Source organism: Planotetraspora phitsanulokensis, from assembly GCF_016863295.1.
Lineage (GTDB): Bacteria > Actinomycetota > Actinomycetes > Streptosporangiales > Streptosporangiaceae > Planotetraspora > Planotetraspora phitsanulokensis.
This window is the reverse complement of sequence record NZ_BOOP01000036.1, coordinates 1-56,712: the sequence shown is the minus strand read 5'-3', so window position 1 is coordinate 56,712 and position 56,712 is coordinate 1. Positions and strand designations below refer to the sequence as shown.

Annotated in this window: 55 protein-coding genes (1 of these 55 only partly in view); 17 read left to right on the top strand and 38 right to left on the bottom strand. The window is 71.0% G+C overall.

The genetic code is table 11. The annotated features are described in order from the left end of the window. The 3 genes in view from zwf to pgl are tightly spaced (at most 59 nt apart) and all read left to right on the top strand, a layout consistent with a single transcriptional unit that may run on beyond the window. On the top strand, positions 1 to 147 hold the final stretch of the coding sequence (zwf, locus tag Pph01_RS33610; RefSeq protein ID WP_204077227.1) for a glucose-6-phosphate dehydrogenase. Its footprint begins 1,521 nt before the window's first position; 147 of the gene's 1,668 nt are visible here — the last part of the coding sequence; the start codon falls outside the window, past its left edge; the stop codon is at positions 145 to 147. A gap of 52 nt (positions 148 to 199) precedes the next feature. Beyond that, positions 200 to 1,114, top strand: a complete 915-nt coding sequence (locus tag Pph01_RS33605) for a glucose-6-phosphate dehydrogenase assembly protein OpcA (RefSeq protein WP_239117213.1) — start codon at positions 200 to 202, stop codon at positions 1,112 to 1,114. 59 nt (positions 1,115 to 1,173) lie between these two features. Continuing rightward, positions 1,174 to 1,950: a 6-phosphogluconolactonase gene (gene pgl, locus Pph01_RS33600; protein ID WP_204077226.1), complete on the top strand. Its 777-nt coding sequence runs from the start codon at positions 1,174 to 1,176 to the stop codon at positions 1,948 to 1,950. A 32-nt stretch (positions 1,951 to 1,982) separates the two neighbouring features. Here pgl and Pph01_RS33595 read toward each other — a convergent pair whose 3' ends face one another. Genes Pph01_RS33595 through nthB form a run of 3 tightly spaced genes read right to left on the bottom strand, consistent with a single transcriptional unit; the run spans position 1,983 to position 3,657 of the window. Continuing rightward, a complete protein-coding gene (locus Pph01_RS33595) occupies positions 1,983 to 2,402 on the bottom strand; it encodes a nitrile hydratase accessory protein (protein ID WP_204077225.1) in 420 nt (139 codons plus the stop codon). Next, positions 2,399 to 2,995, bottom strand: a complete 597-nt coding sequence (nthA, locus tag Pph01_RS33590) for a nitrile hydratase subunit alpha (protein WP_204077224.1) — start codon at positions 2,993 to 2,995, stop codon at positions 2,399 to 2,401. The genes Pph01_RS33595 and nthA overlap by 4 nt, the downstream gene beginning before the upstream one ends. Next, on the bottom strand, positions 2,992 to 3,657 hold the full coding sequence (gene nthB / locus Pph01_RS33585) for a nitrile hydratase subunit beta (protein WP_204077223.1): 666 nt from the start codon (positions 3,655 to 3,657) through the stop codon (positions 2,992 to 2,994). Before nthB ends, nthA begins: the two co-directional genes overlap by 4 nt. Before the next feature lie 194 nt (positions 3,658 to 3,851). Between nthB and Pph01_RS33580 the strand changes: the two genes are divergently transcribed. From Pph01_RS33580 to Pph01_RS33570, 3 genes are read left to right on the top strand one after another with little or no spacing between them, the layout of a single operon-like run. Then, complete coding sequence (locus tag Pph01_RS33580; protein ID WP_204077222.1) at positions 3,852 to 4,529, top strand: SLATT domain-containing protein; 678 nt, start codon at positions 3,852 to 3,854, stop codon at positions 4,527 to 4,529. Between the two features lie 46 nt (positions 4,530 to 4,575). Further along, the gene (locus Pph01_RS33575) at positions 4,576 to 5,820 is read left to right on the top strand and encodes a sensor histidine kinase (RefSeq protein WP_239117212.1); all 1,245 of its coding nucleotides are present in this window, start codon (positions 4,576 to 4,578) and stop codon (positions 5,818 to 5,820) included. After that, positions 5,817 to 6,473, top strand: coding sequence for a response regulator (locus Pph01_RS33570; RefSeq protein WP_204077221.1), 657 nt, complete (start codon positions 5,817 to 5,819; stop codon positions 6,471 to 6,473). Before Pph01_RS33575 ends, Pph01_RS33570 begins: the two co-directional genes overlap by 4 nt. Here Pph01_RS33570 and Pph01_RS33565 read toward each other — a convergent pair. The 3 genes from Pph01_RS33565 to Pph01_RS43470 all read right to left on the bottom strand — a co-directional run bounded on the left by Pph01_RS33565 (position 6,440) and on the right by Pph01_RS43470 (position 9,105). Next, positions 6,440 to 7,603, bottom strand: coding sequence for a hypothetical protein (locus Pph01_RS33565; protein WP_204077220.1), 1,164 nt, complete (start codon positions 7,601 to 7,603; stop codon positions 6,440 to 6,442). The genes Pph01_RS33570 and Pph01_RS33565 overlap by 34 nt on opposite strands. Before the next feature lie 118 nt (positions 7,604 to 7,721). Next, entirely contained in the window at positions 7,722 to 8,252 is a 531-nt protein-coding gene (locus Pph01_RS43015; RefSeq protein ID WP_275412905.1) for a molybdopterin dinucleotide binding domain-containing protein, read from the bottom strand. Continuing rightward, positions 8,176 to 9,105, bottom strand: a complete 930-nt coding sequence (locus Pph01_RS43470) for a hypothetical protein (protein ID WP_204077218.1) — start codon at positions 9,103 to 9,105, stop codon at positions 8,176 to 8,178. The genes Pph01_RS43015 and Pph01_RS43470 overlap by 77 nt, the downstream gene beginning before the upstream one ends. A 151-nt stretch (positions 9,106 to 9,256) precedes the next feature. On the opposite strand from Pph01_RS43470, the gene Pph01_RS33550 reads away from it, so the two are divergent. Further along, positions 9,257 to 9,868 carry a Clp protease N-terminal domain-containing protein gene (locus Pph01_RS33550; RefSeq protein WP_204077217.1) on the top strand — a complete coding sequence of 204 codons (612 nt, stop codon included), beginning with the start codon at positions 9,257 to 9,259 and terminating at the stop codon, positions 9,866 to 9,868. 58 nt (positions 9,869 to 9,926) lie between these two features. On the opposite strand, the gene Pph01_RS33545 is transcribed toward Pph01_RS33550, so the two are convergent. Further along, positions 9,927 to 10,979, bottom strand: coding sequence for a GNAT family N-acetyltransferase (locus tag Pph01_RS33545; protein WP_204077216.1), 1,053 nt, complete (start codon positions 10,977 to 10,979; stop codon positions 9,927 to 9,929). Positions 10,980 to 11,174: 195 nt separating this feature from the next. Between Pph01_RS33545 and Pph01_RS33540 the strand changes: the two genes are divergently transcribed. Then, complete coding sequence (locus tag Pph01_RS33540) at positions 11,175 to 12,572, top strand: NAD(P)/FAD-dependent oxidoreductase (RefSeq protein WP_204077215.1); 1,398 nt, start codon at positions 11,175 to 11,177, stop codon at positions 12,570 to 12,572. Between the two features lie 159 nt (positions 12,573 to 12,731). Further along, the gene (locus Pph01_RS33535) at positions 12,732 to 14,336 is read left to right on the top strand and encodes an amidohydrolase (protein WP_204077214.1); all 1,605 of its coding nucleotides are present in this window, start codon (positions 12,732 to 12,734) and stop codon (positions 14,334 to 14,336) included. Positions 14,337 to 14,454: 118 nt separating this feature from the next. Here the strand turns inward: Pph01_RS33535 and Pph01_RS33530 are convergent, their stop codons facing one another. The 5 genes from Pph01_RS33530 to gap form a co-directional block, all read right to left on the bottom strand. Continuing rightward, positions 14,455 to 14,802, bottom strand: coding sequence for an RNA polymerase-binding protein RbpA (locus tag Pph01_RS33530; protein ID WP_203886199.1), 348 nt, complete (start codon positions 14,800 to 14,802; stop codon positions 14,455 to 14,457). A gap of 75 nt (positions 14,803 to 14,877) precedes the next feature. Beyond that, entirely contained in the window at positions 14,878 to 15,108 is a 231-nt protein-coding gene (secG, locus tag Pph01_RS33525) for a preprotein translocase subunit SecG (protein ID WP_204077213.1), read from the bottom strand. A gap of 114 nt (positions 15,109 to 15,222) precedes the next feature. After that, positions 15,223 to 16,005: a triose-phosphate isomerase gene (gene tpiA, locus Pph01_RS33520; protein WP_204077295.1), complete on the bottom strand. Its 783-nt coding sequence runs from the start codon at positions 16,003 to 16,005 to the stop codon at positions 15,223 to 15,225. After that, on the bottom strand, positions 16,002 to 17,189 hold the full coding sequence (locus Pph01_RS33515) for a phosphoglycerate kinase (protein ID WP_204077212.1): 1,188 nt from the start codon (positions 17,187 to 17,189) through the stop codon (positions 16,002 to 16,004). Before Pph01_RS33515 ends, tpiA begins: the two co-directional genes overlap by 4 nt. Then, positions 17,189 to 18,193: a type I glyceraldehyde-3-phosphate dehydrogenase gene (gene gap / locus Pph01_RS33510; RefSeq protein ID WP_204077211.1), complete on the bottom strand. Its 1,005-nt coding sequence runs from the start codon at positions 18,191 to 18,193 to the stop codon at positions 17,189 to 17,191. The genes Pph01_RS33515 and gap overlap by 1 nt, the downstream gene beginning before the upstream one ends. Before the next feature lie 209 nt (positions 18,194 to 18,402). Between gap and Pph01_RS33505 the strand changes: the two genes are divergently transcribed. Beyond that, positions 18,403 to 19,332, top strand: coding sequence for a hypothetical protein (locus Pph01_RS33505; protein WP_204077210.1), 930 nt, complete (start codon positions 18,403 to 18,405; stop codon positions 19,330 to 19,332). A gap of 3 nt (positions 19,333 to 19,335) precedes the next feature. On the opposite strand, the gene whiA is transcribed toward Pph01_RS33505, so the two are convergent. From whiA to uvrA, 6 genes are all read right to left on the bottom strand, one after another. Further along, positions 19,336 to 20,316 (bottom strand): DNA-binding protein WhiA, encoded by a 981-nt coding sequence (gene whiA / locus Pph01_RS33500; protein ID WP_204077209.1) that lies wholly within the window; start codon positions 20,314 to 20,316, stop codon positions 19,336 to 19,338. A 64-nt stretch (positions 20,317 to 20,380) separates the two neighbouring features. Beyond that, a complete protein-coding gene (locus Pph01_RS33495; RefSeq protein WP_204077208.1) occupies positions 20,381 to 21,373 on the bottom strand; it encodes a gluconeogenesis factor YvcK family protein in 993 nt (330 codons plus the stop codon). Between the two features lie 151 nt (positions 21,374 to 21,524). After that, positions 21,525 to 22,394: an RNase adapter RapZ gene (rapZ, locus tag Pph01_RS33490; RefSeq protein ID WP_204077207.1), complete on the bottom strand. Its 870-nt coding sequence runs from the start codon at positions 22,392 to 22,394 to the stop codon at positions 21,525 to 21,527. A 205-nt stretch (positions 22,395 to 22,599) separates the two neighbouring features. Further along, positions 22,600 to 24,543, bottom strand: coding sequence for an excinuclease ABC subunit UvrC (uvrC, locus tag Pph01_RS33485; protein WP_239117210.1), 1,944 nt, complete (start codon positions 24,541 to 24,543; stop codon positions 22,600 to 22,602). Between the two features lie 262 nt (positions 24,544 to 24,805). Further along, a complete protein-coding gene (locus Pph01_RS33480; protein WP_239117209.1) occupies positions 24,806 to 25,258 on the bottom strand; it encodes a Rieske (2Fe-2S) protein in 453 nt (150 codons plus the stop codon). Between the two features lie 165 nt (positions 25,259 to 25,423). Continuing rightward, the gene (gene uvrA, locus Pph01_RS33475; RefSeq protein ID WP_204077205.1) at positions 25,424 to 28,264 is read right to left on the bottom strand and encodes an excinuclease ABC subunit UvrA; all 2,841 of its coding nucleotides are present in this window, start codon (positions 28,262 to 28,264) and stop codon (positions 25,424 to 25,426) included. Positions 28,265 to 28,547: 283 nt separating this feature from the next. On the opposite strand from uvrA, the gene Pph01_RS33470 reads away from it, so the two are divergent. Continuing rightward, positions 28,548 to 29,345 (top strand): maleylpyruvate isomerase family mycothiol-dependent enzyme, encoded by a 798-nt coding sequence (locus tag Pph01_RS33470; RefSeq protein WP_204077204.1) that lies wholly within the window; start codon positions 28,548 to 28,550, stop codon positions 29,343 to 29,345. A gap of 29 nt (positions 29,346 to 29,374) precedes the next feature. Continuing rightward, a complete protein-coding gene (locus Pph01_RS33465; RefSeq protein WP_204077203.1) occupies positions 29,375 to 30,019 on the top strand; it encodes an MBL fold metallo-hydrolase in 645 nt (214 codons plus the stop codon). Positions 30,020 to 30,085: 66 nt separating this feature from the next. Here the strand turns inward: Pph01_RS33465 and Pph01_RS33460 are convergent, their stop codons facing one another. The 3 genes from Pph01_RS33460 to Pph01_RS33450 form a co-directional block, all read right to left on the bottom strand. Continuing rightward, on the bottom strand, positions 30,086 to 31,372 hold the full coding sequence (locus tag Pph01_RS33460; RefSeq protein ID WP_204077202.1) for an RNA polymerase sigma factor: 1,287 nt from the start codon (positions 31,370 to 31,372) through the stop codon (positions 30,086 to 30,088). 92 nt (positions 31,373 to 31,464) lie between these two features. Next, on the bottom strand, positions 31,465 to 31,839 hold the full coding sequence (locus Pph01_RS33455) for a YciI family protein (RefSeq protein WP_204077201.1): 375 nt from the start codon (positions 31,837 to 31,839) through the stop codon (positions 31,465 to 31,467). Between the two features lie 42 nt (positions 31,840 to 31,881). Next, entirely contained in the window at positions 31,882 to 32,571 is a 690-nt protein-coding gene (locus Pph01_RS33450) for a DUF998 domain-containing protein (RefSeq protein WP_204077200.1), read from the bottom strand. A 167-nt stretch (positions 32,572 to 32,738) separates the two neighbouring features. Between Pph01_RS33450 and Pph01_RS33445 the strand changes: the two genes are divergently transcribed. Then, positions 32,739 to 33,491, top strand: coding sequence for a helix-turn-helix domain-containing protein (locus Pph01_RS33445; protein ID WP_204077199.1), 753 nt, complete (start codon positions 32,739 to 32,741; stop codon positions 33,489 to 33,491). Next, entirely contained in the window at positions 33,488 to 34,120 is a 633-nt protein-coding gene (locus Pph01_RS33440; protein ID WP_204077198.1) for a hypothetical protein, read from the top strand. Before Pph01_RS33445 ends, Pph01_RS33440 begins: the two co-directional genes overlap by 4 nt. Before the next feature lie 8 nt (positions 34,121 to 34,128). Here Pph01_RS33440 and Pph01_RS33435 read toward each other — a convergent pair whose 3' ends face one another. The 13 genes from Pph01_RS33435 to Pph01_RS33375 all read right to left on the bottom strand — a co-directional run bounded on the left by Pph01_RS33435 (position 34,129) and on the right by Pph01_RS33375 (position 47,726). Next, positions 34,129 to 34,464 (bottom strand): hypothetical protein, encoded by a 336-nt coding sequence (locus Pph01_RS33435; protein WP_239117208.1) that lies wholly within the window; start codon positions 34,462 to 34,464, stop codon positions 34,129 to 34,131. A gap of 90 nt (positions 34,465 to 34,554) precedes the next feature. Next, positions 34,555 to 35,394 (bottom strand): CDP-diacylglycerol--serine O-phosphatidyltransferase, encoded by an 840-nt coding sequence (gene pssA, locus Pph01_RS33430; protein ID WP_204077197.1) that lies wholly within the window; start codon positions 35,392 to 35,394, stop codon positions 34,555 to 34,557. Further along, on the bottom strand, positions 35,381 to 36,052 hold the full coding sequence (locus tag Pph01_RS33425) for a phosphatidylserine decarboxylase (RefSeq protein WP_373315700.1): 672 nt from the start codon (positions 36,050 to 36,052) through the stop codon (positions 35,381 to 35,383). Before Pph01_RS33425 ends, pssA begins: the two co-directional genes overlap by 14 nt. Before the next feature lie 139 nt (positions 36,053 to 36,191). Then, positions 36,192 to 37,223: a TerC family protein gene (locus Pph01_RS33420; RefSeq protein ID WP_204077196.1), complete on the bottom strand. Its 1,032-nt coding sequence runs from the start codon at positions 37,221 to 37,223 to the stop codon at positions 36,192 to 36,194. A gap of 238 nt (positions 37,224 to 37,461) precedes the next feature. Next, entirely contained in the window at positions 37,462 to 38,580 is a 1,119-nt protein-coding gene (locus Pph01_RS33415; protein WP_204077195.1) for a glycosyltransferase family 4 protein, read from the bottom strand. A gap of 40 nt (positions 38,581 to 38,620) precedes the next feature. Then, positions 38,621 to 40,264 carry a murein biosynthesis integral membrane protein MurJ gene (gene murJ / locus Pph01_RS33410; protein ID WP_204077194.1) on the bottom strand — a complete coding sequence of 548 codons (1,644 nt, stop codon included), beginning with the start codon at positions 40,262 to 40,264 and terminating at the stop codon, positions 38,621 to 38,623. 63 nt (positions 40,265 to 40,327) lie between these two features. Next, positions 40,328 to 41,272, bottom strand: coding sequence for a hypothetical protein (locus Pph01_RS33405; protein ID WP_204077193.1), 945 nt, complete (start codon positions 41,270 to 41,272; stop codon positions 40,328 to 40,330). Between the two features lie 69 nt (positions 41,273 to 41,341). Next, a complete protein-coding gene (locus Pph01_RS33400) occupies positions 41,342 to 42,307 on the bottom strand; it encodes a copper transporter (RefSeq protein WP_204077192.1) in 966 nt (321 codons plus the stop codon). After that, positions 42,304 to 43,509, bottom strand: a complete 1,206-nt coding sequence (gene steA, locus Pph01_RS33395) for a putative cytokinetic ring protein SteA (RefSeq protein ID WP_204077291.1) — start codon at positions 43,507 to 43,509, stop codon at positions 42,304 to 42,306. The genes Pph01_RS33400 and steA overlap by 4 nt, the downstream gene beginning before the upstream one ends. Before the next feature lie 114 nt (positions 43,510 to 43,623). Beyond that, entirely contained in the window at positions 43,624 to 45,342 is a 1,719-nt protein-coding gene (gene recN, locus Pph01_RS33390) for a DNA repair protein RecN (protein ID WP_204077191.1), read from the bottom strand. A 269-nt stretch (positions 45,343 to 45,611) separates the two neighbouring features. Next, positions 45,612 to 46,520 (bottom strand): NAD kinase, encoded by a 909-nt coding sequence (locus Pph01_RS33385; RefSeq protein ID WP_204077290.1) that lies wholly within the window; start codon positions 46,518 to 46,520, stop codon positions 45,612 to 45,614. A gap of 101 nt (positions 46,521 to 46,621) precedes the next feature. Next, complete coding sequence (locus Pph01_RS33380) at positions 46,622 to 47,422, bottom strand: TlyA family RNA methyltransferase (RefSeq protein WP_204077190.1); 801 nt, start codon at positions 47,420 to 47,422, stop codon at positions 46,622 to 46,624. 49 nt (positions 47,423 to 47,471) lie between these two features. Next, the gene (locus tag Pph01_RS33375) at positions 47,472 to 47,726 is read right to left on the bottom strand and encodes a hypothetical protein (RefSeq protein ID WP_204077189.1); all 255 of its coding nucleotides are present in this window, start codon (positions 47,724 to 47,726) and stop codon (positions 47,472 to 47,474) included. A 472-nt stretch (positions 47,727 to 48,198) separates the two neighbouring features. Between Pph01_RS33375 and Pph01_RS33370 the strand changes: the two genes are divergently transcribed. Then, complete coding sequence (locus Pph01_RS33370) at positions 48,199 to 48,546, top strand: SCP2 sterol-binding domain-containing protein (RefSeq protein ID WP_204077188.1); 348 nt, start codon at positions 48,199 to 48,201, stop codon at positions 48,544 to 48,546. 16 nt (positions 48,547 to 48,562) lie between these two features. Here the strand turns inward: Pph01_RS33370 and Pph01_RS33365 are convergent, their stop codons facing one another. Beyond that, on the bottom strand, positions 48,563 to 49,585 hold the full coding sequence (locus Pph01_RS33365) for an HAD-IIA family hydrolase (RefSeq protein WP_204077187.1): 1,023 nt from the start codon (positions 49,583 to 49,585) through the stop codon (positions 48,563 to 48,565). Beyond that, a complete protein-coding gene (locus tag Pph01_RS33360) occupies positions 49,582 to 50,010 on the bottom strand; it encodes a tetratricopeptide repeat protein (protein WP_204077186.1) in 429 nt (142 codons plus the stop codon). Before Pph01_RS33360 ends, Pph01_RS33365 begins: the two co-directional genes overlap by 4 nt. Positions 50,011 to 50,094: 84 nt before the next feature. Between Pph01_RS33360 and Pph01_RS33355 the strand changes: the two genes are divergently transcribed. Then, a complete protein-coding gene (locus tag Pph01_RS33355; RefSeq protein ID WP_239117206.1) occupies positions 50,095 to 51,321 on the top strand; it encodes a DUF1015 family protein in 1,227 nt (408 codons plus the stop codon). A 259-nt stretch (positions 51,322 to 51,580) separates the two neighbouring features. On the opposite strand, the gene Pph01_RS33350 is transcribed toward Pph01_RS33355, so the two are convergent. Then, complete coding sequence (locus Pph01_RS33350) at positions 51,581 to 52,363, bottom strand: single-stranded DNA-binding protein (RefSeq protein ID WP_204077184.1); 783 nt, start codon at positions 52,361 to 52,363, stop codon at positions 51,581 to 51,583. Positions 52,364 to 52,467: 104 nt separating this feature from the next. Here Pph01_RS33350 and Pph01_RS33345 point away from each other — a divergent pair, with 104 nt between their 5' ends. Beyond that, positions 52,468 to 53,394: an MBL fold metallo-hydrolase gene (locus tag Pph01_RS33345; protein ID WP_239117205.1), complete on the top strand. Its 927-nt coding sequence runs from the start codon at positions 52,468 to 52,470 to the stop codon at positions 53,392 to 53,394. Between the two features lie 177 nt (positions 53,395 to 53,571). Here the strand turns inward: Pph01_RS33345 and Pph01_RS43885 are convergent, their stop codons facing one another. Then, complete coding sequence (locus Pph01_RS43885; RefSeq protein ID WP_505866931.1) at positions 53,572 to 56,268, bottom strand: hypothetical protein; 2,697 nt, start codon at positions 56,266 to 56,268, stop codon at positions 53,572 to 53,574. Positions 56,269 to 56,712: the final 444 nt, after the last annotated feature.

The window sequence follows — 56,712 nt, the reverse complement described above, 5'->3', positions numbered from 1 at the left end:
GTCGAGCTCTCCTGGATGATCATGGATCCGGTCGAGAAGTACTGGGCGGAGCACGGCCGACCCGAGGCGTACGCCTCCGGCGGCTGGGGCCCCACCTCGGCCGACGCCATGCTGGCCAGGGACGGGCGCGCCTGGAGGCGGATGTGAACCGGACGACCGCCGGCCATCCGGCAGGAACGCTGAACGAGCGGAGCGCACGTTGACGACCTTCAACCTGACAGAGACGACGGCGTCGAAGATCTCTTCGACGCTGACCCGGCTCCGGCACCAGATGGGCGCGCCCGCGGTCGGCATGGTGCTGACGCTGGTGATGGTCGTCGACGAGGCCGGGCAGTACGACGCGGTCCGGGCGGCGACCGAGGCGGCGCGGGAGCACCCTTCGCGCATACTGGTGGTGATCAACCGCGACCCGGCCGAGGCCAACCGGCTCGACGCCGAGATCAGGGTGGGCGAGTCGTCCCCCGGTGAGATCGTGCTGCTGCGGCTGTACGGCAAGCTGACCGGGCACGCCGACTCGGTCATCACGCCGCTGCTGCTCACCGACACGCCGGTGGTCGCCTGGTGGCCGGGTGTCTCCCCCGCGGTCCCCGCGAAGGACGCCGTCGGGCACCTCGCCAGCCGTCGCATCACCGACGCCCGCGCGGCGCAGGACTCGGTCGCGACGATCACTTCGAGGCTCGACGGCTATGTCCCCGGGGACACCGATCTCGCCTGGACCCGGCTGACGCCGTGGCGGAGCCTGCTCGCCGCGGCCTTCGACCAGCCGGTCGGGAAGATCGAGTCGGGGGTCGTGGAGGCCGCCGCCGGCAACCCCAGCGCGCCGCTGCTCGCGGCGTGGTTGTCGCAGCGGCTGGACGCCCCCATCGAGGTCGTGGAGTCGCCCGGCCCCGGCCTCACGGCGGTGCGGCTCGCCGTCGCGAACGGCGGAGAGCTCAAGGTGTCCAGGTCCGACGCCCGCCTTGCGACGTTGTCGAAGCCCGGTCAGCCGGACCGGCGGGTCGCCCTGACCCGCAGGCCGACCTCGGAGCTGCTCTCCGAGGAGCTCCGGCGGCTGGACCCGGACGAGACCTACCTGTCGGCGATCAAGCAGCTGGCGAAGGCGTCCGTCCACTGACCCGTGGCCGGGGAGCCCACGGGCTCCCCGGCCACCACGCACGTGAAAGAGAAATCGTCATGAGCGTTCCCACTGTCATCGTCCACCGGGACGCCGAGGTGCTGGCCCAGGCCGCGGCCGCCCGGCTGATCACCCGGCTGGTTGACACCCAGGCGGCCCGCGGGTCCGCCCACGTCGTGCTGACCGGGGGCACCGTCGGCATCGCGACGCTCGCGGCCGTGGCGGCGACCGCGGCTCGTGACGCGATCGACTGGCGGGCGCTCGACATCTGGTGGGGGGACGAGCGCTTCCTTCCCGACGGTCACCCCGAGCGCAACGAGACGGGTGCCCGTCAGGCTCTGCTCGACCACGTCGACGTCGACCCGGACCGCGTCCATCCGATGCCCGGTCCCGACTCCGGCCTGACCCCCGAGGAGGCGGCCGAGGCGTACGCCGTCGAGCTCGCGAAGGCGGCCAGGCCGGAGGACCACGGGCCGGTGCCGTCGTTCGACCTGCTGCTCCTCGGGATGGGGCCGGACGGCCACGTGGCCTCGCTGTTCCCCGGCCAGCCGGCGCTCTACGAGAAGGAGCGCTCGGTCGTCGCGGTGCACGGCTCGCCCAAGCCGCCGCCCACCCGGATCTCGCTCACGTTCCCGGCCATCGAGGCCGCACGTGAGGTGTGGGTCGTCGCGGGCGGCGCGGAGAAGGCGCAAGCCGTACACCTGGCGCTGTCGACCGCGGGCCAGATGCAGGTCCCCGCGGCGGGAGCCAGGGGACGGCACGGCACGCTCTTCCTGCTCGACCGGGCGTCCGCCGCCAAGATCCCGCCCACTCTGGGCCGCATCGCCTCCCCCTGACGCACGCGACGGGCCTGTGCCGAGGTCACGGGTCAATGCGGATGGCCGTGACCGTGCCCGGCCGGGTGGTCGTGGCCACCCGCGTGGTCATGCCCGGCCGGGTGGTCATGCCCGTGGCCTGCTGGGTGGTCGTGCCCGGCGGGCCTCCCGGCCAGCGCGCGGGCCCGTTCGGCGACCTCGCCGGGGAGCACGGCGCCGCCCCTGGCCAGCACGTCCTCCAGAGCGCCGAGCCACTGCCGGTAGTAGTCCCAGGGCTCGTCTGCCGGTGCGGCCTGCCAGGCCGCGATCCGGGCGATCAGAGCCGCCTGGAACCGTGGCCAGGCGAACGCCCCCGCCTCGTGCAGGGCGACGGCCATGCCGAAGGCGCGGCTCTCCCACGGCTCAGCGAACACGAGCTCGCCGTTGGAACGCGGCGGCGCGGCCGGGCCCTCGATGTCCAGCGGGGCGGTCACGGCGCCACGACCTTCGCGACGCCCACCATCGCGTCCCGGGTGACCAGCGACACGAGCTGTTCCTCGGACATGTCCTCGGTCCCGGCAGGACGTTCGGGGAGCACCAGCCAGCGCACCTCGCTGCTGGAGTCCCGGACCGTGATCCGCACGTCGTCGGCGAGTTCGAGGCCCATCCCGGCCAGGACCGTGCGCGGCTCCCTCACCATCCGCGCGCGGTAGGCGGGATCCTTGTACCAGCTCGGCGGCAGGCCGAGCACCGCCCAGGGGTAGCACGAGCACAGCGTGCAGACCACCACGTTGTGGGTGGTCGCGGTGTTCTCCACGACGACGAGGCACTCGGTCTGCAGCCCGCCGAAGCCCAGCTCCTTGATGGCGGCCGTGCCGTCGTCGAGCAGCCGGCGGCGGTACTCGGGGTCGGTCCACGCCCTGGCGACCACCTTGGCGCCGTTGAGCGGACCCACGTTGGTCTCGTACTGGGTGATGAGCCTGTCCACCGCGTCCGGGTCGACCAGGCCCCGCTCGGTGAGCAACTCTTCGAGGGCCTCGGTCCGCAACGCAGGTGAAAGGCGTTCCTCGGATCCGGCGCCCGTCATGAGATCTTCTCCAGGTAGCTCTCGAACAGGTCGAGGGTGACGGCGAAGGGCTCGGCGGCGGCGCCCCACAGCTCGCGCGAGTCGAACCGCACCGAGTAGACGTGCTGCGGGTTCTCGCCCACGAAGTGGGCGTTCGTGTCCGGCAGCACCGCGGCGGGCTGGATGAGCTCGACGACTCCGGCGTGGCCGCGCGCGTAGCGCGGCAGCCTGGTGTGCCCCGGCGGCGACATGTCCTTGGCCCGCACCTGCTCACCCACGGCGAAGGCCGGAGGGGTGTCCACGGTGCGCAGCGAGCCCTCGGCCGCAGGGGCGTAGGCGGGCCTGGCGGGTTCGGGGACCGGCGGCTCCTCGGCGTGCTCACCGCGCAGGTTGCGGGCCCGGGCGTCGATCGCGCCCGGCGCCAGGATCGCGCTCTCGGTGAGCACCAGTTCGGCGGAGTTGAGCCAGCGGCCGTAGTAGCCGTCGTCCAGATAGGCGGAGCGGTCGAGCCGCTCCGTCGCGTGCCGGAACGCGTCGACGTTCCACCCGGCCACCCGGATCGAGTAGAAGCCCAGGGCGAACGCCCGGCCCTGCCAGCGTTCCTCGAAGACCGGCTCCCCGGCGCGCGGCGGACGAACGGGACCCCATCCCTCGGTGCCCCCCATGTCGGCGATCCCGTCCACGTCATAACCCCCCGTCGAATCCAGGCTTGCAGACCGACGTTCAAACGAACGTCTACCCACGGGCGTTCAACACTCATTCATGCAGGTCAAAAGGGCGACGGGCGTCCCGCCGGGTGTTGCGCCTATGATTGCCCCGCCGGTGCGACCCCCCGCCGGCATGGCTGTGGCGGCCCTGCCGCGGGAGACGAGTGACCATGCCCGACGAGCCCACGCCCACCGGAGGCCTGCCGTCCGAGTCGCGCCCGGACGCCGCGCGGAGCCCCGGCCCAGCGCGGCCGGCGCCTGCGAGTGCCCCGAATCGCCGCGGACGGCGAGACGTCCCCCCGTTCCCCCTGCTGACCCCGGAGGAGTGGCGTGCCCCGGAGGCTGCTCTGCGCCGGATGTACGCCGGTGCGGAGGCCCGGGCGATCGCGAACGCCGACTGGTACCTCGAGGACCGGGTACGCAAGCGCGTGCCGTCGCAGATCCTTCGCGGGCTCGCCATCCTGCTCGGAGCGGCGGGCGCCCTCCAGCCTCTGGCGGCGACCGCGGGAAGCTCCGACGGAAGCCTCGCCTGGGGGTACGTGCTGCTCGCCGCCGCCGGTGTGTGCGTCGCCTTCGACCACTTCCTCGGCCTGTCCTCCGGCTGGATGCGGGACATGGTGGCCGCGCAGCGGATCCAGCACCGGCTCGTGGAGTTCCAGCTCGACTGGGCCGCGATGAACGCCCGCGACGCCATCGGCCCCGATCAGTCGACGGTCCACGAATACCTCGAACTGCTCAGGTCGTTCATGTCCGACATCTCGCTCATCACCGCTGAGGAGACCTCGGAGTGGGTGAGCGACTTCCAGACCGCCGTGTCGCAGCTCAACAACCAGGCCGGCAACCGCTGAGGCCGGGCCTGCCGCGACCGGCGCGGTATCGGCCAGAATGACTCGCGTGAGGATCCGCCGGCTGGTCGGCCCGCTCGTCAGCGGCACGACCTACCGCCGCGGCGTCCATCTGCTGCTCGGGGCCGTCCTGCTGCTGCCGTACGTGCTGGTGGGGGTGGCCTTCGCGCAGTTGCTGACCGCTCCGCAGATGCCTCTGCCGCTGGCCCTGCTCGTGCTCGCCATCGCGCTCGTGATCGCTTCGGTGCCGCCGTTCCTGCGGGGCACGCGGGCCCTGGAGATCGTGGCGGCGCGCTCGCTGCTCGGCGTCCCCCTGCCCGACCCTCCAGCGACCGCCGAGCCGGTGCGGGAGGCGCGCGACACCAGGTTGCGTTCCGCGCTGTGGTTCGCGCTGCATCTCACGATCGGGGGGCTGGTGGCGGTGCTGCTGCTCATCCCCCTGACGACGGCCGTGCTCTTCATCGGGCAGCGCCTCGGAATCGGCGGCGACTCGCTCGCCGGTCTCCGGATCGGCCCGCTGGACGAGCACGACACGGGATGGCTGGCGCTGCTCGGCGCCGCGATGATCGTCTGCGTCGGCTACGCCGTGGCCGGGCTCGGAGCGCTCGCCGCGGTCATGGCCCCGGTGCTGCTCGGCCCGTCGCCCGCCGAGCGGATCGCCGCTCTGGAGGCCCGGGCCGTACGGCTCGCCGAGCGCAACCGACTGGCCCGCGAACTGCACGACTCCATCGGTCACGCGCTGACGGTGACGACCGTGCAGGCCTCGGCCGCGCGGGAGGTGCTCGACGAGGACCCGGCGTTCGCGCGCCGGGCTCTCGCCGCGATCGAGGACACCGGGCGTGCCGCGGCCGAGGACCTCGACCGCCTGCTCGGCATGCTCCGCGACGGCGAGGCCGCGGAGCGCGCGCCACTTCACCGGCTGGCCGACCTCGACGGGCTGGTGGCCCGCTCCCGCGGTGCGGGCGTGGAGGTGCACACTGCGATCGAGGGGTCTCTGGAGGGCCTGTCCGCGGCCGTGTCCCGCGAGGGCTATCGCATCGTCCAGGAGAGCCTCACGAACGCGCTGCGTCACGCGGGCCGGGTCCCGGTGGCGGTGCGGGTCGCCGTCGGCGGCCGGCTGCTGGTCATCGACGTGGCCAATCCGATCACGCGAGCGGAGCGGCCGAGGGAGGGCGGCCGGGGGCTGGACGGGATGCGCGAACGGGTGCGCCTGCTCGGCGGCACGATGACGGCCGGGCCGGAGGACGGGCGGTGGCGGGTGACGGTGCGACTGCCGACGGGAGAGCGGCCATGACGATCAGGGTGGCGATCGCCGACGACGAGGAGCTGATCCGGGTCGGGCTGCGGGTCGTCGTGGACGCGCAGCCCGACCTCGAGGTGGTGGGTGAGGCCGCCGACGGGGCCGAGGTGCCGGCGATGGTCGCCCGCACCCGGCCCGACGTGCTGCTGATGGATGTGCGGATGCCCGCCATCGACGGCATCGAGGCCACCCGCCGGTTGCTGGCCACGTCGGGCGAGCCGCCGAAGGTGCTGGTCATCACCACCTTCGAGAACGACGACTACGTCTACGAGGCGCTCCGCGCGGGCGCCAGCGGGTTCGTGCTCAAGCGCACCCGGCCGGCCGAGGTGATCGAGGCGATCAGGGTGCTCGCGGGCGGGGAGTCGGTCGTCTTCCCCGCGGCGATCCGGCGCCTGGCCGCCGCATACGGCTCCGGCGGGCCGGCCGGTGACCGGCTCCGCCGGGCCCGCCTGACCGAGCGCGAGGCCGAGATCCTGCGGCTGATGGCGGCCGGGCTGTCCAACGCCGAGATCGCCGCGGCGCTCGTGGTGGGGACGGAGACCGTCAAGACGCATGTGGGCAACGTCCTCACCAAGCTCGGCGCCCGTGACCGCACGCAGGCGGTGATCGCCGCTTACGAGTCCGGGTTCGTCAGCCCGGCGGGCTGAGGGGTCCCCTGCCCGCAGGCGGCGCAGGCCCCGCGCCGCCGCAGGTGGTAGGCGTAGGCGGCGAACGCGAGGGCGACGCCCCACAGCGGCCACAACAGGTGCGTGACGACCAGGAACGGGCTGTATCCGTCGACGTGCCAGATCGTGGACGAGGTCGCGATGTCCAGCCCCGCAGAGACGACGATGGGCGCGACGTAGAGCGCCGGGATCACCGCGAGCCTGATCGGCACCCGCCGCCCGGCCAGGCCGATCATCCAGCGTGGGAACACCTCGCCCCAGCGCTGGATCAGCCCGAGGGTCAGGATCGCCCCGACGACGGCGAACGCCCCGAGGCCCGCCCCGGCCCAGACGCCTCCGCTGTCGCGAAGCGACCGCAACATCTCGTCGCTGATTCCGAGAGGGATGCCCGCCAGCCAGGACAGGCGGCTCGCGGCGTAGAGCAGCGGCACCACGACGGCGACCAGGGTCGCCCGGCGGCCCCAGGCGACGATCCGCGCGTGGTCGTCCGTGCCCGCGCGACGGCCGCACCGGACGCAGGCTCCGCGACTGCGGCGCTGCCAGGACAGCACCGCGAACCAGAGCAGGTAGCCGCCGGCAATGCACCAGATCTCGTTGGCCATCGTCCAGGACAGGACGCGCGAGTAGTCGACGTCCGGCGGCCAGCCGAAAGGCGCGCCGAGGATCAGCATGGGCGCGTATCCGGTCAGCGCCATCGCGTTCGCGCTCGGCACGACCGCCAGCAGCACGGCGGCCACCAGGTAGCCGAAGCCCGCGAGGAGCGCCCGTGGCACACCACTCAGCCGTACGGCATGCCGCCCGGCCATGGCCAGGGCCGCGACGGCGGCGGTCAGCAGGACGGCCGCGAACAGGGGTGCGCCCACCTCTGGCGCGATGCCGCGCAGGGCGCCCGCATGCCCGAAGGGGTATCCGCGACCGGTCAACGTCCAGACGAGCGCGACGACGCCGTACGTCGCCGTCCAGGCGACGGCGGCGTAGCCGATCCAGCCGGCTCGGCGCGAATCCGGCGGTGCCGTGCTCCCGCCGGGACGCCGGCGCCCTGCGGGTGGGTCCGCGACGGCGGACGGCCGCCGCGGACCGGAATCGGATGGGCTGATGGAGGGAGTCGACATGACGAGGCCCTTTCGGGGGAGGTGTGATGTGCACCTCTCACGATCGCCATGGGGCGCTTTCCGCGACTCCCCTCACGATGTGAACCGCCTCCCCCACACGGGGGATCTCCGGCCCGGCTCAGACCGCGACGGCCTCGACGCGCGCGGGCACGTGCTTGTGCCAGGGCGTTCCGGCGTAGGGGTCGCGGTCCCCGGCGGCCGTCAGCTCGTTGGGGGCGGCCCCGGTCACGACCGGAGCGCCGTCCGGCCCGGGATAGGAGAGGCCGAGCCCGTTGGGCAGCGAGACGTGACCGGGTTGCAGGCCGTCGTGGATCTCGACGGGCACCTCGACGCTGCCCGTGCGGGTCGTCACGCGTGCCATCGCGCCGCCGGTCAGCCCGAGGCTCGCGGCGTCGGCGGGACTGATGCGCAGGGTCCCGGACGGGTGGGCCGCCAGTCCAAGATTTTCTCCCGACCTTCTGGGTCCACTAGTCGAACTCAGGGGAGCCGACGTGGCGCGGACTGTCTGCAATCGAACCGGACATGCGACGACTTTCCGATGGTCACGGCCTTCTTGAATCGCCTCGAGCGACTCAACCTTCAACGGGCGGGACGTCCGTGAGCGCCGCCTCAGCCCGGGCCGCGCGCAGTCGCGCGGACTCCGCCGCACGCCGGGAACGGCTCTCCTCCCGCCGGGCGACGTCGAGGCGGTGCCGGGCGGTGGCCTGCCGGTCCTTCGCCGTCGCGAGCCTGCCGGAGAGCTCGGCCACCTCCTCCGCCAACCGGTCGTGGTCCTGTACGGCTTCGGCGAGCTCGGCCTCCCAGGAGGACAGGCCCTCATCGGCCCGCGCCGCCGCGTCGCGGGCGTCGGCCGCGGCCTTTTCCCGCTCCCGGCGCTCACGCTCGGCCTTCTGTCTCGCCGCCCTCTCCTTCGCGGCCTCGCCGTCGCCCCTGCGCCGTTCGCCCGAGGGGGGCGCCGCCTGCCGTCCACGCGAGGGCACTCCCCCGCCGGTCGGCGTCGCCGCCTCCCGCACCGGCCTGAGGACCGGCGCCGGGGCGAATCCGCTGTAGCTCAGCCCCCGGACCAGCCGCCCCTCCCGCACCTGCTCGGACGCGGTCTCGTCGACGACCGCGGCGTCCAGTGTCTGCTCGATCTCGGTGCCGGCCGTGCCCGAAAGCGGCTGCCCCGCCGCCTCCGCGTCCTGCCGGATCAGGCGGGCGAGCCGGGCCGTCGCCGCCGACCGCTCCTGGGTGAGGGCGGCCAGGGCCTCGGCGTCCTGCCTCCGCCAGGCCTCGCGGAGGCGCCCGCCCACGTCGAGGAGCTCGTCCAGCTCTTCCAGGTGACGTCGAGCGGCCTGGTTGACGGCCCAGCCGACGACAGTGGGACGGCGCAGTGCGGCGATCCGGCGGGAGAGGGCCGCGTCACCGGCCGTCTTGGCCTCCTTGGCCAGCGCGTCCCGGGCGGCGACGAACTCGCCCGGTGCGAGGCCGTACAACCGGTCGCCTGCCGCGTCGAGATCCATGGCTCCACCTGTACCCGCAGTCGCGCCTCACGTCCACCGGCCCGCCGCCCCTCCACACTGCACTGGAACGGCATTCTCCTGCGGTTCGCGCTGCCGTCGGGGGACCGTCCTGACGCATAGTGGAAGCACCGCCCAACGACGGAGGCCTCCCGTGTTCGAGCGCTTCACCGACCGAGCCCGCCGAGTCGTGCTTCTCGCCCAGGAGGAGGCGAGGATGCTCGACCACCGCTACATCGGGTCTGAACACGTGCTGCTCGGCCTCGTCCACGAGGGCGAGGGCCTCGCCGCCAAGATCCTCCATGAGGAGGGCATCGAGCTCGAGCCCCTGCGTGAGGAGGTCAGGCGGATGGTGGGCATGGGGGAGTCCCCCAGCCCCGAGGAGCACATCCCCTTCACACCGCGGGCGAAGAAGATCCTCGAGCTCTCGCTCCGTGAATCCCTGAACCTCCGGCACAACTACATCGGCACCGAGCACATCCTGCTGGGCCTGATCCGGGAAGGCGGCGGAGCCGGGGCCCAGGTGCTCATCGAACGCAGGGTGGACTTCGACCGGATCCGGCAGAAGGTCATCGAGGAGACCCGGCTCCAGCGTGAGGCGGGCGGCCACTCCGGGGCCTTCCCGTCTCTCGGGCCTTCGCTGGTGGCCAGGATCGACCGGCTACAGGAGGCTGTGGACCGCATCGAACGCCGGCTGGACGCGATGAACGCGCCGCCGGACCCCGGCCCTCCCGGCTCTCCCGGCTCTTCCGGCTCTCCTGAGTGATCATCCTGGCCCGGCGTCCCTGAGCCCCGCCGGACCAGGATGGATCACCTGTGACGGCTCAGCTCGGAGAAGCCGCCATCACACCCACGGCGATCCGCGCCTCCATCACACCGGGGTCCTCGGTGTGGGTGAGCGTGGCGCCGAGGGAGGTCAGAAGCCTGCGCATGCGGGCGTTGTCGGACAGCAGGCTCGCCCGCACTTCGGCGAACCCCAGGTCGCGCGCCTCCTGCATGATCATGCGCGCCATCGCGGTGCCGATCCCGCGTCCCTGCCAGCGGTCCTCGACCAGGAACGCGATCTCCGCGATGCCCGGGTCGGGAGTGAACATCAGCGACGCGACCGCCACCACCTGACCGTCGTGCCCGGCCACGAGCGAGTGTCCTCGGTTGCGGTCGCAGAGCCGGTCGAACACCTGGGGCGGCAGCGTCGGCATGGCCGTGAAGTAGCGGAACCGCCGCGTCTCGGGTGAGCAGCGCTCGTGCAGGTCGCGAACCGCCTCCCGGTAGAGCGAGGTGAGGGGCCTGATCAGCACCTCGGCGCCGTCGGCCAGCCGCAGGGGGCCGTCGGGGGCGACCTCGGCGGGCGGCTGCGCGAGCCGCACGAGCGCGGCGGCCCGGGCCGCCTCGGTCAGGGTGAAGGGCAGCCCGGCGCGGCGGAGCCGGATCGCCCGGCGCGCGGCCACGGGGACCACCAGCAGGGTGGGGTCGGGAAGCTCTCCCGTCTCCGTGTCCCCGCGCGGACGTCCGGGGTCGGCGCCGTAGACCCAGCGGGAGTCGTCGGCCCGCAGCAACTCCCCGAGGATCTCGGGCAGGCGCCACGGCATCGCCCGGAGCCGGGCGGCGAGCAGCAGGGCGCGGGTCGGCTCGTCGGTCAGCTCGTGCGCGGTCGCGGGCACGACCTGGACCCGCCGGCCTCCCGCCGCCTCCAGCGCCTCACGCACCACGTCAGGCGAGGCGGGAATCTCCGTCACGAACTCGTCGACCGTGCCGTCCGTGTCCGGCTGGACGGACAGGCCGAGGATGTTCCCGCCCTTCTCGGCGAGGGCCGCCGCGAGTGCGGCGAGACGTCCCGGCCGCTCGTCGACCGTCGTCCGGACCCGCAAGAACCCCATCGGTGCTGCTCCCTCCGTTGCGCTGTGTCTCAGCTTGACGCACCTCTGTTACGCGATTGCTACGCAACGGTGAGCCTGCCGTTTCAGACCGATATACGCACAGATGGCTGCCGTTATCAGCATAAGCATCGCGATTAGCCAACGACTTCCGTCGCGGGATGTGCTGGAGAGAACGGATATAGCAGGATGTGCACCATGAATGCTCCGCTTTCTTCGGGTTTCGTCAACGGGAACGTTTCGTTCTGGTACCGCTCTCTGGGACTCCCGGCGCCGGGCGAACCCCTCGGGGGCGACGTCCGGGCCGACGTGGCCGTCGTGGGAGCCGGCTACACGGGCCTGTGGACCGCCTACTACCTGAAGAAGGCCCAGCCGTCGCTCGACATCGTGGTGCTGGAGAAGGAGTTCGCCGGTTTCGGGGCGTCCGGGCGCAACGGCGGCTGGCTCACCGGTGCGCTCGCCGGCACGCCCGAGCGGTATGCGAAGACCCACGGCCCGGACGCGGCCAGACGGCTGCAGCGCTCGATGTTCGCCGCGGTCGACGAGGTCGTCCGGGTGACCGCCGAGGAGGGCGTCGACGCCGACATCGTGAAGGGCGGCATCACCACCGTGGCCAGGTCCGCCGCCCAGGCCCGGCGGTTGCGGGAGGACCTCGACTGGCAGCGGGAGTGGGGCTGGACCGAGGAGGACGTGCGCCTGCTGTCCCCCGGTGAGATGGACGAGCGCCTCAGAGTGAGCGGCGCCGTCGGCGCGACATGGAGTCCCCACTGCGCCCGGATCCAGCCGGCGAAGCTCGCCCAAGGGCTGGCCCGGGCCGTACGGGACCTCGGCGTGAAAATCTACGAGCGGACGCCGGTGACGGAGATCGCCCCCGGCCGTGCGGTCACGCCGTACGGCACGGTGACCGCCCGCCACGTGCTGCGGTGCACCGAGGGATTCACCGCGACCATCCCGGGACACCACCGGGACTGGCTCCCGATGAACAGCTCCATGATCGTCACCGAGCCGCTGCCCGCACAGGTGTGGGACTCCATCGGCTGGGCCGGCCGCGAACTGCTCGGCGACATGGCGCACTACTACATGTACGCCCAGCGGACCGCCGACGACCGCATCGCCTTCGGCGGCCGGGGTAAGCCGTACCTCTACGGATCGAAGATCGACGAGCGTGGGCACACGCACGCCTGGACGATCGACGCGCTCTGGGACCTGCTCACTTCGTTCTTCCCCGCCGTCGCGTCCTCACAGGTCGCGCACGCCTGGTCGGGCGTGCTCGGCGTGCCGCGCGACTGGTGCGCGACCGTCCACGTGGACCACGCGACCGGGCTCGGCTGGGCCGGCGGTTACACCGGGCACGGGGTGACGACCACGAACCTGGCCGGGCGCACGTTGTGCGACCTCGTCCTCCAACGGGACACCGAGCTGACCTCGCTGCCGTGGGTCGACCGCCGGGTCCGCTCCTGGGAGCCCGAGCCCCTGCGCTGGCTCGGCGTGCACTCGATGTACCGCCTCTACCGCCTGGCCGACGCCCGGGAGAACCGGGGACTGACCAGAACCTCCACCCTCGCCAAGATCGCCAATAAGATCACCGGCCACTGACCCCCTCTCCCCCGTGATCATGCATACCTTCGGCGATCAGCCCGGCGACCTGGCCGAATACCGATCGTGATCATGCACGGATTCGGCGGCGACTACGCTGACCTGAGGGAACACCTTTCGTGATCATGCAGTTCGCACCACCAGAAGGGCACCAGTCCTGTGAGCAGTGACATCCTTTTCCGCGGCGGCCGCGCCTTCACCCCGGACGGCTTCGCCGAAGCGGTCCTCGTCCGCGACGGCCGCATCGCCGCCGTCGGCGCCGAGTCCGATCTCGTACGGCTCTCGCCCGCTGCTCAGGCGGTGGAACTCGAGGGCGGCCTGCTGACGCCGGGGTTCACCGACGCCCACATCCACCCGGTGCAGGCGGGACTCGAGCGGGCCAAGTGCGAACTGTCGGAGATCTACGGCTTAGACGCGTATGTGGCAAAAGTCGCCGACTATGCCATGAAAAATCCGGATAAGGAGTGGATCGATGGTGGTGGCTGGGACATGTCGGCCTTCCCCAACGGCCTCCCCCACCGTTCCCAGCTCGACTTCCTCGACCGGCCCGTCTACCTGATCCAGCGCGACCACCATGCCGCGTGGGTCAACACCCGCGCGCTGGAGGCGGCCGGGATCACCCGGGACACCCCCGACCCCGCCGACGGCCGCATCGAGCGCGACCCCGACGGCACTCCGAGCGGCGTCCTGCACGAGGGCGCGATGGACCTGGTCGGCCTGCTCACGCCGCGCCCGACCCCCGCGGACGCCGACGCGGCCCTGCTCGACGCTCAGTCGTACCTCTTCTCGCTCGGGATCACCGGCTGGCAGGACGCGATCGTCGGCTCGTACGCCGGATCGGACGACAACCTGTCCACCTACATCGAGGCCGCCGGCGCGGGCCGCCTGAAGGCGCGCGTCGTCGGCGCCCTCTGGTGGGACCGGGCGCGTGGCGTGGAACAGATCCCCGACCTCGTCGATCGGCGTGCCAAGGCCGAGGGCCTCGACCGGTTCCGCGCGACGTCCGTGAAGATCATGCAGGACGGCATCGCGGAGAACTTCACCGCGGCCGTCATCGAGCCCTACTGCCGCTGCGGCGGCACCGGCCTGTCGTACGTCGATCCCGAGCTGCTCAAGAGCTATGTCCGGGAACTCGACGAGCTCGGCTTCCAGGTCCATTTCCACGCCATCGGGGAGCGTGCCGTACGGGAGACGCTGGACGCCCTGTCCGGCACGAGCCCGGAGAACCGGCACCACGTCGCCCATCTCCAGATCATCACGCCGCAGGACGTCCCTCGCTTCGCCGCGCTCGGCGTGACCGCGAACCTGCAGCCGCTGTGGGCGACCCACCACGCCCAGATGGACGAGTTGTGCATCCCGTTCCTCGGCGAGGAGCGGTCGGCCTGGCAGTACCCCTTCGCCGATCTCGTACGGCACGGCACCCGGTTCGCGGCGGGCTCGGACTGGCCCGTCTCGTCGGCCGACCCGATCCAGGGCATGCACGTCGCGGTCAACCGGACCGAACCGGGCAGTTCGGTCCACGCGTCCTACCCGACCGCCCAGACGCCGTTCCTCCCCGGCCAGAGCATCGACCTCAGGACGGTCATGAACGCGTACACGGCCGGCTCGGCCTGGCTGAACCGGTCCCCCGCCGGCGCGATCGAGGAAGGCCGCCCGGCCGACCTCGTCGTGCTCGACCGGGATCCCTTCACGCTCGAGCCCGGCGAGATCTGGACCACCAAGGCCCGGATGACCTTCGTCGACGGGGAGCAGGTCCACGGCTGACGGTCACGCGTACGTGGAGGTGACGCCGGGGGAACTCGTGCCCCCGGCCGAGGCCCGTGAACGACGAGACCCCCCGCGACCGTGTCGCGGGGGGTCTCGTGGCTGTCGCCGTGTGCGCCTAGTAGATCGGGCGGGAAGACGACCGCAGACGCTCCAGCGCTTCGGCGAGGATCTGCGCGCCGTCGGTGTCGCTACGACGCTCCTTCACGTACGCGAGGTGCGTCTTGTACGGCTCGTTCCGCGGCGGGGCGGGCGGATTGGCCTCGTCCTGACCGGCCGGCAACCCGCACCTGGGGCAATCCCAGTACTCGGGGACGGCGGCGTCACTGGCGAAGCTGGGACGCGTCTCGTGCATGTTGGCGCACCAGAACGAGACCCGCACGCGGGGAGCGGCCTCGCCGCGCTCGGCCTCCCCCATGGGGCCGGCACCGACTCGGCTGCCACGGATCGCGTTGCCACTACCCACGGATGAACTCCTTGCTCGATCGCCCCGGGGACACGGGGAGGTGAATCCAGATCACGCGTTCGCCTGAGAAAGCCGCTACGGCCTGAGCAGCAGACCCAGCGCGATGATGCAGACGAACCAGATCACGCCCGTGATGACGGTGAGTCGGTCCAGGTTACGCTCCACCACCGACGACCCGCCGAAGGACGAGGTGAAACCACCGCCGAACAGGTCAGACAGACCGCCGCCCTTGCCCTTGTGGAGCAGGACGAGCAGCACCATCAGAGCACTCGACAGGATGAGAGCGATGGAGATTCCGATTGTCACCGTAGACCTGTTCCTATGTGCGGGGCGTGTACACGACGCCATTCGGCGTGACGATTCAATCTTGCACTATGAGGGTACGACTTGTTGTCAACTCGTACCCCCTAAACGGCCCAGCTAGCCAGACATCTCCCGAAAGCGGCAAATCTTGACGAATTCTCCCTGGTCGAGGCTTGCCCCTCCGACGAGGGCGCCATCGATGTCGGGCTGCGCCATGATGCCGGCGATGTTGTCCGCCTTTACCGAGCCTCCGTAAAGGATACGGACCGCTGCGGCCACCTCGTCCCCATACAGCTCGGCGAGTCGTGCCCGGATCGCTCCGCACACCTCCTGGGCGTCCTCCCGGGTGGCCACTTCTCCGGTGCCGATCGCCCAAATCGGCTCGTACGCCACGACGATCGACTTGACCTGCTCGGCCGGAACGCCCTCGAGCGCGCCATCGAGCTGCGCCACCGTGTGCTCGATGTGACGGTCTTCCTTGCGGATCTCGAGCGCCTCACCGACGCACAGGATCGGCGTGATCGAGTGCCGGTAGGCCGCCTTGATCTTCGCGTTGCAGAGACCGTTGTCCTCGTGGTGGTACTGCCGGCGCTCGGAATGCCCGACCAGCACGAAGGTCGCACCGAGCTTGGCGAGCATCGCCCCGGAGATGTCCCCCGTGTAGGCGCCCGAGTCGTGGTGGGACAGGTTCTGTCCGCCGTACACGATCCGGAGCTTGTCACCGTCGACCAGCGTCTGGACGCTGCGCAGATCGGTGTACGGCGGGAGCACCGCGACCTCGACGGCGTCGAAGTCCTTGTCGGTCAGCGAGAACGCCAGCTTCTGCACCAGGTTGATGGCCTCGAGGTGGTTGAGGTTCATCTTCCAGTTGCCGGCGATGAGCGGCTTACGAGCCACTATGCCTCCAGTGCGGCGAGCCCGGGCAGCGTCTTACCCTCGAGGTACTCGAGGCTGGCGCCGCCACCGGTGGAGATGTGCGAGAAACCATCCTCGGGGAGACCGAGCAGCCGTACCGCGGCCGCCGAGTCGCCGCCGCCGACGACCGTGAACGCGCCGGACCGGACGAGCGCCTCAGCCACGGCACGGGTGCCGCCGGAGAACGCCTCGAACTCGAACACGCCCATGGGGCCGTTCCAGAACACCGTCTCGGCGTCCGCCAGCTTGGCGGCGAACAGCTCGCGCGTCTTCGGGCCGATGTCCAGGCCCTCGCGGTCGGCCGGGATCGCGGTGGCGTCGACCACCTCGTGGAGCGCGTCCGCCGCGAAGTGCGTGGCGGCCAGCACGTCCACGGGCAGCACCAGATCGACGCCACGGGACGCGGCCTCGTTGAGGAAGCCGCGGACCTGGTCGAGCTGGTCCTCCTGCAGCAGCGAGTTGCCGACCTCGTGCCCCTGCGCCTTGAGGAAGGTGTAGGCCATGCCGCCGCCGATGAGCAGCCGGTCGACCTTCGACAGCAGGTTGGCGATGACGCCGAGCTTGTCGGAGACCTTCGCGCCGCCCAGGACCACGACGTACGGCCGGGCCGGGTCCTCGGTCAGCTTCTTGAGCACCTCGACCTCGGTCAGCACCAGGTCGCCGGCCGCGTGCGGCAGCCGCTGCGGCACGTCGTAGACGCTGGCGTGCTTGCGGTGCACCGCGCCGAAGCCGTCCCCGACGTACAGGTCGGCGAGAGCCGCCAGCTTGTCGGCGAACTCCCCCCGGACCGCGTCGTCCTTGGACTCCTCGCCGGGCTCGAAGCGCAGGTTCTCCAGCAGCGCCACCTGGCCGTCCTGGAGGGCCTCGGTCACGCTCCTGGCCGACTCGCCGACCACGTCGGTCGCGAACGCCACGTCCTCGCCGAGCAGCTCCGCCAGCCGCCGGGAGACCGGGGCGAGGGAGTACTTCGGCGTCGGAGCGCCCTTGGGGCGGCCGAGGTGGGCGCCGACGATCACCTTGGCGCCGCGCTCGAGCAGCTTCTTGATCGTCGGCACCGACGCCCTGATCCGGCCGTCGTCAGTGATCGTCTCCCCGTCGAGGGGGACGTTGAGGTCGGCGCGCACGAAGACGCGCCGACCCTTCACGTCGAGCTCGTCGATTCCGATCATCAGAGGGAGGCGCCCACGTACTCGATCAGGTCCGCGAGGCGGTTGGAGTAACCCCACTCGTTGTCGTACCAGCCGATGACCTTGACCTGGTTGCCGATGACCTTGGTCAGGCCGGCGTCGAAGATGCAGGACGACGGGTCGGTCACGATGTCGGAGGACACGATCTCGTCCTCGGTGTACGACAGGTAGCCCTTGAGCGGACCCTCGGCGGCCGCCTTCAGCGCGGCGTTGACCTCTTCGGCCGTCGTCTCACGCTTGACCTCGACGGTCAGGTCCGTGGCCGAGCCGGTGGGGATCGGCACGCGCATCGCGAAGCCGTCGAGCTTGCCCTTCAGCTCCGGCAGGACCAGGCCGATCGCCTTGGCGGCGCCGGTGGAGGTCGGGACGACGTTCAGCGCGGCGGCGCGGGCCCGGCGCAGGTCCTTGTGCGGGCCGTCCTGCAGGTTCTGGTCCTGCGTGTAGGCGTGGATGGTGGTCATCAGACCCTTCTCGATACCGAAGGTGTCGTTGATGACCTTGGCCATCGGGGCCAGGCAGTTGGTCGTGCACGAGGCGTTGGAGATGATCGTGTGCGCCGCGGGGTCGTAGCTCTCGTGGTTGACGCCCATGACGACGGTGACATCTTCGTTCTTCGCCGGAGCGGAGATGATGACCTTCTTGGCACCGTTGTCGGCGTGGACCCGCGCCTTGGTGGCGTCGGTGAACAGGCCGGTCGACTCCACGACGACGTCGACGCCCAGGTCGCCCCAGGGCAGCTTCGCGGGGTCGCGCTCGGCGAAGGCCTTGATCGCCTTGCCGTCCACGGTGATCTCATCCGCCGAGGCCTTCACCTCGTACGGCAGGCGGCCCAGGATGCTGTCGTACTTCAGCAGGTGGGCGAGCGTTGCGTTGTCGGTCAGGTCGTTGACCGCGACGATCTCGATGTCCTTACCGCTGGCCGCCACTGCGCGCCAGAAGTTGCGGCCGATACGGCCAAAGCCGTTGACGCCCACGCGGATGCTCACGGATCCGATCTCCTCGTACGTCGTGCGCCGGCATTCCGGCGACAGGGCTGGCGTGAAACCTCAATGACAGACCTTATCGGACGCAAATTGGACTAGACCACGCGCGGGTGGGTCATGCCACAGTCAGGTAAAGCGCGCACCAAGTGTCAGGCTCTGAGGTAATGTGCCCGGCTTGTCACACCAAACTCCTCTCTCCCAGGAATCCCCCCATGCATGAGAATTCTCCGGCCCAGCAGAAGAGCGGGCTGGTTCCCGGCATCATCGCCGGTCTTGTCGCGGCCCTCGTCGGCGCGGCCCTCTACGCGCTGTTCGTCGACCTCAGCGGATACGAGCTCGGTGTCGCGACGATCGCCATCGGCGCGCTCGTCGGCGCCGCCATGATGGCCGTCAAGCCCACCAGCCCGGTGCTCCCCGCCATCGCGGCCATCTTCTCCTTCGGAGGCGCGGCCCTCGGCATCGTCATGGAGGACGTCGTCCAGGTCGTCAGGGTCGCCGAGAGCCTCGGCACCCCGATCGGCTACGTCGACGCCTTCACGATCGTCACCGACCACTTCAGCGAGATCGTCGACATCAAGAGCCTCCTCATCTGGGCGATCGGCGGCGCCTTCGGCTTCACGTTCGTGAACCGGCGGGTCACGGCCGCTCAGCAGAGCGCCGCGATGGCTTCCGCGGCTTCGCCGTACGCACCCGAGGCATCCGTCGCCGCATCCGAGGCCGGCGGTGCGCAGGACGCGTCCCAGCCGGTCGCCACGCCGGACTCCGCCAAGGGCGAATCGGCGGAGGCCGCGGTAACCGAGGCTGAGGCCACCGGAAACGAGGCGACGAAGCCTGCGGCCGCCGAGGCCGGGACGGCCGACACCGCCGAGGCCCTGGCGACTGAGACCCCCGCCGACGCCCAGACGACCGGGACCGACACCGCTGAAACCGAGACCGCCGAGACCGCCGAATCCGGCGGAACCGAGGTCGCCGAGGCCCCGGCCGCTGAGGCGGGCGCGCCGAGCAGTGAGCCGGCCCCGGAGGCCGCAGTTGACACCCAGGACGACACGGCGGAAAGCGAGCCGACCACCGAAGCCGCCCCCGAGCCCGCCGCCGCCCGCAGCGACGCCGCGGACGGTCGGCTGGAGAAGGTCAGCAGCTGACGCTCAGGGAGCGAGCATGTCGGGCGTGAGGTTGGCCTCGGTGTTGGCGATGCCGATGTCCTGAGCCCGCTTGTCCGCCATGGCCAGCAGCCGCCGGATCCGCCCCGCGATCGCATCCTTGGTCAGGGGCGGGTCCGCGATCTGGCCGAGCTCCTCCAGCGACGCCTGCTTGTGGTCGACCCGGAGCCGGCCCGCCACCACGAGGTGCTCGGGAGCGTCGTCGCCCAGGATCTCCAGGGCGCGCTGCACCCGGGCGCCCGCGGCGACGGCCGCCCGGGCCGACCTGCGGAGGTTGGCGTCGTCGAAGTTGGCCAGGCGATTGGCCGTCGCCCGGACCTCGCGGCGCATCCGCCGCTCCTCCCAGGCGAGGACGCTGTCGTGCGCCCCCAGGCGGGTCAGCAGAGCGCTGATCGCGTCGCCGTCGCGGACCACCACCCGGTCGACGCCCCGCACCTCCCGCGCCTTCGCGTGGATCTTGAGCCGCCGCGCGGATCCGACCAGGGCCAGCGCCGCCTCCGGTCCCGGGCAGGTGACTTCCAGCGACATCGACCGGCCGGGCTCGGTGAGCGAGCCGTGGGCCAGGAACGCCCCTCGCCACGCGGCCTCGGCGTCACACGTGGCCCCCGACACCACCTGGCGGGGCAGCCCGCGGACCGGGCGGCCGTGGTTGTCGATCAGCCCCGTCTGCCGGGCGAGAGCCTCGCCGTCCTTGTAGACCCGCACGACGTACCGCGAGCCCTTCCGCAGACCGGCCGGCGCCAGCACGAGCACCTCGGCCCGGTGGCCGAACACCTCGCCGATGTCCCTGATGAGCCGGCGGGCGGTCACATTGGTGTCCAGCTCGGCCTCGATCACGATACGGCCGCCGACCAGGTGCAGTCCGCTCGCGAACCGCAACAGCGTCGACACCTCGGCCTTACGACAGCAAGGCTTGAGCACCGATAGGCGGCTCAGCTCGTCTTTCACCACACCCGTCATGGCCATCTGCGCGTGTCCTCCCCGAACCAGACTTACGGGAGCCAGTCTCTCGCACCTTGACAGACGGGGATCACCGCTTCTCGTGGAAAATCTCGTCCAGGACCGCGGCAAGACGTGGTCCATCATGCCTCGGAGATCCGTCAGAAGCGGCCACATCGGCCAAAATCAAACGGCCGCCGAGGGACACGGCGGCCTTCTCCAGAGCCCGCGGATCGTCCACGACGCTCTGATCGGCCAGCACCGCGTCGACGAGCAGAGACGGCGCGTGCTCCCTGAGCACCTCCAGGTGCTTCTCCGGGGAGAAGCCGTCGGTCTCCCCCGGCTGCGGCGCGAGGTTGAGGACGACCATGCGCCTGGCACTGGTCGAGTGCAGCGCGCGGGCCAGTTCGGGCACCTTGAGGTGCGGCAGCACGCTCGTGAACCAGGAGCCGGGGCCGAAAACCACCCAGTCGGCCTCCTCGATCGCCTCGACCGCCTCTGGGCAGGCGGGCGGGTCCGGCGGCACCAGCGAGATCGCCTGCACCCGCCCGGGGGTCAGCGCGCAGGCCACCTGTCCCCGGACGACGGAGATCACACCGTCCAGCTCGACCTCGGCCTCGATGTCCAGGGGCACCGACGCCATGGGCAGGACCCGGCCGTGCGCGCCGAGCAGCCGGCCCACCCAGTCCAGTCCCTTGACGGGGTCGTCGAGCAACTCCCACAGGGCCACGATCAGAAGGTTGCCGACGGCGTGCCCGTGCAGTTCACCCTCGCTGCGGAAACGATGCTGGACGACCTCGGTCCAGGTCTCGCCCCACTCGTCGTCGCCGCACAGCGCCGCCAGCGCCATGCGCAGGTCTCCGGGTGGCAGCACCCCCAGCTCACGTCTCAGACGCCCGCTGGAGCCCCCGTCGTCGGCCACCGTGGCGATCGCCGTGAGGTCGCCGGTGACCCGTCTCAGGGCCGACAGGGAGGCGTACAGGCCGTGGCCGCCGCCAAGGGCGACGACCTTGGGCCCACGTGGGGGACTCGCGAACTCCCCGGGGACTGCGGACTCACCAAGTCCACAGGCGAGCTCGTTCATGCTCCTCCTCGCCCGACGGCTCGCCTAACCCTAACGAAGCCCTTTTCCAGAAAGCCCTACTCTACGAAAAAGCTCCGGAAGATCCACAATTGCGCGAGTCGGCGTTGCCGGGCGAGGGGCGCGGTGGAAGGCGCCGGGAGATCGGAGGAGGCTACTCGCGGCCCATGTCGCGATGGCTGACCTGCACGTCCATGCCGTGCTCCCGCAGGCGGGACCCGATCTCCTCGGCCATGGCGACGCTGCGGTGCTTGCCGCCCGTGCACCCGACGGCGAGGGTCACGTAGCTCTTGCCCTCGCGGGTGTATCCCGCGGCCACGACCCCGAAGACGTCCTCGTATCCGTCGAGGAACTCCTTCGCCCCGGGCTGGCTGAGCACGTAGTCCCTGACAGGCGCGTCCAGGCCGTTCATGGGACGCAGGTCCGGCACCCAATGGGGATTGGGCAGGAACCGGCAGTCGACCACGAGGTCGGCGTCGACGGGCATGCCGTACTTGTAGCCGAAGGAGACCACGCTGACCTTGAGGCCGGGCCGGTCCTCCCCGCCGAAGAAGGAGACGACCTTGCTGCGCAACTCGTGGACGTTCAGCGACGAGGTGTCTATGACCAGATCGGCATTGGCCCTGACCTCGCGGAGGATGCCGCGCTCCCGGCCGATGCCGTCGACCAGCCGGCCGTCCCCCTGAAGGGGATGGGGCCGCCGGACGTTCTCGAACCTGCGGACCAACTCGTCGTCGCTCGCCTCAAGGAACATCACCCGGACGCTCACGCCGCGGCCGTCGAGTTCCTCGATCGCCGCGTTGAGGTCCGTCGTGAAGGCGAGGCTGCGCACGTCGACCACCGCCGCCACCTTGTCGGCGGCCAGGTTGACCTTGCCCGCCTCCTCCGCCAGGGAGAACAGCAGACCTGGCGGCAGGTTGTCGATGACGAACCAGCCCACATCCTCCAGCGCCTTGGCCGCTGTGCTCCTGCCCGCCCCGGACATGCCCGTGACCACAACGAACGCCGGCTCAGTCGTGCTCATCGCCCGCTCACCGTCCTGCCTCATAACGGCCTCGATAACGGCCTCGTCCCATCGGCGCCCCCTGCCGGGAGACGACCCACCCCTGCCGGGAGCATGACATCGCCACGCCACGGCGCGCCACCGGCTCGCCGCAACACGCGACCGTCCCGCCACCGCCTGTGACCGTCCGGAACCGGCCCGGCCCCGAGTGGACGTTCTGCGACGTTCACCCGCGGTCGTCCTTCAACGCCGCGACGATCGCGTCAGCGGTCGCCGGTCCGATGCCGGGAACCTCGAGGATGTCGGCGGCGGTGGCCTCCCGCAGCCGCTTGACCGAGCCGAAGTGGCGCAGGAGCGCCTGCCGTCGGGAGGGCCCCAGCCCCGGAACCTGGTCCAGCGCGCTTTCCTTCAGCGCTTTGGACCGCTTTGACCGATGGTAGGTGATAGCGAAGCGATGAGCCTCATCGCGCACTCGTTGCAGCAGGTAAAGACTCTCGCTGGTGCGCGGGAGGATCACCGGCAGGTCCTCCCCCGGCAACCAGACCTCCTCCAGGCGCTTGGCCAGCCCGCAGACCGCGACGTCGTCGATCCCCAGCTCGTCGAGCGCTCGCTGGGCGGCCGCCGCCTGGGCCGGGCCGCCGTCCACGACGACGAGGTTGGGCGGGTAGGCGAACTTGCGCGGGCGGCCGGTCTCCGGGTCGATGGGCGTCCCCGCCGCCGGTTCACTCCCCTGTTCCGCGAGCTGTTCCGCCGCCGGGGACTCGCCGTCGAGCTCACCGGTGGCGACGCGCTCCTCCAGATACCGCTTGAACCTCCGGCAGATGACCTCGTAGATGGACGCGACGTCACCCTCGGCGCTCTTGATCGAGAACCTGCGGTACTCGCTCTTGCGGGCCAGGCCGTCCTCGAACACCACCATCGAGGCCACCACGTCGGAGCCCTGGATGTGCGACACGTCATAGCACTCGATGCGCAGCGGGGCCTGGTCCAGGTCGAGGGCGTCGGCGATCTCCTGCAACGCGCGGCTACGCGTGGTCAGGTCGCTCGCGCGCCGCAGCTTGTGCTGGGCCAGGGACTCCTTGGCGTTGCGCTCGACCGTCTCCATCAGGCTCTTCTTGTCGCCCCGCTGGGGGACGCGCAGATCCACCCGTGAGCCCCGCTGCTCGCTGAGCAGCTCGATGACGGCCTCGACGTCGGGCGGCGAGGCCTGGACCAGGATCTCCCGGGGAATCGTGGCCTCGCTGTACATCTGGAGGAGGAACTGCTCAACGAGATCGCCGGACGTGGTCTCCTCGACCTTGTCGACCACCCAGCCGCGCTGGCCGCGGATCCGCCCGCCGCGCACGTAGAAGACCTGGACGGCCGCCTCCAGCGGGTCCTCGGCCAGGGCGATCACGTCACAGTCGGTGCCGTCGCCCAGGACGACGGTCTGCTTCTCCAGGGCCCGCTGCAGCGCCTGGACGTCGTCGCGCAACCGTGCGGCCTTCTCGTACTCCTCCACGGCCGCCGCGGCGCGCATGTCCCGCTCGAGCCGCTTGATGAAGCGGGTGGTGTTGCCCGCCATGAAGTCGCAGAAGTCCTCCGCGAGGTCGCGGTGCTCCTCGGGAGTGACGCGGCCCACGCAGGGCGCCGAGCACTTGTCGATGTATCCCAGCAGGCAGGGCCGCCCGATCTGGCCGGCCCGCTTGAAGACGCCGGCCGAGCAGGTTCGCACCGGGAACACGCGCAGCAGCAGGTCGACGGTCTCCCTGATCGCCCAGGCGTGCGAGTAGGGCCCGAAGTAGCGTGTGCCCTTGCGCTTGGCCCCGCGCAGCACCTGCACGCGGGGGAAGTCCTCCCCCATCGTCACCGCGAGGTAGGGATAGGACTTGTCGTCGCGGTACTTGACGTTGAACCGCGGGTCGAACTCCTTGATCCAGGAGTACTCCAGCTGGAGCGCCTCGACCTCGGTCCCGACCACGGTCCAGTCGACCGACGACGCGCTGGTCAGCATCGTCTGGGTCCGCGGGTGCAGCCCCGCGAAGTCCGCGAAGTAAGAGTTCAGCCGTTGACGAAGGCTCTTGGCCTTGCCAACGTAGATCACCCGGCCGCCTGGGTCGCGGAAGCGATAAACGCCTGGCGACTCGGGGATCGATCCGGGCGCCGGTCTGTAGGTTGCCGGATCCGCCACAACCAAAAGCCTACTTGGATCCGCCGACAATTCCGGCTTCGCGAGATCGCCCCGGCCATCCCCGGAGGCTCCCTCTTCGTGAGATCGCTGCGCCATCTCCGGAGGCTCTTCGCGAGATCGCCTCGCCACCCCCGGAGCCTCCCCTCCTCACGAGAGAGCTCCGGCCACCGCCGGGGGCTCCCCGGAAATGGGAAAGCCCGGCGGGATCGTGGCCGGCCGCCAACGTGCGGACCGGCCTCGGTGATCGCGCCGGGCGCGGGACTCACCCGAGGGTGATGTCGCCACCGTTCACTTGGATCTTCATCTCCGGGAGCGGCGCCGACGCCGGGCCGTTCACCACGGAGCCGTCCTTCGCGCTGAACTTGCTCCCGTGACACGGGCAGTCGATCGTGCCGTCGGCGACCTTGTCCACCATGCAGCCCTGGTGGGTGCACACCGCGCTGAACGCCTTGAACTCACCGGCCGTGGGCTGGGTCACGACGAGCTGAGCGCCCAAAATGACCTTCCCGCCCCCCACGGCGATGTCCGCGGTCTTGGCGATCGCGGCTCCCGCCTTGACCTTCGAGGCGGCCCCCTCTCCCGCCCCGTCCGCGGGCTGGGCGGGCGGAGCGGCCTCCGGACCGGCGGTGGTGTATCCGGCACAGGCGGTCAGCGCGACGGCGAGACCCGCCCCTCCCGTCCCGAAGATCATCGCTCGGCGGGTCGTTTCCGTCATGATCGTCCTTCCATGATTCGAACAGGTCAGGGTGCCGCGTCCGGCGTCTCGGCGACGCGTCACTCTACGTCGTCTATAACGGTTCGCGTCCCTGGCCTGGTTCAGCATGACGGACGACTGATCTGCGGAGAGTAAGCGGGACCCCCTCTGGGGTGCCCCCGCCGGTCACGTTCCGAGGATCTTGCGAAGGAACACAGCCGTGTGGCTGTCCTCGATCCGGGCGATGTCCTCGGGCCTTCCCGTGGCGACGAGCTTGCCGCCGCGGGACCCTCCCTCCGGGCCCATGTCGATGATCCAGTCGGCCGTCTTGATGACGTCGAGGTTGTGCTCGATGACGATGACCGTGTTCCCGTTGTCGACGAGCCGGTTGAGCACGCCGAGCAGGCGGCGGATGTCCTCGAAGTGGAGACCCGTGGTCGGCTCGTCGAGGACGTAGACCGTGCGCCCGGTGGACCTGCGCTGCAGCTCCGAGGCGAGCTTCACCCGCTGGGCCTCACCGCCGGACAGCGTGGTCGCCGGCTGACCGAGCCGCACGTAGCCGAGGCCGACGTCGTTGAGCGTCTGCAGGTGCCGGCGGATCGCGGGGATGGCCTCGAAGAACTCCAGGGCCTCCTCGATCGGCATGTCGAGGACCTCGGAGATCGTCTTGCCCTTGTAGTGGACCTCCAGCGTCTCCCGGTTGTACCGGGCTCCGTGACAGACCTCACACGGGACGTACACGTCGGGCAGGAAGTTCATCTCGATCTTGATCGTGCCGTCGCCGGAGCACGCCTCGCAGCGGCCGCCCTTGACGTTGAAGCTGAACCGGCCCGGCAGGTATCCGCGGATCTTCGCCTCGGCGGTGGCGGCGAAGAGCTTGCGGACGTGGTCGAAGACCCCGGTGTAGGTCGCGGGGTTGGACCTCGGCGTGCGCCCGATCGGCGACTGGTCGACGTGGACCACCTTGTCGACCAGGTCGGTGCCCGTCACCCGGGAGTGACGGCCGGGAACGGTGCGGGCGCCGTTGAGCTCCTTCGCGAGGGCGTTGTAGAGGATGTCGTTGACGAGCGTCGACTTGCCCGACCCGGAGACCCCCGTCACGGCCGTGAAGACGCCCAGGGGGAACTCGACGTCGACGCCGGTCAGGTTGTGCTCGCGGGCGCCCTTCACGACGAGCTGCCGCTTGCGGTCCCGCTTGCGCCGCACGTCCGGTATGGCTATCGCCTTGCGGCCCGACAGGTACGCCCCGGTGAGGGACTGCTCGCTGGCCAGCAGCTGCTCGACCGTGCCGGAGACCACCACCTGGCCGCCGTGCTCGCCCGCCCCGGGACCGATGTCGACCACCCAGTCGGCCGCCGCGATCGTGTCCTCGTCGTGCTCGACCACGATCAGGGTGTTGCCCATGTCGCGCAGCCGGATGAGCGTCTCCAGGAGCCGCTGGTTGTCACGCTGGTGCAGGCCGATCGAGGGCTCGTCCAGGACGTAGAGCACGCCGACGAGGCCGGACCCGATCTGTGTGGCCAGGCGGATCCGCTGGGCCTCCCCTCCGGCCAGCGTCCCGGCGGCCCGGTCGAGAGTGAGGTAGTCGAGACCGACGTCGAGCAGGAAGCCGAGCCGCGCGTTGATCTCCTTGACCACCCGCTCGGCGACGTGCATGTCCCGGTCGGACAGGTGGAGCGCGCCGAGGAACGTGGCGCACTCGCCGATCGACAGGCCCGAGACATCGGCGATGGACGCGTCGCCCACGGTGACGGCGAGGGACACCGGCTTGAGACGGCGCCCGCCGCAGGCCGGGCAGGGGACCTCGCGCATGAAGCCCTCGAACCGCTCCCGGCTGGCGTCGCTCTCCGACTCGGCGTGCCTGCGCTGCACCCAGGGGATGACGCCCTCGAAGTTCGTGTAATAGGAGCGCTCGCGGCCGTACCGGTTCCGGTAGCGGATGTGGACCTGCTCGTCGTGGCCGTTGAGGAGGGCCTTCTGCGCCTTCTTCGACAGCCTCTCCCACGGGGTGTCGAGGTCGAACCCGAGCGCGTTGCCCAGGGCCTCGATCATCCGGACGAAGTAGTCGCTCGTGTGACCGCTGGCCCAGGGCGCGATGGCGCCGTCGCCGAGCGTGCGCTCCGGGTCCGGCACGACGAGGTCCGGATCGACCTCCATCCTCGTGCCGAGGCCGGTGCACTCCGGGCAGGCGCCGAAGGGCGAGTTGAACGAGAACGACCGGGGCTCCAGCTCCTCGAACGACAGGTCGTCGTAGGGGCAGTAGAGGTGCTCCGAGTAGAACCGCTCACGGTTGGGGTCGCCCTCGGGCAGGTCGACGAAGTCGAGGGTGATCGTCCCGCCGGACAGCTGCAGGGCCGTCTCGACCGAGTCGGTGAGCCGGCGCCGCGCGCCGTCCTTCACCGCGAGCCGGTCGACGATCACCTCGATGTCGTGCTTCTCGTACTTCTTGAGCGTCGGCGGCTCCTCCAGCCTGACGATCGTGCCGTCGACCCTGGCCCGGGCGAAACCCTTGGTCTGCAGCTCGCGGAAGAGCTCGGCGTACTCCCCCTTGCGGCCGCGGACGACCGGGGCGAGCACCTGGAAGCGGGTGCCCTCCTCCAGCTCCAGCACGCGGTCGACGATCTGCTGCGGCGTCTGCCGCGCGATGGGACGGCCGCACGTGGGGCAGTGCGGCTTGCCGATCCGGGCCCAGAGCAGTCGCAGGTAGTCGTAGACCTCGGTGATCGTGCCGACCGTTGAACGCGGATTGCGGTTGGTCGACTTCTGGTCGATGGAGACCGCCGGGGACAGTCCTTCGATGAAGTCCACATCGGGCTTGTCCATCTGCCCGAGGAACTGCCGCGCATAGGCGGACAGCGACTCGACATAGCGCCGCTGGCCCTCGGCGAAGATCGTGTCGAAGGCCAGGCTGGACTTCCCGGAGCCGGAGAGCCCGGTGAAGACGATGAGAGCGTCTCGCGGCAGGTCCAGCGAAACGTCCTTCAGGTTGTGCTCACGTGCGCCACGCACGATCAGGCGGTCAGCCACGGTGGTCCCGATAGGTCGATGGAGTCAACAGGAGGTGCACGGGCAAGCTATCCGGTGCCACCGACATTTTTCGGGGGCGTCTTCCGGCGGCCGGCGCGGGCGGCCGAACGCCTCCGAAACGGTCACGCCCCCACTCATCCAGGGTATGAGTTCCGTCAAACCCGCGTCCCGGACTCCGGCCGGAAACTCTCTCAGTGAAACCATCCGCGCCCGCGTGCGCTTCCCGGGCGGCCCCGGCGCGGCCGCCCGGAGCGAGGTCCACGAGGTGGTCCATGATTGCCCTATGTCCGCTGTCGAGGAGCTTCAGACCGAACTGGCCGAATCCACGAGCCGGCTGCTGGCGACCGCCGCCCGGCTCACCGACGACGACGTCCGCGCCCCCTCCCTCCTGCCCGGATGGACCCGGGGGCACGTCCTGACCCACCTGGCGCGCAACGCCGACAGCCACGTCAACCTGCTGACATGGGCCAGGACCGGTGTCCGGACACCCCAGTACTCCGGGCAGGGAGTGCGGGAGACCGAGATCGAGGCGGGAGCCGTACGGCCCGTGAAGGAGCTGCTCGCCGACCTCGAGGACAGCGCCGACCGGTTGCGCGAGGCGGTCGAGGGCATGCCCTCGGAGGCCTGGTCGGCCACCGTGTCCGGCATACGCCCGCCCGAACATCCCGCCTGGTACATCCCGGCCCGCCGGCTTCGCGAGCTCGAGATCCATCACGTCGATCTCGGCGCGGGGTACGGCTGGGCCGACTGGCCGGACACCTACGTCAGGCGGGAGCTGCACGACACCATGGCGTCGTGGCCCCGGGGTGAGGGCCCGGTCAGCGAGATCGTCGCCCGGTGGGAGGACGGCGGGCAGGCCCGCGTCTGGCACGGACTCGGCCGCGGTCCAGCCGTGCACGGCTCTCCCCGAGAGCTCGTCGCCTGGCTCACCGGGCGGGCATCCGGAGAGGGTCTGACCGTGGAACCCTCCCCAGCGGGAGCGGCCGGCCTCCCGCCGTCGCCGCCTCCGTGGCTGGTGATGCCCGCTCCGCCGGACCTGCCCGCGCGACCGCCGCGCACATGGCCGCCCGACCGTGACTAGCGTGAGCCGTACAGGATCTTAGGAGGATCATGAGCTACACCGGAGACGTCACCAAGGGCGGCCCCGCCGACGTGCGCGAGCTGCCCGGGCTGACCATTTCCAAGATCGAGGTCGGCGGTTTCGGCAACAACGCCTACCTTCTGCGGTGCACGGCGACCGGCGACGGCCTGCTCGTCGACGCGGCCGCGGAACCCGATCGCCTGCTCGCTCTCATCGGAGATCGGCCGATCAGCTCCATCGTGACCACACACCGTCACCAGGACCACTGGATGGCTCTGGAGGACGTGTCGAGGGCGACGGGAGCGCAGGTGATCGCCCACCCGCTCGACGCCCCCGAGCTGCCGGTCGCGGTCACGCGTACGGTTGAGCACGGAGACAAGGTGAGCGTGGGCGACGTCGCCTTGGACGTGATCCACCTGCGCGGGCACACGCCGGGTTCGATCGCGCTGCTCTACCAGGACTCCCACATCTTCACGGGCGACTCGCTGTTCCCTGGAGGCGTCGGGAACACGCAGAAGGACCCGGAGCGGTTCGAGCAGCTGTTCACCGACGTCGTCGAGCGGATCTTCGACCGTCTTCCGGACGAGACGTGGGTGTACCCGGGCCACGGCAAGGACACGACCCTCGGCGTCGAGCGCCCGTCCCTTCCCGAATGGAAAGCGCGCGGCTGGTGACCACCGCCTGAACACACCCTGGCCGGGCGACCCTGCGGCCCCGGGGCCCTGAGAGACCCCGGGCCGTCACTCCGTGGCGGTCCCGTCCGACGGGCCCGCCGCCCGTCGGAGGAAGAGCGCGCGTTCCCGCGCGTTCCGCGTCAGCGCGGCGGCCCGTTCGAACTCCCGCCGCGCCTCGCCGAGCCTGCCCAGCCGGGCGAGGAGATCACCGCGTACGGCGGGCAGCTGAGGATAGGCCGCCAGGGTGCGCTCGGACGCGAGCGCGTCCACGATCTCCAGGCCGGCGACCGGGCCGGAGGCCATCCCGACGGCGACGGCCCGGTTCAGCTCCACGACCGGAGACGGCGAGACGTGGGCGAGCACCTGGTAGAGGGCCGCGATCCGCTCCCAGTCCGTGTCCTGGCTCGACGACGCTCGAGCGTGGCAGGCGGCGATCGCGGCCTGCAGCGCGTACGGGCCGAACCTGCCGCCGAGCGCCTCGGCCCTGCCGACGGCCTCCAGGCCGCGGCGGATGAGCAGCCGGTCCCACAGGCGCCGATCCTGGTCGAGGAGCAGCACGGGGTCGCCTTCCGGGCCGGTTCTGGCCCGCAGGCGGGACGCCTGGATCTCCATCAGGCCGACCAGGCCGTGCACCTCGGGCTCCTCGGGCGCGAGCCCGGCGAGGATCCGGCCCAGCCGGAGGGCCTCCTGGCAGAGCTCCGGGCGCGTCCAGGCGTCCCCGCCCGTCGCCGCGTACCCCTCGTTGAAGATCAGATAGATCACTCCGAGCACCGACGCCAGCCGGTCGGCCAGTTCGTGCGGCGCCGGCAGCTCGAACTCCACCTTCTTCGCGGCGAGGGTTCGCTTCGCGCGGACGATCCGCTGGGCGACGGTGGGCTCCGCGATCAGGAAGGCACGGGCGATCTCCTCGGTGGTGAGCCCGCCGAGCAGACGCAGGGTGAGCGCCACGCGGGACTCGGGCGGCAGGACGGGATGGCAGGCGGTGAAGACCAGGCGCAGCAGGTCGTCGCCGATCTCGTCCTCGATCTCCGTGTCCGGGCCCGGTTCTGCCCGCTGCCGGGCATCGAGGTCGCGCCCGATCTCCTCGAGCTTGTCGGCGTACCTGGTCTGGCGGCGCAGGAGGTCGATCGCGCGATGCTTCGCCGTCGCCATGAGCCATGCGCCCGGATTGTCGGGGACGCCGGACTCGAGCCACTGTTCGAGGGCGATGACCAGGGCGTCCTGCGCGAGTTCCTCGGCCAGGCCCACGTCACGGACGAGCCGGGCGAGCCCGGCGATCACCCTGGCGGACTCGATCCGCCACACCGCCTCGATCGCGCGGTGGGTGACGCGGCGAGGATCGGTGACCGTCATGGCCACCGATCCAACCACCACGTCGTCCCGTGCGGGAGGTGCGGGACGAGATCTCAGGCGGGTTCAGGCCTCACAACCTGGAGGGGACGGGCTCATCCCGCCGGAGGCCCGAAGTCCTCGGGACCCATCACCTTCAGGACCGTGGACACGCCCTCCCAGCCCTCCCAGAGGTCCCGGTGCAGCTTCATGAAGCGTGCGGCCCACTCGACGGCCTCCTCCTTCGACCGGACCTCGTACAGCGCGTAGCTGATGAGCTCCTTCGCCTCGGCGAACGGCCCGTCGGTCACGCTGAGCCGTCCACCGGTCAGCTCGACCGTCGCGCCCGCACCGCTCGGGGCCAGCCCGGCGGTGTCCAGCAGGGCGCCGGCCGCGGTGGCCTCGCCTCCGAGCTTCATGATCGCCTCCATGAGCTCGGGAGGCGGCGGGGTGGGCGGCTGTTCCGACTTGAGCAACACCAGATAACGCATGATTTCTCCTTGCCTTCTTCCGACGCTCTAGTGATAGGGGGTTCAGTTGTGCGCGGCCCGGCGGTAGAGGTGGAGCGCCACCGCTGAGATCCAGGCGCAGACGAGCACGATGGCCGCGGTGAAGGCCAGGTTGATCCAGACGCTACCGCCGCCGGACGCGATGCCGGCGAAGCCCGCGAGGAACAGCACTCCGGTGGCCCGGGAGAAGGCCGCCCATCCCCCGCGCCCCTCGCCCACGAACCGGGCCCCCAGCACGAAGCACGCCGCGATCAGGCAGGCGAACCCGATGCCGCCGGAGACGAGGTGCAGCGTGCCGTGCCAGGTGACCTCCCCCGCGCCTGCCGGCGCCCCGACGGGGAAGCCCAGCGCCGGGTCCGCGCGGAACGCCCCCGCGGCCACCATGCTCGCGCCGTACACGCCGACCAGGCGCGGCGCCCAGGTGGCGCCCCGGCCGGGCCGCAGACAGCGTCCAAGGCCGACCGCGAAGGCGACGGTCATCAGGCCGCTCACCACCAGGACGGCGATGTGGATCCAGCCGAAGTCGCCGTTGGCGAGCAGGCTCCACGCGTGGCGGGAGAAGTCGAAGCCCTCCCGGGTGAGGCCCTCGATCACGGAGACCAGGACGTAGATCGGCCCGGCTATGACTCCGTAGGCCAGCAAGGTCTTGGTGACGCTCGTCGCCGGATCGCAGCGCTCGCCGGTCGCGGCGGCGGCCGCCTGCTGAGCCGTCATGTCGGTTCCCTTCGGTCCCAGGCCGCTCGTTCACGGCCCTCTACCTGGGCCTCGAACGGGCCCGCCCGAAATCGACACGTCGCCCGAAGTTTTTTCCCGCCACCGCGAGCGGACCCGGGATGCGGTGGTTTGACCTTGTCGCAACGGCAACGTTTCTAATGAGGGGCATGCGGATCAGTGAGCTCGCCGCGCTGGTCGGGGTGTCCACCCGGACCGTGCGCCACTACCACCACATCGGACTGCTCCCCGAGCCCGTACGGCTGGCCAACGGATACCGGGACTACCGGCTGCGGGACGCGGTCGTCCTCGCCAGGGTCCGGCGACTGGCCGAGCTCGGCCTGTCCCTGGACGAGATCCGCGACGTTCTGGCCGACGATCAGGGCAGGGAACTGCGCGAGATGCTCGAGGAGCTGGACGCGGACCTGGCCCGGCAGCAGGAGGCGATCGGCGCCCGGCGGACGCGGCTTGCCGTACTGCTCGCGGAGGCGGACCTTCGCCCTGATTCGGCGGTGTCGCCCGAGATGGCGGGGTTGCTCCGCGATCTGTCCTCCGGAGGGTCGCGATTCGCCGCCGTCGACCGAGAGTGGCTGGCCCTGATGGACACCGTGGCGGACCCGGCCGACCGTGCTCAGGTCCTCGATCTGATGAGTCCGCTCACCGAGCCGCAGGCCCTCGCCCGCGGCCACGTGCTCTACGAACGCCTCGACGAGCTCGAGGACGCGGATCCCGCCGACCCCCGAGTCCCGGCGCTCGCCGCCGACCTGGCCGCCTACATGCCCGAGGCCATGGTCACGGCGATGATCGGCACGCCGGCGGACGCCCACGGCGGCCGGTGGCTCGAGGCGATGACGGCAGAGGTCTCCCCCGCCCAGGCCGAGGTGTTCCGGCTCCTCGTGATCACGCTGAAGCACAGGACATGATCCGCGAGTCCACGCCGGCGGGCCGAGCGCTTCTCGCCGCCCGGCGAATCATGAGATTCGACGCGATGGGCATGGTCAGCCTCGTCCTGTGGGTGCTGCGCCGCCGCGACGGCGTGCCACCCGGCGCGACCGCCGTGCCGTACGCGCGGGAGCAGACGCCGACGCTGCTGATCGTGGTGTTCCTGATGGCCCTGGAGGCAGGGGCGGTCGAGGTGCTCCTGAGGGCGTGGGACCTGCCGAACGCCCTGCGTCTCGCGGTGCTCGCGGTGGACCTGTATTCGATCGCCATAGGCCTGGCGATCGGCGCCGCCTGCGCCACGCGGCCGCACGTCGTCTCCCCCACGGAGCTGCGCGTCCGGTATGGCGCGTTCTTCGACCTGCGTCTGCCACGAGAGATGATCACGTCGGCGCGACCGGCGCGCGCCTACGACGAGTCAGGCGTCGTGACCGTGAAGGACGGACGCCTCGGCGTCGCGGTCTCGTCCCAGACGAACATCGTCGTCGAACTGGCCGAACCCGTCACCGTCACCCGGCCTCTCGGCCGCCTGGCGGAGGTGACCCAGGTCCGCTTCTTCGCCGACGACCCGGCCGCGGCGCTGGCCGCGCTTCGCGCGCGCCAACCTCGCTGAAGGGGTCCTCAGGCGTCTTCGAGGCCCGGATGCGGGCGGGACTCCCCGGTGGTGAAGACCTTCACGATGCGGTCGGCCGCCGCGGCGGGCTGGTCGGCGCTCTCCACGACGTCGCCCCAGGACCAGCGGAAGAACCAGCCGTCCGACAGGGCCACGCAGTCGACGGTCTCAGTGAAGATCGCCGCGTCCGGGTCGCGGACCTTCAGCGAGGGAGGGTCGGGACGCAGGAACGCTTCCAGGCCCCTGAGCTCCAACTCCCGCGCGAGTTTGCCGAGGAAGTACGTCCGGGTGTGCTCACGAGGCATGGCGACCAGGGCTCCGTCTGGACTAGGCGATCTATCCACGTGAAGAGCCTGGGACTTTCCGAAATGCCCGGTGCCGAAGGGGGCCTGAGTGACCGCAGTCCCTGGTCAGGCCCCTTTCTGTGCCGGGTGTCAGCCCACGCTCTCCTCGCGTCGTTCCCTGCGCTGCTGCTGTTTGAACATCAGGACGCGCAACGGGATCGCCGAGACTATGGCGATCTGCATGATGGCGCCCACGGTGATGAGCTGGTCGCCGCCGGCCAGGCGGGCCGCCCAGATGATGAGGCACGCCACGTTGATCATCATCCAGGCGAGGACGACGGCGGCGAGGTTGCCCTTCGGCTTGGGGTACTCGATCCGGCTGACCATCAGCCACGCGACCGCGACGATCCCGGCGATGGTCAGATATCCCGGCTGGAAGAGCAGCACGATCGACACCACGGTCATCGCGCCCATCGGGATGGGCAGGCCCATGAAGTCGCCGCTCTTGGTCTTCACACAGGCGAAGCGGGCCAGCCGTACGACGCCGGCGAGCAGGACCGAGGCCGCCGCGAGCAGCACGAGCCACAGGGGCACCTTGCCGGAGAACCCGCCCCAGATCACCACCATGAAGGCCGGGGCGAAGCCGAAGCTGATCACGTCGGCGAGGTTGTCGAGTTCGGCGCCCATCGCCGACGCGCGGAACCTCCTGGCCACGAGACCGTCGAACAGGTCGCAGGTCGCGCCCACGAGCAGCAGCACCACCGCGGTGCCGAAGAACCGGGGGTCCGGCTCGAACTTGCCGCTCGCCTGCAGATCGGTGATCGCCGACCACGCGAGCAGGCAGACGGCGAGGAAGCCGCTGAGGGCGTTGCCGAGCGACAGCGAGTCGGCCGCCGACAGCCGGAAGGCCTTGCCGACCGGGCCCCTCGGCTCGTCGGACAGCTCCTCGACCGGCCAGCCCGCGCCGGCACCGAGATCAGACGTGGTCAAGGCGTGTCACCCCCGCCACGGTCTTGTCGCCCACGGTGACCGCGGGGGCGATGCCCTCGGGCAGGTAGACGTCGACCCGGGAGCCCAGCCGGATCAGGCCGACCCGGTCACCCTGGGCCACCTTGGTCCCTGCTTCCAAGTACGGCACGATCCGGCGTGCGACGGCGCCGGCGATCTGCACCATCTCGATGTCTCCGAGGTCGGAGTCGAAGTGCCAGACCACACGCTCGTTCTTGTCGCTGTCCTTGTTGAACGCGGGGACGAACCCGCCGGCCACGTGCTCGACCGACGTGATCGTGCCGGCCACCGGCGCCCGGTTGACGTGGACGTTCAGGGGGCTCATGAAGATGGCCACCCTGGTGCGGCCGTCGGGCCACGGGTCGATGCTCTGGACGACTCCGTCTGCCGGCGATATGACCCGGCCCCGGCCCGGCGCCCGCTCGGGGTCGCGGAAGAACCAGAGCATGCCGCCCGTCAGCGCCACCAGAGGTGCGGCGGCCAGCGCCCACTTGGGGGATTTGCGGACGAGGAGGGTGGTGACGGCCGCCGCCGTGGCGGTCGGCGCCAGCCACGGCGACACCCCACGCGCGAGCCGGATACGACCGGGACTCCCCGCTGCCTGGACGGGCTCGCGGGAAAATTCAGAATCGTTGGACACAGGGAACCTTTGTACTCTGTAGCGACTATGGACCGGTTTGCGCCTTAACGGACGATATTACCGACCGGTCGGTCATTGCACGGCACAACGAGACAAGCAAACAGTTTCGTTGCCCGTTTCGCTACCCCTGTGAGGCTTCCTACCCCTGTGAGGCTTCTTGACCCTGCGGGGCCTCCTGGCCCAGCGAGGCCTCCTGACCTCGCTGCGCTTCCGCCGGAGCGGACGCCGCGTCACGCCGTACCTTGATCAGGCTGGCGACGGTCGTGATCGCCATCGTGACACCGATGACGGACAGCGACAGCCAGATGGGGACCTCAGGCGCCCAGGAGACGCCGCTCTCGTGCAACGCCTCCAAAACGAGCTTAACCCCGATGAAACCCAGGATGAACGCAAGCCCGTAGCTGATGTAGACCAGGCGCTGCAGCAGACCTCCGAGGAGGAAGTAGAGCTGACGCAGTCCCATCAGGGCGAACACGTTGGCGGTGAAGACGATGAAGGCGTCCTTGGTGAGTCCGAAGATCGCCGGAATCGAGTCGAGCGCGAAGAGCAGATCGGTGGTGCCGATCGCGATCATGACGATCAGCATCGGAGTGACCATCCGCCGGCCGTCCACGCGGGCGATCGCACGCGAGCCGACGTAGTCGGGAGTGGTCGGGAAGACCCGGCGGGCCCAGCGCAGGACGATGTTCTCGGTGAACTCCTCTTCCTCTTTGTTGTGGTCGCGGATCAGCGTGTAGGCCGTGTACACGAGGAAGACGCCGAACACGTAGAACAGCCAGCTGAACTGGTTGAGCACGGCCGCGCCGATCGCGATGAAGATGCCGCGCATGATCAGCGCGAGCACGATCCCCACCAGCAGCACCTTGTGCTGGTACATCCTCGGCACGCCGAAGCGCCCCATGATGATGTAGAAGACGAACAGGTTGTCCACGCTGAGGCTGTACTCGGTCAGGTACCCGGCGAAGAACTCGCCTCCCGCCTGGGTCCCGCCGAAGATCAGTAAGATCGCGCCGAAGGCGACGGCCAGCGAGACGTAGAAACAGACCCAGATCCCCGCCTGCCGGAGGGAGAACTCGCGGGGCTCGCCACGGTCGACGATCCACAGGTCGACCGCGAGGACGACCACCATGCCGACGATGACGGCGAGCCAAGCCCACAGGGGAACACTCAAGACAAGACCTTCCGGCGCGCGCGAACACACTGCCGGAGGTCTCTCCCGCCCACCGAGGTGGACCGACAGTCCCGGGCGCTGACGCCGTGATGACGAGGCTGTCGCGAAGGGATACTCCCCCCCAACCCGTTCAGTATATGGATCAGGCTTAGGTTGACCTAATCCGGTGCACCGGCACCCGCGACAGCCCAGGTGGACGGCGTGATCGGCCGGGGCCGGGGCCACGGCTACGGAGGTGTCACCCCTGGGACATCGTCAGGTAGACGTCCCTTGCCGAGCGCACAGCGTCCGCCTCCCCGGGAAGCTCCTGCCCCCGGCGCGCGGAGGCCGTGGCCAGCCGACCCGCCAGGGCCGCGTCGCCGAGGACGCGCGCGATCTGTTCGCCCAACGCTCCCGCGTCGCCGGGCGGGACGAGGAGGGCGGCGTCCCCCACCATTCCGGGAATGCCACCCACCCGGGTCGCGATGACCGGCCTGCCCGCCCTCAGCGCCTCCTGGACGCTCAGCGGCTGGCCCTCCCATCTGCTCGGCACGACCACCGCCGCCGCCACCTGGAGCAGGTCGGCCGTGTTCGCCCAGCCGTACAGCAGGACCGGCAGGCCCTCGGCGTCGATCCGAGCCTGGAGCTCGGCCCGCAGGGGCCCGTCTCCCGCCACGACGAACAGGGGGCGGCCGTCGTACGGCCGGGCCGACGCGTCCAGCAGCGTCTCCAGCCCCTTCTGCTGGGCGAGCCGGGCCACGGTCAGCAGCACGGGTCTGTCACCCTCCGAGAGCCCTTCTGGCGACGGCGAGCTCGCCACCCGGCCGGCGAGCTCCCGCCGTACCTCCTCCGGGGTCCGCGTGGGCGTGCCCAGATGGGGAGCGGGGACCACGGCCGCGCTCACCGCGCGGGCTCCCCTGGCACGCATGCGCTCGCCGAGGTCCGGCGAGACGACCAGCACCCGATCCGCCCGCCGGGCGACGATCCGCTCCAGGGTCCCGTACACGGCCCCGATCGCACCCCCCGCCGTGACGGCGTTGTGCAGGGTGACCACGAGGCCGGGCCGGCTGCGCGACCCCATCAGGGCCGCAGCAGCGAGCGCACCCGCGCGCAGTCCGTGGGCGTGGACGGCCTGCGCGCCCCGGGTGATCGATCTGAGCCGGGCGACGGATTTGAGGTCGTTCACCGGATGCGGGCGATCCGCGATCGGGACGGCGGCGAACCGGGCGCCGGCGCCGGTGAAGCCGAACGACTTCTCCACACTCGGCGGGCCGGCCACGACCACGTCGTCGCCGCCCCCGGACAGGCCCTCCACGAGCATCCGGACATGCCTGCCCACGCCTCCCGCACTGGTCCCCAGCACGAGCGCCACCTTCATGCCCACTCCCCTTTTTCCGGTCCTGACGGCCGTGCCCCGGTCAGGCGATCTCCGCCGGGTCGGGCTCGTCGGAACGGCGCCCGCGCAGCCGCGAGACGACGGCCAGCAGATCTCTCCTGTCGACGGCGGCCGCGGCGAGCGTGCCCACGCACACCGCGCAGACCCCGGACAGGGCGGCGACCGCGATTCCCGCCCAGAGGCCGGAACCGCCCAGCACGTGGACGACGCCGAGGCCGGCGAGCACGCCCGCTCCGCCGCCCACGACGGCGGCCAGCGCCGCGCGGGGCACCCCGTGCAGCGCCTCGACACCCCGGTCCCTGAACACCGACGCCAGCAGGATCGCACCTCCCGCCGTCATTCCGGCCGCCTGGCCGAGGGCGAGACCGCCCAGCTTCCAGTCCGCGGGGAAGGTCCGCACGAACGCCACCTGGGCCACGATGACGACCAGCCACCCGATGACCATGCCCCGGGCGGCGGCCCGTCCGCGGCCGCTCGCGTACAGGACCCTGCTGAGGTGCGCCATGAGCCCGTAGCCGATCAGGCCGGGGGCGAACAGCGCGACGGCCGAGGCGAACTGCTCCGGAGGGATCCTCGTGTCGGCCTGCCCGAGGAAGACCTGCGCGACGGGCGCGGCGACCGCGGCCAGCGCCCCGGCGGCCAGGCCGGAGACGACCAGGACGGCCCGCGTGGTCTGGGCCGACAACGCCGCGAAGGACGCGCGGTCCGCGTCCTGGGCGCGGGCGGAGAGCACGGGGAAGGCGCTGGTCGCGATCGGGACGGCCAGCACGGCATAGGGGACCTGGTAGATGGCCCAGGCGTAGTTGTAGGCCGCGAGCGCTCCCCCGCCGACGTCGTTGTTGGCCAGCGGGATCACGATGGCCATCGCGGCCTGCTGCGCGACGAGCGCGCTCAACCCCGCCAGAGCCAGCCGCCGCACCTGTACGGCCACGCCGTCGGGGAACCGTAGAGTCGGCCGCCATCTCACCCCGAGTCTGGAGGTGGGCCCGATGACGGTCAGGACCAGGGCGAGCACGCCGAGAGTCGTCCCGACGGACAGGGCGATCTCCGCGGGGCCGGGGACGGACGCCGGGTCGCTGTTCCCTGCGCTGAGCGGGACGAAGGCCAGGTAGGCGACGATCACCACGACGCTCGACACGAGCGGGGCCACCGCCGGCCCGGTGAACCGCCGGTGTGCCTGGAGCACGCCGTAGAGGACGACGGCCACGCCGTACAGCGGGATCTGGGGAGCGAAGGCGACCAGCATGCGCGCGGCGACCGCGGCGACCGCGCCGGGATCGCAGTCCCTGACGCCGCTGGTGAGCAGGCGCATCGCCGGACCGGCGAGCAGCGCCGTCAGGAGGCCTAGCGGGACCAGCAGCACGAGCACCCAGGTGAGCAGTGCCGACGAGATCCGGCCGACCTCCGCGCGTGCGTCGGCCGTCTGCCGCACGGCGGCGCCGGCGAGCACCGGCACGACCATCCCGGCCAGCGCCCCGCCCACCACGAGCTCGAAGATGATGTTGGGCACCTGGTTGGCCGTGTAGTAGGCCGTGGACAGGCAGTTGGTCCCCACCGCCCGGGCGAAGACCAGTTGCTTGGCGAAGCCGGTGACGCGCGCCAGGATCGTGATGACCCCGATCAGGACCGCGGCCCCGGCGATCCCGGCGCCGAGCCGTCTAGACATGCGGTCGCGACCTGCCGCGGTCGCCGGTGGTCCGGTGTCCGCGTCGCGGGAGGAGGGGTTCGGTCACGTGGTGGGCCGTGCGGTCTCCGCCGCCTGCGGAGGGCGGCGGCCGAGCATGTCGAGGCGGTTCAGGACGGGGTTACCGGCGATGACCTTGGTGAAGCTGATCTTCTCGGACGCCGCCGTGAGCGCGGCCACCGTACCGAGCAGCACCAGCCGGCCCGGCCTGCCCAGCCGGACCGTCGCGGCGAGGCCGAGCAGGGCGCCCAAAGCATTGGCGCCGGAGTCGCCGAGCATCGCCCGCTCGCCGAGGTCCTCGGGGAGGAGGGCGACTGCCGCCCCCAGCGGAATCGCGGCCAGTGCGGCGGCACGGGAGTCCGCCCGGACGGAGGCGGCCACCAGCGGGATGCCGGCGAGCAGGCCCACCTTGATCGCACGGCCGGGGCGGAGATCGAAGAGGTTGGCCAGGTTGGCGCTCCCGGCGATCAGCGCGCCGTCGACCAGGGTGTCGAACGTCCGCGCCGCCACGCCCGCCCCGTTCCCTGCCGCCGAGGGGGACAGCACGGCGGCGGCGAGCCCGGTGGCGCCGATGCCGAGGATCTTCACGGCTCCGCTCGTGACCTCGCCGCGACTGAGTGCGGCCAGGTGACCCTTGAACCCCTTGGACGAGGTGGTGCCGAAGACGTCGTCGTACGCGCCGAGCACGCCGCTGCCGACGCCGGCGAGCACACCGGCCGCCTTCAGGCGTGCGGGGACCCCGGGCGCGAGCGCGACGGCCGCGCCGGCGCCGGCGACGAAGGCCGGGCCCTCCAGCAGCGTGACGGGCTCTCCCCGGTGGTTGGTCCTGGTCCAGTACTCCTCGGCGGTCTTCTCGTCGCCGAGGGGAGGGCGCTTCTTGAAGGCGGCGTACGCGGCCCGGGCGGCGACGGCGCCGAGCACGGCCCCGAACACGGCACCGGCCACTGAGCCGAGCGAGGAGCGATGGGCCACAGCTGGATCCTTCTTCATCAGGCGCTCGTCGTCATCCGGACGGCTTCGCGGAGGCTTGTCAGGCGGGTGACCGGCATCCGCACGGGTTCAGCCTCGTGCCGCCGGGCTGGGGCTGAGCGCGACCTCGGGCTCGAACGACGTCGAGCCGCTGCCGACGCCGTATGCCCCGGCCTTACCGGTCAGTTGCTCCCGCAGAGCGTAGACCACCACGGCACGGCCCGCGGCCATATCGACGGTGTCGACGGTGGACACGTTCGAGGCGGCCTCGCCGGTGTCGTGGAGCGCCGCGATGGCCCCGCCCGCCCCGGAGGAGACGGTCGTGCCCGCGAGCACGGTGCCGAGGTCCAGAGAGTCCAGGCCCGCGGCCACCGAGACGACGGCGGCGGTCGCCTTGTCCGCGTTCTCGTCCTCGTAGACCTGCGCCGGGGCAAGGACGATGGCCATCGTCGAACGCTGCCCCGGAGTGCCGTTCACGCTGAGCAGGCCGGCCGACTGGAAGGCGTCGAGCACCCCCATCGCGGCCGGGTTGTCGCGGCCCGCCAGCGTCCGGTCGTTCGTCACGAGCGCGCCCGCCAGGATCGTCGCCGCCTTGTCGTACGGCGTGGCGTCGTCGGGGAACTTGGTCCCCGACTGAGCGAGCGAGTTCGCGAGCCCGTCCACGATCGCCTCCTGGTCGGGCGCGACGAACTTGTCGGTCAGGCTGACCCGGCCCGCGTAGATCGCGCCCGCATCGGTCACCAGGTCCTCGATCGGGTCACGCAGACCGGCGGGGGCCCCCGGCGCCTCGACGAGCAGGACCCGCTCCCCGGGCAGGACGCCCCGGACGAGATCGGGCAGATGCGTCGTGACGAGGGAGTCGTTGCCGTTCTCGCGACTCTGGAGTTCGGAGATCTGCGACAGGTAGTTCCCGTTGGACTGCCGCAACGACGAGGTCGTCTCCTCCGCCGTCTTGTAGAAGAGGGGCTCCAGGACCGTGCTGCCGAGCACGATGCCGACAGTGAGAGCGAGGAAGATCGCCACGATCGAGACGAGGTGGTACCGGAAATCGATCACGAGAAGAGTCCGACCAACCAGAAGATGAAGCTGTTCCAGGCGTCGCGCAGGCCGTTCAGCCAGACCTGGCCGATCGGCGAGACCGACAGGACCACGCCGATGGTCACCAGGGTCGTCGCGACGAGCAGGAGCAGGGAAGACGTGGATATCCGGCTGCGGTAGAGCCTGCTGACGCCCTTGGCGTCCACGAGCTTGCTGCCGATCCTCAGCCGGGTGAGAAAGGTGCTGGCCATGCCCGAGCGTCCCTTGTCGAGGAACTCGTCCAGGGTCCAGTGGGTGCCGACGGCGACGATCAGGGTCGCGCCCTTGTCGTCGGCCAGCAACATCGCGATGTCCTCGCTCGTGCCGGTCGCCGGGAACACGACGGCCTGCTGTCCCAGCCGGTGGACGCGCTCCAGGCCGGGGGCCCTGCCGTCGCGGTAGGCGTGCACGACCAGTTCGGCGCCGCAGCACAGCGCCTTCTCGGAGACCGAGTCGAAGTCGCCGACGATGATGTGGGGCGTGTAGCCCGCCTCGATCAGCGCGTCGGATCCGCCGTCGACGCCGATCAGGATCGGCCGGTACTCCCGGATGTAGGGCCGGAGAGTCGCGATGTCCTCTTTGTAGTGATAACCGCGGACCACGATCAGGACGTGCCGTCCCTCGATCACCGTACGGATGTCGGGGACGCCCACCCCGTCGATGAGCAGGTCGCGCTCGCGCTTGACGTACTCCATGGTGTTCGCGGCGAACGCCTCGATCTGCACGGCCAGCCCGGCCCGGGCCTCGGCCATCGCGGCGGCGACCGTCTCGGCCGTCTGGGCGTCGCCCTTGCCGACGATCTCGTCGTCGAGGTAGATCATTCCTTCGTGGACGCGGATCACGTCCCCGTCCGCGACGCGCTCGAAGAGTTCGGAGGACGCGTTGTCGACCACCGGAATTCCCGCGTCCAGCAGGATCTGCGGGCCCAGGTTCGGATAGCGCCCGCTGATGCCGGTGGCCACGTTGACCACGGCCGCGGCACCGCACGCGACCAAGGCCTCCCCGCTGACCCGGTCAACGTCGACATGGTCGATGATCGCTATTTCACCGGCGTTGAGACGCTTGGTCAGCCTCTTCGTCCGCCTGTCGATTCTCGCCACAGCCGTTACCCCGGGAAGATCGTCGATCTTCCTGCGGCGGAGGCCCGGAACATTCAGGCTCAGGACCTTCATCACAACCATCCTGCCAGAGGCGGGGGCCGGAATGGTCATGCACCCCGCAGTGTGTTGTTTTTGTCACACACGGTTATGCCGGCGATCAAGCGTCAGCCGACCGCCTTGTCCGCTGATCAGGCGTCAGCCGGCCGCCTTGTCCGCCGCGGCGATGCCGAGCAACTCCGCCGCGTGTGCCCTGCCGAGCTCGGAATCCTCCAGGCCCGCCAGCATCCGCGACAGCTCCCTGGCGCGGCCCTCCTGGTCGAGAGCGACGACGCCGCTGCGGACCACGCTGCCGTCGCGGGCCTTCTCCACGACGAGGTGCTGGTCGGCGAAGGCCGCCACCTGCGGCAGGTGCGTGACCACGATGACCTGGGCGGTACGCGCCAGTTTGGCCAGGCGTCTGCCGATCTCGACGGCCGCCTTGCCGCCCACGCCCGCGTCGACCTCGTCGAAGACGAACGTCGGCACCGGATCGGCACCGGCGAAGACCACTTCGATGGCAAGCATGACGCGGCTGAGCTCACCGCCGGACGCGCCCTTCGTCAGCGGCAGCGCCGGCGCACCCGGGTGCGAGGCGAGGCGCAGCTCCACCTCGTCGATCCCGTGCGGTCCGAAATCATCGCTCTGCGTCATCGCCACACTGACCCTGGCGTACGGCATCGCCAGCGCGGCCAGCTCGGCCGTCACGGCGTCGCCGAAGCGCTCGGCCGCCACCGTGCGGATGCCGGTCAGCTCGCCGGCCAGCTCCTTGAGCCGGTCGGTCAGCTCGGTGTGCTCCCGGGTCAGCTCGTCGATCCGCTCGTCGTCGCCGTCGAGCTCGTTCAGCCGCGTCGCGGCCTGCTGCGCCCAGGACAGCACCGCCGTCACGTCCTCGCCGTACTTGCGGACGAGGCCGGTCAGGATCGACCTGCGCTCCTGTACGGCAGCCAGGCGCGCGGGGTCGGCGTCGACGGACTCGGCGTAGGCCGCCAGCTCCGTCGCCACGTCGGAGATGAGATAGCCGGCCTCGGCCAGCCGGTCGGCCAGACCGGCCAGGGCGGGGTCGAACTGCCGCACCGCCTCGACGGCCGACTTGGCCTGCCCCACCAGGGAGACCGCGTCGTGGATCGCCTCGGTGCTCGACATGGGGTCGCCCAGAAGGGCGGTGTGCGCGGTGGTGGCCGCCGTTCGCAGCGCGTCGGCGTGGGAGAGCCGCTCGGCCTCCTCCTTCAGCTCCGCGTCCTCGCCCGCCCTCGGCTCCGCCTTCTCGATCTCCTCGAGGCCGAACCTCAGGACGTCGGCCTCCTGCGCCCGCTCCCTGGCCTTGACCGTCAGCTCGTTGAGCAGGTCGGCCACCTGCTTGTGCCGCTTGTAGGCCTGCTCGTAGGCCCGGAGCGGCTTGATCAGTTCGTCACCGGCGTACCGGTCGAGCGCCGCCCGCTGGCGCCCGGGCTGGAGCAGCCGCTGCTGGTCCATCTGCCCGTGGACGGCGACCAGGTCGTCGGCGAGGAACGTCAGGGTCCCGACCGGGACGGTGCGGCCGCCGAGCCAGGCCCGCGAACGGCCCTCGGCGGACACCGTGCGGGAGATGATCAGCTCGCCTTCCTCGATCTCGCCGCCGACGTCGACCACCTGCTGGGCCACCCGGCCGTGCGCGTCGACGATCAGCGTGCCCTCGACCGTGGCCTTGTCGGCGCCGGGACGGACCCTCGCGGGATCGGCGCGGCCGCCGAACAGCAGGCCCAGTCCGGTGACGACCATCGTCTTGCCCGCACCTGTCTCACCCGTGACGACGGTGAAACCGGGTGACAGTTCCAGGACGGCCTCGTCGATCACGCCGAGCCCCTGGATGCGGACCTCCTCGACCCTTGGTCGCACTGGTCCCTCCGTTCCGCCGACCGATTCCGCCAGAGATCCTACGCGCAACTCGCCAAGATTTTCGAGGACCGGGTCTGTCCTGTGGGGATCGGCCCGCGGTCCTGTGGGGGTTGGCCAGTGGTCCTGTGGGGGTCGGCCCGCGACCGCATCGGATCATCGAGGCCGCCGCCCGCCCGCTCATCGAGGCCCGGAGGGCCCACGCACTGAGGCCTGGCCCGTGCGCTCACCTGGCCCCGCCCCCTTCGCTCATTGGGACCGGGCCAGTGTGCTCACTGCGACCGGACCCGTCCGCGCCATCCCTCCACCGGCAGGCCGAACTTCGCGACCAGACGGTCGGTGAACGGGGCGCCGGTGGTCTCGGCCCCCAGGAGGCGGGCCAGCCGTACCGAGGTCGCGGCTCGGCGCACCTCGACCCGGGCCCCCGGCGGGATGTCGAAGCGGCGGCGCCCGTCGCACCAGAGCACTCCCGCGCCGGTCTCCGGGACGATCTCCACCGCGAGCGTCGACCGGGGAGAGACCACCATCGGCCGCGCGAACAGCGCGTGGGCGCTGTTGGGCACCAGCAGCAGCGCCTCCACCTCGGGCCAGACCACCGGGCCTCCGGCCGAGAACGCGTACGCCGTCGAACCGGTCGGCGTCGCGCAGATCACCCCGTCGCAGCCCCAGCGGGACAGGGGGCGCCCGTCGATCTCGGCGACGACCTCCAGCATCCGGTCCACCTTCTCGACCGAGGCCTCGTTGAGCGCCCACGTCGTGGCCAGCGTCTCGCCGTTGAGGCGGATCGCCACCTCGATCGTCATCCGCTCTTCGACGTCGTAGCCGTTCTCGACGACGCGGTCCACGGCGGTGGCGAGGTCCTCCACCTCGGCCTCCGCCAGGAACCCGACGTGGCCCAGGTTGACTCCCAGCAGGGGGACGCCTGCCGGACGCGCGAGTTCGGCGGCCCGCAACAGCGTCCCGTCGCCGCCGAGCACGATGATCAGTTCGGCCTCGGCGATCGCTTCCGGGGTCTCGGGGGTCATCGCCGCCCCCGCGCAGCCGATCTCCTCCGCCTCGCCCTCCAGCACACGGACGTTCAGCCCGGCGCCGATCAGGCGGTCCATCACCAGGCGGGCGCTGCGCACCGCCGGCTCCCTGCCCGTGTGCGCCGTGACCACGATCGTCCGCTTGCCGTCCACGGGGTCGCTCACCGGGATCCCACCCTCGTCGCATCCGTCGCCGTCATGCCGTCACCGCCGTCCGCGTGTGCCTGATCACCGTCGTGGCCGTCGCACCGATGTCACTGGGGTCCCTCCGCCACCGCCCGTTCGACGGCCGCGTCGAGCTCCGGCACCGGATCGTGTCCCGGGCCCTTCCCGAGCCACAGAAGGTATTCCACGTTGCCGGAAGGGCCGGGCAGCGGACTCGCCGTCACGCCTTTCACCGTCAGCCCCAGCCCCTGGGCCGAAAGGGCCGCGTCCCGTACGGCCTGCGCCCGCAGCGCCGGGTCGCGGACGACGCCTCCCGCGCCGACCCGGTCCTTGCCCACCTCGAACTGGGGCTTCACGAGCATGGCGAACTCGGCGACCTCCGCCGCGCACTTCGCCAGCGCGGGAAGGACCAGGCGCAGGGAGATGAAGGACAGGTCGCCCACGATCAGCGTCGGCGGCTCCCCCACCATTTCCGGCGTCAGGTCACGGACGTTCACGCGTTCCATCACCGTGACGCGGTCGTCCGTACGCAGGGACCAGGCGAGCTGGCCGTAGCCCACGTCCACGGCGAGCACGTGCGCCGCCCCGTGCCTGAGCAGAACGTCGGTGAACCCGCCGGTGGAGGCGCCCGCGTCCAGACAGCGCCGGCCCTCGACGGTCAGTCCCTCGAACGCGTCGAGCGCGCCGAGAAGCTTGTGCGCCCCCCTGGAGACGTAGTCGGGGCCCTCCGGCGCCTCGGCCACCACGATGGCCGCGGCGATGTCCACCTGGGTCGCGGCCTTCGCCGCCACCCTGCCCGACACCGACACCCTGCCCGCCTCGATGAGCTGCGCCGCCTGCTCACGCGAGCGTACGAGCCCTCGGCGGACGAGCTCGCTGTCCAGCCGCATCCGCTTCACCTGACGTGCCGCCCGTCGCCGGAGGCCGAACTCGGCATGGTCACCGCTCGCTGTCGGGAAGGGGCTCGTCGACGGAGGTCAGGACCGCCTCCAGCCCCGTCAGGACGTCTTCGAAGATCCCGACGTGCTCGGATACGGGGGCCTCCGCCAGCCGTCCCAGCGGGGACAGGGCCGACTCGACACCGCCCGGGGCGTCCTGGTCCCCGTCCGTGTGGACGGCAGGGGGCACGGCCTCCCCCGAGCGGGCGTTCGGGACCGCGAGCCAGGCGGGCGCTTGGCTTCCGATGTCCGTCATTGGTTCCCTTCTGGGACCCGGGCCCGGGTCTGTCCGTCTCCCGCCGGCCGTACGGCCCGCGTCGGCGCCGGCGACCCCGTGCCGGAGGTGATCCTGGGTCCTGGTCGTGCTCGTCGTCTCGGGAGCCGGGCGTGCGGGGCGCCTCCCGGCCACCCCGACGCTATCGGAAGCCGCCCGGTGCCGCGCCCTCCTGCCGGTACCACACCGCTTCGGTCCTGGTCATCGCCCGGATCTCGCTGTGTAAGCTGTGCGCGGCCCGCTCCGCCCAGCGGGCGGCCGCGTGCCTCGCGGCCCCGGGCGGGGAGAGCCGTTTCACCGGTCCCGGCCGGTGGCCCCTCCATTGGTCCCGGGCCCGATTGGGATCGTTTTTCGCCGCGCCCCGCGTGCGGGATCTCGCGTGGGTTCACCTGGAACGCTACCGTCCGTGGTAGCCGGTATCTGATGTTGGTCCGTGGGAAGGGAGAGGGAGCACATGGCGACCGTCGAGGAGTGCCGGGCGGCGCTGGAGAAGCTCGTCGAGCAGTTCGACGAGATCAGCGCGGAAGATCGCGCCAAGCACGTGGTCGAGCGCAGGCTGGCCTGCCGCATCTCCGACCTCGGCGTGACCTTCTACGGCCGGATCCACCGCAACGGGCTCGACCCGTTCAAGGAGGTCGCCCCCGAGGACGGCCGCCCGGCGGAGGTCAAGCTCACCATCTCCAGCGAAGATCTGATCTCTCTGGTCAACGGCGAACTCGACATGGGGCGCGCCCTGCTCGGCGGCCGCGTCAAGATCGACGCCAGCCTCGGCGACCTTCTGCGTCTGCGCAAGCTCCTCTGATCGCCCGATCCCGCGATCAGAATCCGAGGATCGCGGGAGCCGCCTTGACCGCGTCCTCGTCCGCGCGCCCCTCGCCCGCCGCCTCCCAGGCAGCGGCGCAGGCGGCGCGCAGGCCGTCGACCGGGTCTCCCCTTCCGTCGATGTCGAGACGCCCGTCCTCCCAGGTCGCGGTCCAGCCGCCGCATGTCCACCCCGAGCCCTGCCTGCGAACGTCCGCGGCCGGCGCGTGCAGGCCCGACAGGTCGGCGGCGATGTGCGCCGGGCGGTGGGCGGGCCCGGCGGTGAGCAGGTCGACAGGGCCGGTCACCCCCGTGAGGACGAGCAGGCTGTCCACTCCCGCCCGGGTGGCGCCCTCGATGTCGGTGTCCAGGCGATCCCCGACGATCAGCGGTCGCGCCGCCCCCGTCCGGATCACCGACTCGCGGTGCAGTGGGGGCTCGGGCTTGCCGGCCACGACCGGCTCGACTCCGGTGGCCGCGGCGATGACCCGGCTCATGGCGCCGTTCCCCGGAAGCTCGCCCTTGTTCGTGGGCATGGTCGTGTCACCGTTGGCGGCGACGAACCACGCGCCCTGCCGTACGGCGAGCGTGCCTTCCGCGAGCAGGCCGTAGGACAGGCCCTGCCAGATGCCCTGGATCACCGCCGCGGGGGCGTCCAGGGCCGTGGTCACGGGGCGGAGGCCGTGCGACCGCACGGCGACGCGCAGCCCCGTTCCCCCCACGACGAGGACGGCCGAGCCCGGCGGCACGTGTTCGGCCACCAGGCGCGCGGCCGCCTGCGCGGAGGTCACCACGTCCTCGGGGGCGGCGGTCACGCCGAGACGGCGCAGATGTTCGGCGATCGCTCCGGGTGTACGCGACGCGTTGTTGGTCACGAACGCCAGCCGCACACCTTCCTTCCTGGCCCGCTCAAGCGCCTCCGGAGCACCGGAGACGGCGTGGTCGCCGAGGTAGACCACGCCGTCGAGATCGAGGAGAAGGGTGTCGTACCTGCCGAGCAGCGACCCGGAGCCCGCCGCCTCGTCCTGCTCGACCGTCATGCCTGCCTCGCCCGCAACGTGGCGCGCACCTGGCTCAAAGCCGAGACGTAGTGGCGCAGGGGGCGCATGGCGACGGCCACGGCGAGCGGCTCCTGGGCGGCCTCGATGTCCCCGGTACGCCACAGGGCCATGCCGAGCCCGTAGTAGGCGTAGTCCTCCGTCGGGTTGGACTCGACGATCAAGCGGAAGCTCCCTGCGGCCTCGGTGTACTGACGAGAGTTGAACTGGGCCCGCGCCAGGGCCTCCCGGATGCTACGCGACTCGGGCTCGGCCTGCGCGGCCCGTTCGAGAATCGCGGCGGCCGCGGCCGGGCTTCCGTCCGTGAGCAGCTTCACGCCACGCTGGAACCACTCATAGACGTCGCCGGACGGGCCGCCCGGCGGGTACCCGGCAGCGTCAGACGCTCCGTTTCGTCCCTGGATCATGGGGAAAGGCCTCCTGCAACCGATTTCCTGAAGAACCGGGCACCGCAGCGTCGGGGAGCCGGGCCTTATGGCAACATGCCCGGTATGGAGAGTTCTGAACGGGCGGGACTGGTGCTACGTCCGTTCCACGGCGTGCGATTCGCAGTGGACGATCTGCCCGCGGTCACCTCCCCGCCCTACGACCTCATCTCCCCGGACGACATGCGGGATTTACTCGCTCGTCATGCGAACAACGTGGTGCGTCTGATCCTTCCCGGAACAGGACATTACGGCGAGGCCAGGGCGCTGCTCAACGAATGGCTGGCCTCCGGCGTGCTCACGACCGACGAGCTGCCGGGACTCTACGTATACGAACAGAGCGGCCCGCGATCGGTGCAGCGCGGCCTGATCGGCGCGCTCGGAGTCGGCTCCCCCTCCGTGCTGCCCCATGAGAACGTCATGCCGGGGCCCGTCGCCGACCGCCTGGCGCTCATGCGGGCCACCGAGGCCAACCTCGAGCCGATCTTCCTGCTCTATGAGGGCGGCGGGCCGGCATCACGGCTCGTCGACGAGGTGGCCGCCCAACGGCGGCCACTGGCGGACCTTCGGACCGCCGACGGGGTGAATCACCGGCTCTGGGCGGTGACCGACCCCGGCGAGATCGCGGCGGTGGAAGAGGATCTGCGTGACCGGCAGGCGTTGATCGCCGACGGGCACCACCGCTACGCGACCTACCAGGCACTGCGGGGCGACCACGACGGGGCCGGGCCGTGGGACTACGGGCTCGCGTTCCTGGTCGACTCGCTGGCCTACCCGCCAGAGCTCCGGGCGATCCACCGGGTGATCCCAGGCCTGCCGCTGGAGGAGGCCGCCGCCCGGGCGAAGGGCGCCTGGCAGGTCCACGAGTTCACCGCACTGGACGAGGCTCTGACCGAGCTCGCGGCGACGACCGGGCCCGCGTTCGTGCTGGCCGGAGACGGCTCGGCGCACCTCCTCACCGATCCGGACCCGATGCAGCTCGATCACGCCCTGCCGGGCGATCATTCGGAGCGCTGGCGGTCACTCGACACCGCGATCCTCGCCACGTTCCTCCTTCCCAAGGTCTGGGGCATCGAGGACAGCGAAGAGGCCGTCCTGGTCGTCCATCACGACCCCCACGCCGCCGTACGGCTGGCGCGGCAGCGCTCGGGAACGGCCGTGATCCTCAACCCGCTCTCCACCGTCGACGTCCTCGCCGTGGCGGCTCAGGGCGAACGGGTACCGCGCAAGTCCACCTCGTTCGGCCCCAAGCCGCGCACCGGCCTGGTCCTGCGCGTCTTCGCCACGAACTGACACTCGAAGCCGTACGCGCTCGGGCATGTACGCACCCGGGCGCGTACGGCTCGGGGGTGTACGCACCAGAGGACGGCACGCTCTCGACGTGTACGCGCCGGAGGACGGCACACTCTCTGCGTGTACGCGCCTGAGGCTGGCTCGCTCTCGGCGTGTGCGGGCTCGGCGGCAGCCACGCCCCGGGGCGACTCGCATTCGAGCGAGTATGCGCTCAGCGGACGACACGTGCTCGGCGGAGTACGGGGGAACCCTGCCGGTGCTATCCGGCTCCGTCATCGGCTCCTGGCGCACCGCGCCCGCCCTCGGAATCCACGGCGGCATCCCCGTCTCGGGTACCGGGCGGCGCGGCCGGGGCCGGGCGCGGCCTGCGCAGGCTTATCACCGGTCTGCGGCGGATTCCTCGCCCCTCGCCGGGCCGGCCGTCCCCGGGGTCGGCCGACGTGAGCGGGCGGGCACGCCCGTTCCGGCGGCCTCGCATGAGGTGACCCAGTCGTTTGATCTGGCCGGCTTCCTCGTCCGGCAAGCCCCGCTCATGCTGGTCGACCGGCTCGTACCGGTCGTGCTGGTCGTGACGGTCCCGCTTGGGCTGATCTGCCCGCTCGAACTCCGCCTCACCCTGGTCGGCTCGCTCGGGCTCATCGTGCTGACCGGCCTGCTCGCGCTTGTCGTGCTCGTCGGCCCGCTTGGGCTGCGCCTTGGGCCGTACGACCCGTTTGGACTGGTCGGCGAGGTCGTCCGCTTCGCGGGCGACACGGCGAGCCGTCCGGACCTCGACCTCGTAACGGCTGCCGCCCCGCCACCAGCGGCGGCGCAGGGCGCCCTGAACCTCGATGACGTCGTCGACCAGCCAGTCGGCGACCACGTGACGCACCTCGTCATCGAAGGTCGCACACTCGATCGCGTCGGATCGTTGACGCCCGGGATGGTCATCCGGACGACGGACGGCGACCCGCCACTGTGTGAGCAGGCTGCCGCTGGGAAGCTCCCTGTCGACCGGTTCCATGGACAACCGGCCGACCAGCATCACCTCGTTGCGGTGCATGTGATCCCCTCTCCCTCGTGGAGATCACTGTCGATGAATAGGCTGGGGCCTCGATGAGCTGAATGCGATTCTGTGTGAACCGGTTCTGATTACTGGGGTGCCCTGTGGACAACGTGACACCGCTCGGCGGGGACGTGTACGAGATCGACACCAGGATGGCCGGGTACTCGGGCATCACCGCCGGCTACCTCATCCTCGGCGACCGTCCGTGCCTGGTGGAGACGGGGACCTCCACCTCCGCACCGGTCGTGCGGGACGCTCTCGCCTCTCTCGGTGTGGGCCCGGACGATCTGGCCACCGTTGTGGTGACCCACATCCACCTAGACCATGCGGGCGGCGTCGGCGACATCGCCGGATACTTCCCGTCCGCCGAGATCGTCGTCCATGAGAAGGGCGCCCGGCACCTCGCCGACCCGACACGGCTGATGGCCAGCGCGAAAATGGTCTGGGGAGACAGGCTCGACACCCTGTTCGGCACGCTCTCGCCCACGGACGCCTCCCGGATTCGGGCACTCGGCGACGTCGGCACCGTCGATCTGGGCAACGGACGCTCGTTGGCGAGCCACTACTCCCCGGGGCACGCCAAGCACCATGTGGGGCTTCTCGACTCGCTCACGGGCGACCTCTACGTGGGAGACGCCGCCGGGGTCTATCTGCCGGAGACCGGCGACCTGCGCCCGGCGAGCCCGCCCCCGGACTTCGACCTCGAGGTGGCCCTCCGGTCGCTCGGCCTCTTTGAGGCGCTCGGCCCGCAGCGGCTGCTGTTCAGCCATTACGGCCCGGTGGACGACGTGCCCGCGACGCTCGAACGGTCGGCGGAGGAGCTCCGCGTGTGGGTGGATCTCACCAGGCAGGCCCGCTCGGATGGCCTCGACCTCGATCACGCGGTGGCCATGGTCCGCGACCGCACACGAGAGCGCTACACGGCGCTCCAGGCCGATCCGGCCACCGCCGAACGGTTCGAGTTGCTCAGCGGCGCCGAGTCGAACGTGGGCGGGATCATGCACTGGCTCGACCGCTCCGGCGCCTGAGCGCGCGGTCCGACCACGCCCCCTGCGCCGCCGGCTGACTGAACCTGGCGGCGTCTGGACCGCGAATCGACCGGTCTGAGGCGAGCGGAGTGCTCCCGAGGCCGTACGACGTTCTGACACAGAAAAGCGCCGCCGTCGAATGATCATCCATTCGGCGGCGGCGCTCTCACGTCGCCATCAGGGCTGGTGCTTCACACCGCCATCGGCATCCTCAGCGTCCTCATCCTCTTCGGCGTCCCCGACCGCGTCGCCGAAATCGGGTTCGATGAAGGCCGGGCCGAACGCGTTGACCTCGTTCTTCGTCTCCTGCCCGGCGCCGGCCGGGTCCGCAGCCGCCACGCCGGCACCGGCAGACGACTGCTCGTCCTCCACCGCCACGGAGTTCTCACTCGTCACAGGGGCCGCGTCCTCTTCGTGTGCCGAGCCCGGCTCGACCTCATCGGCGTTGGCCTCCGCGGCCTGCGAGGTGGTTCCGTTCGAGGTCTCGTCCACGGCACCGGACGATGAACCGCGTTCCCGCGGAAGATCGTCGAGAATGTCGCCGACCGGCCTCACCTCGCCGGACTCGGCGTTCGCCTCATCTGTGTCGGCCTCGTCCAAGTCGGCGTCCACGGTGCCGCCTTCGGCGTCGCGCGGCTTCACGGCAAGATCGCCGACAGCGTCCGCCGCCGCGTCGTCGCCGAAATCGTCGCCGAGGTTGTCATCGAGCTCGTCGCTGAGCTCGTCATCGGCTTCGTCGAAGTCCTCCTCGAGGTCCTCGATCACCGCGCCGGTGATCTCCGCGTACCGTTCGGCCGCGTCGGTCTCACCGTCCTCGTCGAAGGTCATCGCCCGCTCGAACCAGTCGGTCGCCGCGGACTCATGGCCTGCCGCCGCCAGCGCGTCCGCGTAGGCGTAGGCAAGACGCACCGACCATGCCCTGCGCTGCGGATCCCGCAGCTCCGTGAGGCGCTGCAGAGTGACCACGGCCGCGTCGAACTGGCCCATGTCACGCCGCGCGCCGGATTCGACGATGGCGAGCTCGATCTTGCCCGCACGGTCCAGGCGCTCGGCCTCCTTCGAACGGACGAGGTCGAGAGCCCTCTCAGGCCGTCCGAGACCGCGCTCGCAGTCCGCCATGACGGGCAGATACGCGTCAGATCCCGTCATCCGCCTCGCCGCACGCAGGTCGGCGAGGGCTTCGGCGTACTGCCCGGCCCGGTAGGCCGCGATCCCGGTCGCCTCCCTGATCACACCGATCCTGCCGGCGAACCGGCGGGCGACCTTCGCGTGCTCGTAGGCGCGCTCGGGCTCGTCGACACTCAGCGCCCGAGCGGCCGCCACGAGATGCGAGGCCACCAGGTCGGCGAGATCGTTGGGCAGCGAGCGAAGCTCCGCAAGCGTCTCGCGGTCGAGCTCGTCCGGAGAGATGTCCGCCTCGAGCTCGGGCAGCCGCTCACGCTCTCGCGGCTCGTCGGTCCTCCCGTACCTGGCCCGGGACCCGCCGCCCTCCTCCTGGCGGAAGGGCCGCGATCCGCCCCGGTCGTCGCGATCACCGTACGGACGGGGTGCGCGGTCGCGTGAGTCGGAGCGCTCACGATCACGGAACGGCCGTGCCTCGCGATCCTGGTCACGCTGAGGACGGCCCTGCTCCCGGCCTTCAGCACCACGGCGGTCGTCCCGGAAGCCGCCGCCTGCGCGCTGGTCGCGATCGCGAGAGCCGTATCGGCCGCCGAAGCCGCCGCCGCCCTGACGCGGCGGCCGGTCGCCACCACCGTCGCGGGAACCGTAACCGGCGCGCGTCGAGTCGCGATCACCGTACGAGCGGCTCGGCCGGTCACCGTATGCGCCGCGCTCACCGGAGCGCTGAGGGCGGTCGCCTCCGCGGAATCCGTCGCGGTCGCCGTAGGACCGCTGAGGACGATCAGAGCGCCCCTCACCACGCGGCCCACGGTCGCCGGTGAAGCCGCCACGGTCGTCGCGGCTCTTGAACGGCCTGCCACCACGGTCGTCACGAGACTGGGACGGACGACCATCACGATCATCGCGGCTCTGGAACGGACGACCGCCACGGTCGTCACGGGACTGGAAGGGCCTGCCACCACGATCGTCACGAGACTGGAAGGGCCTAGCACCCCGGTCATCGCGAGATTGGAAGGGCCTGCCGCCCCGGTCATCGCGAGATTGGAAGGGCCTGCCGCCCCGGTCATCGCGAGATTGGTAGGGCCGGCCGCCGCGATCGTCACGATCCCGGGAACCGTATCGCCCGCCGAACCCGCCCTCACGTGGCGGACGCGCGCCGAACCCTTCCCTGCCACCCTCGCGGTCGCCGCCGAAACGGCGGCCGCCTTCGCGATCGTCGCGCGGCGGTCGGGTGCCTCGGTCGTCGGAACGGAACGAGCGGCCTCCGCGGTCGTCACGGTCTCTGAATCCACCGCCGGACTGGGAAGGTCCACGATCACCATAGGAGCGCGGGCGGTCTCCCCCGCGGTATCCGCCACGGTCATCGGAACGGTCGGGCCGGTCGCCGAAGCGGCCACCCTCACGCGGGGGCCGACCGCCGTCACGAGCGCCGGAGCCACGATCGTCGCGGTCACGGTTGCCGTAGCCACCGCGAGAGGCGTCACGGTCACCGTAGGAGGGCCTCGGGCGGTCGCCGGCGCGGAAGCTGTCACGGTCACCGTATGAACGGCCACCTCGATCGCCGCCGGGACGTCCCCCGGATCGGCCGCCGGCCCCACCGTCGCGGTCACGGAAGCCGCCGGATCGGTCAGAGCGGAAAGGGCGGTCCCCACGATCGCGGTCTGCGGGGGAGCCCTCACGCCGCCCCGTGTATCGGCTCCCCGAGCCGTCTCTTCCCCCATCGCCGCGGTAGCCGCCGGAGCGGCCGCTCACGTTCCTGCCCTCATCACGGCTGTCTCCGCCACGGCTCCCGCCGTCACGCCCGTCTTCTCTGTTCACTTCTGTCCTCTGTTGCTCGCTCACCGCGTACGGATGTGCGCTCGGTTCGCTGGCCGCGCTACTAGTTCCCGGATACGCCGAGCGGTGAAGATGCCCGATATCGGCTCAGTGTCAGGGGAGACCAGCCTGATTTGCCGTAGGTCCGCTGAGACCTCGTTGTGTGCCGTAGCCTTCGCTACCCGTTCTACGTAACGAAGGCCACCCGTGGTGGGGTGGCCCGGCTAGTTCCAGCCTAGCGCGCCCCCGGTGGTTCCCGAACCTGAAGATGGACGACAGCGCTCCAGCCAGGCGCGATGCCGGCGCCCTTCAGGTTCCGAGAATCGGTCGTGAAAACAAAAATGGGGCCGCCCCTGATCAGGGCGGCCCCATTTTTGAAAG

Coding starts and splice junctions, on each gene's coding strand:
- pgl (WP_204077226.1), top strand. CDS start 1,174: ATGAGCGTTCCCACTGTCATCGTCCACCGGGACGCCGAGGTGCTGGCC.
- nthA (WP_204077224.1), bottom strand. CDS start 2,995: ATGACGGGCGCCGGATCCGAGGAACGCCTTTCACCTGCGTTGCGGACC.
- Pph01_RS33580 (WP_204077222.1), top strand. CDS start 3,852: ATGCCCGACGAGCCCACGCCCACCGGAGGCCTGCCGTCCGAGTCGCGC.
- Pph01_RS33570 (WP_204077221.1), top strand. CDS start 5,817: ATGACGATCAGGGTGGCGATCGCCGACGACGAGGAGCTGATCCGGGTC.
- Pph01_RS33565 (WP_204077220.1), bottom strand. CDS start 7,603: ATGTCGACTCCCTCCATCAGCCCATCCGATTCCGGTCCGCGGCGGCCG.
- Pph01_RS43470 (WP_204077218.1), bottom strand. CDS start 9,105: ATGGATCTCGACGCGGCAGGCGACCGGTTGTACGGCCTCGCACCGGGC.
- Pph01_RS33545 (WP_204077216.1), bottom strand. CDS start 10,979: ATGGGGTTCTTGCGGGTCCGGACGACGGTCGACGAGCGGCCGGGACGT.
- Pph01_RS33540 (WP_204077215.1), top strand. CDS start 11,175: ATGAATGCTCCGCTTTCTTCGGGTTTCGTCAACGGGAACGTTTCGTTC.
- Pph01_RS33515 (WP_204077212.1), bottom strand. CDS start 17,189: ATGATCGGAATCGACGAGCTCGACGTGAAGGGTCGGCGCGTCTTCGTG.
- Pph01_RS33505 (WP_204077210.1), top strand. CDS start 18,403: ATGCATGAGAATTCTCCGGCCCAGCAGAAGAGCGGGCTGGTTCCCGGC.
- whiA (WP_204077209.1), bottom strand. CDS start 20,316: ATGGCCATGACGGGTGTGGTGAAAGACGAGCTGAGCCGCCTATCGGTG.
- Pph01_RS33495 (WP_204077208.1), bottom strand. CDS start 21,373: ATGAACGAGCTCGCCTGTGGACTTGGTGAGTCCGCAGTCCCCGGGGAG.
- rapZ (WP_204077207.1), bottom strand. CDS start 22,394: ATGAGCACGACTGAGCCGGCGTTCGTTGTGGTCACGGGCATGTCCGGG.
- Pph01_RS33480 (WP_239117209.1), bottom strand. CDS start 25,258: ATGACGGAAACGACCCGCCGAGCGATGATCTTCGGGACGGGAGGGGCG.
- Pph01_RS33470 (WP_204077204.1), top strand. CDS start 28,548: ATGTCCGCTGTCGAGGAGCTTCAGACCGAACTGGCCGAATCCACGAGC.
- Pph01_RS33465 (WP_204077203.1), top strand. CDS start 29,375: ATGAGCTACACCGGAGACGTCACCAAGGGCGGCCCCGCCGACGTGCGC.
- Pph01_RS33460 (WP_204077202.1), bottom strand. CDS start 31,372: ATGACGGTCACCGATCCTCGCCGCGTCACCCACCGCGCGATCGAGGCG.
- Pph01_RS33455 (WP_204077201.1), bottom strand. CDS start 31,839: ATGCGTTATCTGGTGTTGCTCAAGTCGGAACAGCCGCCCACCCCGCCG.
- Pph01_RS33450 (WP_204077200.1), bottom strand. CDS start 32,571: ATGACGGCTCAGCAGGCGGCCGCCGCCGCGACCGGCGAGCGCTGCGAT.
- Pph01_RS33445 (WP_204077199.1), top strand. CDS start 32,739: ATGCGGATCAGTGAGCTCGCCGCGCTGGTCGGGGTGTCCACCCGGACC.
- Pph01_RS33440 (WP_204077198.1), top strand. CDS start 33,488: ATGATCCGCGAGTCCACGCCGGCGGGCCGAGCGCTTCTCGCCGCCCGG.
- Pph01_RS33415 (WP_204077195.1), bottom strand. CDS start 38,580: ATGAAGGTGGCGCTCGTGCTGGGGACCAGTGCGGGAGGCGTGGGCAGG.
- murJ (WP_204077194.1), bottom strand. CDS start 40,264: ATGTCTAGACGGCTCGGCGCCGGGATCGCCGGGGCCGCGGTCCTGATC.
- Pph01_RS33405 (WP_204077193.1), bottom strand. CDS start 41,272: ATGAAGAAGGATCCAGCTGTGGCCCATCGCTCCTCGCTCGGCTCAGTG.
- steA (WP_204077291.1), bottom strand. CDS start 43,509: ATGGTTGTGATGAAGGTCCTGAGCCTGAATGTTCCGGGCCTCCGCCGC.
- Pph01_RS33380 (WP_204077190.1), bottom strand. CDS start 47,422: ATGCGGCTGGACAGCGAGCTCGTCCGCCGAGGGCTCGTACGCTCGCGT.
- Pph01_RS33375 (WP_204077189.1), bottom strand. CDS start 47,726: ATGACGGACATCGGAAGCCAAGCGCCCGCCTGGCTCGCGGTCCCGAAC.
- Pph01_RS33370 (WP_204077188.1), top strand. CDS start 48,199: ATGGCGACCGTCGAGGAGTGCCGGGCGGCGCTGGAGAAGCTCGTCGAG.
- Pph01_RS33365 (WP_204077187.1), bottom strand. CDS start 49,585: ATGACGGTCGAGCAGGACGAGGCGGCGGGCTCCGGGTCGCTGCTCGGC.
- Pph01_RS33360 (WP_204077186.1), bottom strand. CDS start 50,010: ATGATCCAGGGACGAAACGGAGCGTCTGACGCTGCCGGGTACCCGCCG.
- Pph01_RS33355 (WP_239117206.1), top strand. CDS start 50,095: ATGGAGAGTTCTGAACGGGCGGGACTGGTGCTACGTCCGTTCCACGGC.
- Pph01_RS33350 (WP_204077184.1), bottom strand. CDS start 52,363: ATGCACCGCAACGAGGTGATGCTGGTCGGCCGGTTGTCCATGGAACCG.